Source organism: Pedobacter rhizosphaerae, assembly GCF_900111155.1.
In the GTDB taxonomy this organism is placed as follows: Bacteria; Bacteroidota; Bacteroidia; order Sphingobacteriales; family Sphingobacteriaceae; genus Pedobacter; species Pedobacter rhizosphaerae.
Window position 1 is genome coordinate 1 of the sequence record NZ_FOGG01000003.1, and the last position, 57,671, is coordinate 57,671.

The window sequence follows — 57,671 nt, forward strand, 5'->3', positions numbered from 1 at the left end:
GATAAGGCAAGTTCGGTTAACCTCTCTTCTGGCAATAATGAAAGTAGTTGACTGATTTCCATAAAGAAAAATAGGCACTAATCATCCTTGGCCTAAATGAAAATTATCAACTTATGGGGAGAAATAAAATTCTTCCGAACACTTATGGTGGTTTGACGGACAAGCCAAAGCTGCTGCAACATTTTACTGTTCCATTTTCAAGAATTCAAAAATCATGTCTGAGAACCCTATCGTGGTGATGTTTGAGCTGAATGGAAGTAAGTTTATGGCCTTAAATGGTGGACCACATTATAAACCAACACCCGCAACTTCTTATGTGATTGAATGCGAAGACCAAGCGGAAATTGATCACTATTGGGAAAAACTGGGTGAAGGTGGTCGCTACGATCAATGTGGTTGGTTAAGCGATAAATTTGGCTTCTCCTGGCAAATTGTACCCAAAGTGCTTCATCAGTTAATGGCCGATCAGGAAAAGGCTCCAAGAGTAATTGAAGCTTTTATGAAAATGCAGAAATTTGAAATACAAAAGCTGCTAGATGCCTAACGAATTGCTCCCTGGCTTATTAAAAATAATCTTATCGTCTTTGTATGAACAAGAATATCGTTATCTCGTACAATACTTTGCGTAAAATAGTTGGACTCCTCGGTTTAGCCTTCCCTATTATCCTAATACTAGGTTCGGTAATTGTAGGAGATTGCAGCACTGTACAAAGTTCAATTAGTAGTTACTATCATACGGTAATGCGTGATGTTTTTGTAGGTACGTTGTGTGTAGTTGGTTTTTTTCTTTTCGCTTATAATGGTTATGACCGCACGGATAAAATAGCAGGGAATTTAGCCTGTTTTTTTGCTTTGGGGGTAGCCTTCTTCCCCACTGGCGTTGAACTTCCTCCAAATCCCTGTGCCTTTGTTCCCGCAGATCAGAATCCGATAATCAGTAAAATTCATTATCTTTTTGCCGCCTGTTTGTTCCTTACCTTTACTTTTTTCTGTTTCTTTCTGTTTATTAAGAGTGAGGGTAATCAGACCGAGCAAAAGAAGAAGCGAAATATTGTTTTTAAAATATGTGGTTCCATTATGCTGCTGTGTATTATTCTTCTTGCACTTTACTTTACCTGGGGAGAAAGCACATCCATGAACCAGATAAAACCTGTATTCTATCTTGAAGGCATTGCGCTTTGGGCATTCGGGATCTCCTGGCTGGTAAAAGGTGAATTTGTATTAAAAGATAAAAACTAGTACGAACCAGGGGCTTTTAAAAAACGTTCAATGCTATACAAGCCTGCGAATAGTAAACAGGCAGATAGGCCTGCGGGCCATACAGAATAACAAACGGTATAGTAGAAAATTTCTCGGGAAGAAAATGTACTCCAGGCCGCTACCCTTTCCTGGAATTCTGAATAGTTGATGAGTAACCAATAACTTATCATCAAAAGTGTCATGGTGCTTGTTTTAATCAGTAATCGGGCCTGAAAGAAATTAAAAATAAGAAGGAGAATATTGATTAAAACCAAGGCAAACATCCCTATCCAAAGTACATAATCAAGTACTGAGCTGCTTAAATCGACAGCCGAAAGGCCATCAGGTGAAAACCATGACACCTCTATAATGGTAATGATGAAAACTAAAATGTTAATCCATATTATCTTCCGTCTGATGAGATCCATGCAGCAAGGTACAAAACAATCCTTAATTGGAATACTTTGGGGAGTTAGCCACCCGGAGCCGAATAGCTAACGATATCTATTCCAACTCCGTTCGGATCCTCTATGGCAAAATGCCTGTCTCCCCAGGGTTCATTACGAATGTCTATCTTAATTGGTACTCTTTTTTTCTTTAATTGTTGGAAAACTTCATCTACATGCTCTACCTCCAGGGTTAGGTATATGCCCTGTCCCTGAAATGGCTGTTGGAATAGTGGTTGCTGACTCGGATGGTTAGGTAAGAGGAAGCTAATCTCCGCCTCATGGTTTGGTGTGTGCAATAGCAGATAAAATTCATTTTCGAAGGTTACACCAAATCCCAGATTATCTATGTAAAATGCTTTGGTTTCTGCAATTTTTTTTGTGATAATTCCTGCATTTAATTTCATTTTTACTTTTTTCTTAATGTTTAAATTAGTTTGTGAATATGCGCCCACTGACGAGATGAGCATTCCGATGACTAAAATTAATCTTTTCATATCACTTAGATTTTATAATGCTAAGTTGGCCTTAATCTGCCTGTAAAGATTGTAAAAATCGGACAAAATCACCTGCCGAAAGCCTTGCTCGGGGTTACACCATAAAAGTGTTTAAACTCTTTTATAAAATGTGCCTGATCATAATAGCCGGCCTGGTAAAAAAGTTTGTTTTGTTTCAAACTTTGCGTTGATGGCTTTGCTCTTAATATATTTTGAAAACGCACAACCTGACTAAAGGTTTTGGGGGTGTCGCCAATGTAGAATTCAAAGAGTCTGCGCAATTGCCTTGAACTGACTCCCGTATCGAGATCCTGCTCAATATCTATCACGCCCATTTGTTTTAAAATAATATCGATTGCATGATATAAACGGTTGTCGTAATTGAGTGTAATACCTGAAAGATGTTTGCAAAAATAAGTATCCAAGCTAGTTTTTATGGCTTGAAGATTTTGAGCGGGACTAAAATGTTGAGCAATAAACTGGGCTACCTGGGGCAAAACCAGGTTCAGTTCAACGAAGCGGTTACTCAAATCACGGGCATTTATATTGAACAGTTGCGGGAACATGCTGGGCAGGAATCTAATGCCAATATAGTTAAAAGTACTTTCTAAGGGGAATTCGGTAAACTTCTTGCAAAATCCCATGATGAAATTTTCTTGAGGATGATGGAGTTCAAAGAAAATATCTATACAACCATCTGCAACTACCCTATATATGAAAGGTTCAGCTAAAACCTGATGTGTTTGAAGTTGCCAATAACAATAAATATAGGGTTGAAGACTAATATCTGGGGCTACTTCCTGATAACTAACCTGTTCTGCAAATTGTTTAACTGTAGGTTGAATTGGATTGTACAGCGTTCGTATATCAAATGATCTCTTCAAGGCCTTGATTATTGTTTTAAATATAGGAAATGGATATTAAATTTTGCTAAACATCAGGAAGTTTGGTGCCGATTATCTTTAAATTATAGGTCATTTAATAGCTTTTCGACAATATTCACTAACTTTCCTGCATCACAAAAAACAAGTTATGGAAGAAATTAAATGGGGAATTATTGGCTGTGGAGATGTAACGGAAGTGAAAAGCGGTCCAGCTTTTAACAAAGTGCCACATTCTAAACTGGTTGCAGTAATGCGAAGAGATGCTGTAAAAGCAGCCGATTACGCCAAACGTCATGGAGTTCCTAAATGGTACGATGACGCTACAGCGCTCATTAATGATCCAGAGGTAAATGCGATTTATATTGCCACACCTCCCCTGCAGCATGAGGCTTATACCCTTGAAGCGTTAGCGGCGGGTAAACCTGTTTATGTTGAGAAACCCATGACGCTAAACGCTGCTTCTGCACAGCGCATGATTGATGCGTCATCAAAGTATAATACAAAACTGGTGGTAGCACATTACCGAAGGGCTCAACCCATGTTTCTTGCTGTTAAAAAGTTGTTAGCTGAAAACGCCATCGGTGAGCTTCGTTTAGTGGATTTGAAAATGCTTCAGCCTATCAATCCTAAGCTGGTGGCACAAACTGGCGATAACTGGCGCATGGATCCTGCAGTCTCTGGTGGCGGTTTATTTCATGATTTAGCACCGCATCAGCTTGATTTGATGGCCTACTATTTTGGGAATATTCAAAAATCCACTGGAATTGCAACGAAACAACAAAAAAATACTGCCGTAGATGATTTGGTAGTTGGTCAGATTTTATTTGAAAGTGGCGTAGTTTTTAATGGTAACTGGTGCTTTAGTGTTTCGCCTTCCGATCAATCAGATAGCTGTGTGATTTATGGCTCAAAAGGAAAAATCAGTTTCCCGATGTTTGGCCATAAAATCGATGTTACTGTAGAGGCGATCAGTGAAGAGATTCATTTTGAGCCTTTGGAGCATGTGCAGCAACCTATGATTGAGCAGGTGGTGAAATATTTCTTAGGTCAGGCAGAAAATCCATGTAGTGGTAAAGAGGCTTTGATTACTATGGAAATAATGGATGCCTTCACAGCTGATGTTGTAGGTTAGACTCGCAATTCTTAGTACATTTAACCGCAAAGTGCGCTAAGTGAAGACACAGAGCACGCAAAGCTTAATCATTAACCATCTTAGGCATCTAAGTTTGCATCGTGCCTCATACTCCACAATACACTCAACCTAAAACTTCACCGAAAGAAGGTACAAAGCACGCATAGCATTGATTTGAAAGTTGAGGGGTTAGCGTATAGACCCGCAACACATAACTCGCAACCATAATACATTTAACCGCTAAGGTCACAAAGTGAAGGCACAAAGGACACAAAACATTGATAGGCAAGCTGAAAGGCTAAGGCTTCATGTCCCATAACCTGTAACTCGCAACACGTAACACATATAACCGCTAAGGCCACCAAGAGAAGACACAAAGGAAACAAAGCTGAAGTTGGAAATGGAGCGATTATGCGTGTAGCCCCCACAACTTGTAACTCGCAACCCGTAACACTATTAACTCAAACATTTCTCCACCTATTCAGGTTATGTATCCAGTAAATACAAAGCTAATATGCAAGAACCACTGGATTGGACCAAAATGTTGGTTGGAGAAGAAGAATGGATATATCTAATTGAGGTTGTGGTAAGAACGGCCATTATGTATATCATTATCTTGCTCGGTTTGCGGTTGCTTGGTAAGCGTGGCGTTGCCCAGCTTTCTGTGTTTGAAATGGTGGTGATCATTTCATTAGGCTCAGCCGCTGGTGATCCCATGTTTTATAAGGAAGTAGGCTTAATGGTGCCTATAGCTGTTTTTGCGGTAATTGTGGGTGCCTACCGGTTAACAACATTTTTAATGGCCAAAAGCAAAAGATTTGACGACCTGGTGGAGGGCAAACCAACCTACTTAATTGAAGATGGTGAGTTTTCAATAGACGAATTTGGAAAGGAAGCGCTGGCACAAGATGAATTTTTTGCCGAACTCAGACAGCAAGGTGTATCCCATCTCGGGCAAGTAAAAACAGCCATTTTGGAAACTTCTGGAAATTTAAGCGTTTACTTTTATCCAGATAAGGAGGTCAGATTTGGCTTGCCGATATTACCTAAACCTTATGAAAAATCATTTGAAACTATTCCATCCAAAGGAAAGTATGCCTGTACATTTTGCGGTAATGTGGAGGAGCTAAATTCAAAACAAACTTGCGAATGCCCGAAATGCGGTCACAAACACTGGATTGTGGCGATTGACGATATTCGGTTACGATAGTGAAGAGCTACGATAATCTTGTTCCCGGTACTACTTCGTAGGGTTCTATTCCTGGTTCGAATATTCTGGTTAATTCTGATCCCTCCACTGTGATGAGGTCATTCCATCTTCTAATCCAGTTACCTTCCCTCAATCCAACTACTTTAACATTATTTTGTGTCAAAAACTCCCTGATTCTTGTTTCTCGGGTTTCTCCATTGTGTTTCAAATCTGGATTAGGATCCAGGTAATGTGGATTTAAATTAAACGGGACCAAAGCCATGCAATCAAAACTCTGCGGATAAACAATGGGCATATCGTTAGTGGTCTTCATGTTAAGTCCTCCAATATTGCTTCCCGCACTGCATCCCAAATAGGGTTTTCCTTGCTCGATATTCGTCTTTAACACAGTCATCAATTCTTGTTCTTGCAGGCTTTTTACTAATAAAAAGGTATTCCCTCCCCCTGTAAAGAAAGCTTGAGCATCGATAATGGCCTTCTTTTTATCTTCAAACTCATGAAGTCCACGTACATTGATTTTGAGCTGGTTAAAAAAATCCTTAGCTTTTTCAGTATAGGCTTCATGAGAAATTCCTCCAGGCCTTGCAAAAGGGATAAAGGTAATTTCGTCAATGCCCTGATAAAGCTTTGCTAGTTCTTCTTTAAGATACTCCAGGTAATTGCCGCCGAATAAAGTGGATGTAGATGCAAGAATAATATTCATAATTAGAAATTATGGTGGACAAAGATAAGTTTTTTGTTCTTCTGTGATACAAGGATATTATGGGTTCTTTACTTCTTATTCAACTGATTAATTTGACGCTCCTTAATGTTTTTCATTCCACATCTAAAATAATTATATCTATTTGATATATAGGTTCTTAAATCAATTTATTTATCAGATTTGAATTAAAATTTTTTAATTCAAATAAATAAACGTTAATTAGACATTTATTTATTGTTATGAGCACAGCAAACTATGTAATTGGCGTGGATTACGGAACGGATTCTGTTCGATCGGTTCTAGTAGATACCGCAAACGGAAAAGAGATCTCTTCTTCTGTTTTTCTATATCCTCGATGGCAGAAAGGTTTATATTGTAAGCCTTCCATCAATCAATTCAGACAACATCCTTTAGATTATATCGAAGGGTTGGAACACACCATCAAAGATTGCTTAGCGAAGGGAGGCGGTCAGGAAATAGCACATTTAGTTAAGGGTATTTCTATCGATACAACTGGTTCTAGTCCGGTTGCAGTAGATGAAAAAGGTATTCCCCTGGCATTAACACCTGGATTTGAGGAAAATCCAAATGCTATGTTTGTGCTATGGAAGGATCATACCGCTGTAAAAGAAGCTGCTGAAATTAATGAGCATGCGACCAAATTCAGCGTAAACTATTTAAAATATGTGGGTGGGATTTACTCTTCAGAGTGGTTTTGGTCGAAGTTACTCCGTATTTTCAGAGTGGATTCATCTATCAAGAAAGCAGCAAAATCTTGGGTAGAGCATTGCGATTGGATTCCATTTTTACTGTGCGGAGGAAATGATGCCAGTGAAATTAAACGCAGTCGTTGTGCAGCAGGGCATAAAGCATTATGGGCAGAAGAGTTTGGTGGCTTACCGCCTGAAGAATTTTTCAGCAGTTTAGACCCGCTTTTAACAGGTTTCAGATCATCTTTATTTAATGATACCTATACCTCTGATGTTTCGGCAGGCACCTTGAGTACCGAGTGGGCCGGGCGATTGGGCTTAAACACAACTGTTGCAATTGGTGTTGGTGCATTTGATGCACACATGGGCGCTGTAGGTGGTCAGATTGAGCCTTATTTTTTAAGTAAAGTTATGGGCACCAGTACCTGTGATATATTAGTTGCTCCTAATCAGGATTTAGAAGGGAAATTAATCAGTGGTATCTGCGGACAAGTAAATGGATCTGTAATTCCCGGAATGGCAGGTTTGGAAGCTGGTCAGTCTGCTTTTGGCGATGTTTATGCCTGGTTTAAGAATTTGATTAGCTGGCCATTAAACAACTTACTTACAGAATCTACTCTGATAGATGAAGCTACTGCACTGGCACTTAAAGAAGAACTGGAACATAAAATAATAGCTAACTTAAGTAAGCAAGCATCAGAACTTCCTGATGAAGATTATGCTGAACTGGCGATAGACTGGTTAAATGGCAGAAGAACTCCTGATGCTAACCAGGAATTAAAAGGAGCAATTACAGGATTAAGTTTAGGCACAGATGCCCCTCGCTTCTTCCGTGCATTAGCAGAGGCTACTTGTTTCGGGGCTAAAAGCATTGTTGATCGCTTTAAGGACGAAGGTGTTCCGGTAAAAGGAATTATTGGTATTGGTGGCGTAGCTAAAAAGTCGACCTATATTATGCAAATGATGGCTGATGTGCTGGAAATGCCAATTAGGATTCACCGTTTTGAACACACTTGTGCATTGGGTGCTGCCATGTTTGCTTCTGTAGTAGCGGGCATCCATCCTACCGTAGAAGATGCAATGGCTGCCATGGGCACTGGTTTTGAAAAAGAATACCAGCCCAATTTCAAGAAAAGAAAAATGTACCGCGAACATTACCATAAGTACCAAAGTTTAGGACGCTACTTAGAAAGACACAATAACAAGGAATATCAACCTTATTTAGCATGAGCAAGTATCAAACCATAAAAGAACAAGCCTACGAAGCCAATATGCAGTTACCCCAGTTAAATCTGGTGCTGTTTACTTTTGGCAATGTTAGTGCCGCAGATAGAGACCAGGGCGTATTTGCGATTAAGCCTAGTGGCGTGCCTTACGAGCAGTTAAGTGTAGAAAAGATGGTGATTGTAGATTTTGATGGCCATACTGTAGAAGGTAGTTTAAGGCCATCATCTGATACGCAAACACATGCTGTTTTATACAAAAACTGGGCAGATATTAATGGAATTGTTCATACGCACTCTACCTATGCTACGGCCTGGGCACAAGCGCAAACCGCTATTCCAATTTTCGGTACTACACATGCGGATCACTTAACCGTAGATATCCCTTGTGCACCGCCTATGGCCGACGAAATGATTAAGGGAAATTATGAGTATGAAACTGGTTTCCAGATTATTAACCACTTCACAGAATTAGGTTTAAGCCATAAGGAAGTGGAAATGATTTTAGTAGGCAACCATGCGCCATTTACCTGGGGAAAAACGGCAGAAAAAGCAGTTTACAATAGTGCAGTTTTAGAAGCCGTTGCACAAATGGCCTTATTAACGCGACAAATTAATCCACAGGCACCGAAGTTAAAGGATTCATTGATTCAGAAGCACTTTGAGCGTAAACATGGGGCTGGTGCGTATTATGGACAGGAATAAGGTTTGATTGCTTTATTGCTTAACTGTTGAATTGCTTAACTGTTGAACTGGCCGATAGACTGATATCAGTTAAACAGTTAAAACGATTAGACGATTAAACAGAAAAAAGGGGACTAACTGTTGAATTGCTTAACTGGGCGATAGTCTGATATCAATTAAACACTTAAACGATTGGACGATTAAACAAGGAGTAATTGGTGAGTTGGTCAATGCTCTTAACTTAAGCTAAATGCTGTCCTGTCTGAGCCTCCCGATGTGAAATCGGGTCAAGTAGTCGAAGACCTTGTGAATAAGTCGAAAGCTAAAATTGATTACCCTTCGACAGGCTCAGGATGACAATCCATCTTAGTTTTCGCCTAAAGTTAATAGCATTGGTGAGTTGGTGAGAAGATAGATTGCTTTAGTGCTTAACTGGACGATAGTCTGATATCAATTAAACAGTTAAACAACTGGACGATTAAACAAGGAGTAATTGGTGAGTTGCTTAGGTGGTGAGTTGGTGAGAGGACAGATTGCTTTATTGCTTAACTGTTTAACTGGGCGATAGTCTGATATCAATTAGACACTTAAACGATTGGGCGATTAAACAACAAAAATATTAAACAACAAAAAAACATGATAGATTTAAAAAAATTACAAGTTTGGTTCATCACAGGAACTCAACATTTATATGGTGAAGAAACATTAAAACAAGTAGCCGATCACGCGCAACAGGTAGCAGATTCACTTAATGTTAACCAAAACATTTCTGTTTCTGTAGTTTACAAGCCTATTGTTAAAACTACTGAAGAGATTTTTGAAACTTTACAACAGGCTAATATTGATGATAACTGTATCGGTGTCATCACCTGGATGCATACCTTCTCTCCTGCTAAAATGTGGATCAGAGGTTTAAATGTGCTTCAAAAACCATTACTTCACTTACACACGCAATTTAACCGCGATATTCCCTGGAATTCTATCGATATGGATTTCATGAACTTAAACCAAAGTGCACATGGCGACCGTGAGTTTGGATTTATGGTATCGCGTATGCGTAAAGACCGTAAAGTAGTAGTTGGCCACTGGCAGGAAGAAGAAGTTGCGAAGCAAATCGACACCTGGGCTAGAGCAGCTGCCGGATGGCACGATTGGCAAGGCGCTAAATTTGCCCGTTTTGGCGATAACATGCGTTATGTAGCAGTAACAGATGGTGATAAAGTAGAGGCTGAATTAAAGTTCGGTTTTTCTGTAAATACTTATGGCATTGGCGATTTAGTAGCGATCATTAATGCAGTAAGCGAAGAGTCTATTCAAGCTTTATTAAAGGAATATGAGGAAACTTACGAAATGGCTGATGATTTACGTACTGGTGGTGCCAGACATTCATCGGTATATGAAGCTGCTAAAATTGAGTTAGGCTTACGTAAATTCTTAGAAGATGGTAATTTCAAAGGTTTCTCTGATACTTTTGAAGATTTGCATGGTATGATTCAACTACCAGGAATTGCAGCGCAACGCTTGATGGCTGATGGTTATGGTTTTGCTGGTGAAGGCGACTGGAAAACGGCTGCATTGGTACGTGCCTGTAAAGTAATGGGTGCCGGATTACCGGGCGGAAATGCCTTTATGGAAGACTACACTTACCATTTCGATCCTGCAAATGCAATGGTTTTAGGTTCGCATATGCTGGAGGTGGATGCTTCATTGGCTAAAGGTAAAGCAAGCTTAGAAGTGCATCCTTTAGGTATTGGTGGCAAGGCAGATCCTGCTCGTTTGGTGTTTAACGTAGGTAGCGGTGATGCCTTAAATGCTTCTTTAATTGATATGGGCAACCGTTTCCGTTTATTGGTTAATGAGGTTACAGCTGTTGAGGCTGAGCATGATCTTCCAAATTTACCAGTAGCGCGTGTACTTTGGAAACCGCTTCCTGATATGAAAACGGGCTGTGCTGCGTGGATTTACGCTGGCGGTGCACACCATACGGCTTACAGCCAAAACTTAACTACCGAGCATTTACTTGATTTTGCAAACATTGCTGGTTTAGAATACATCAATATCGGTGCTGATACGAAAATCAACCAGTTCAGAAATGAATTGCACTGGAACGAAGTGTTTTATAAATAACCAAAATTAAATCCCCGAAGCCTGCTCATCAGACTTCGGGGATCTTGGTTAATCTAGCTTAACCATTGCTTTTATCACTCCATTTTTGGGGTCTAACCAGGATTCGAAATTATCTTTAACTTCTTCAAAAGCTACCTGGTGGGTGATGTAATGGGTCGGATTTACCAATCCTGCCTTCATCGATTTAATTACGTGCTCAAAATCTTCTATAGTCGCATTTCTGCTACTCATCAGTGTTGATTCTCTTTTGTGAAATTCCGGATGATTAAAGATTAAGTCTCCTTTTTGAAGGCCAATTAATACAAATCTGGCACCATGTGCCATGTAGTTGATGGCGTTATTGATCGCTTTTTGATTTCCAGTGGCATCAATTACCACTGTGGGCATGTCTCCATTGGTAATCTCACTTAGTTGTTGCGTTACATCGGGAGAAAGTGCATTTATGGTAAATGAAACCCCTAATTTTTCTTTGCAAAAGGCTAATCTATCTTCATTGATATCTAAAGCGATTACCTTCGCTCCTGCTATTCTGGCAAATTCCATGGTACCTAAACCAATCGGACCTGCGCCAATAACGAGTACAAATTCGCCCGACTGAATATCCGCCCTGCGAACACCGTGCGCTCCAATGGCCAAGGGTTCAACCAAAGCCAATTCATCATAGCTTAAGTCATCGCCATGCAGTAAGGTTCTGGAAGGCACAGAAAGATATTCGCGCATGCCACCATCAACATGAACACCACATACTTGCATCTTAACACAACAGTTGGGTTTGTTCATCCTGCAGGCAATACACTCGCCACAGTTAAAGTAAGGAATGAAAGTGACCTTCTCGCCTACTTTAAAATCATCGTTTCCATCTACTTCAACGAGCTCGCCTGATAGTTCATGGCCTAACACCCGTGGATAATTGAAAAATGGTTGAGTGCCTTCAAAAGCATGTAAATCGGTGCCACAAATGCCAATGCGCTTTATTTTAATGATGGCCTGGTCTTTTTGTAATATAGGTTTATCTGTATCGGAATATTCGAAAGTTCCGGGAGTGGTACAGGTTAGGGTTTTCATTTTGGTGTATTGGATGTCTTGTTGTTTAACTGTTTAATCGTCTAATTGTTTAAGTGTCAACTGTGTGCTGAAAACTGATAACTGGTGAGTTGGTTAGCTGCTTAGTTGGTGAGTTGTCTGGTTGTTTAACTATCAACTGTTATTTAAAACTGAATCACTGGTTATTTGCTTAACTGTTTAATCGTCTAATTGCTTAGCTGTCAACTGCAAGCTGAAACACTGGTGAGTTGGTTAGCTGCTTAGTTGGTGAGTTGTCTGGTTGCTTAACTGTCAACTGCCAACTGAAAACTGATAATTGCTAACTGAAAACTGACTAAGCGTTTGCCAGGGCTCTATCTAAATGTACATAGCCGCCATCTACATGGATAATTTGTCCGGTGGTGTGGCTGGAAGCGCCCGACATCAGGAAGGCAGTCATGTTGGCGATTTCTGTAGCGGTGGTCATTCTGTTTTCTAAAGGAATTTTGGCTGTAATCTCTTCAAGTTTTTCCTGAGCATTGTCCAGCGTTTCAATCCAGGTTTCGTAAGCAGGGGTCCAGCATTCGGCTACCACCACGGCATTAACACGAATACCATATTTTAATAATTCTACTGCCCATTCTCTTGTTAATGCATTTCTACCTCCATTTGCTGCGGCATAAGCTGAAGTATTACCTTGCCCGGTTTCTGCTGTTTTAGAAGTAATATTGACAATAGCACCTTTGGTTTTAATTAACTCTGGTAGCGCATGGTGTGCCATTAAATAATAATGTACAACATTCTTATGTAACGAAGCCATAAAATCCTTGTAGTTACCACCTTCTAAGCTTACCCCATCATTCACCCCCGCGTTGTTCACTAAACCATCAATTCTGCCAAATTTTGCCACAATTTCTTTTACCACTACCTCACAATCTTCTGGATTTGATAATTCTGCAACAAACTGAGCCGCTTGCCCACCATTTGCGATAATTTCATCTACTACTTTCTGATTGTCGATAGCTTTTCTACCCACAATAACTGCGATTGCCTCTTCCCTGGCAAAAACTGTTGCAATACCTCTACCAATACCTTTTGCAGCTCCGGTTATTACGATAACTTTATTCTTTAATTGTAAATCCATGTTTTAATCTAATTTTTAGGCAAAGCCTATTAACTCTTCTATGTTGATTATTATTTAGTTACTGGTAAGCATATTTATTACATCTGTTTTTCTTGATTCAGGAATAACCCTTATAGCTGTTAGTTTTCCATTTTTCAAGGTGCCTTCAACGGTTGTCTGGTAAGGTGCATGTAGCTTAAAATGCACATCCCAATCCTTTGGCCAAGCCGGGAACAAGTGAATCTTTTTTCCATCACACTGCATTAGCATTTCCTGTAAGCCAATCATCCCTGAGCCTCCCCAATTGTGATCGGGTGTCCAGTCGTATCCAGGGCCCCAGAAAGCAGGGAATCTTCTGCCAGAATCTTTCAATTTTAAGGTTGTTAAGCGGGCAGCTTCATCTGTTAAGCCTAATCTGGCTGCAAAAATATTATCTTGCTTCCAACCGATGTGGCTTCTAAATTTTAAAGCATCTGTATCATAAAAATAGGTGTTTTTTGCGGTATCTAACCCTGATTTACCTAGCCCATACATTCCCCAGGGGAAAACCGGATACAATTGTGGGCTTTCTGTATTGTTTATCCTCTCCCATAGTTTGGCAGGCGAAATCGTTACTTTACCATCAAACTCACGAAAGCTAATTGGCGGAATGGTGCTCAACATCTCCTGCCAGTTTTTTTTCTGCTCCTGAGTACCAGATTTTAGCTCCAGCAAGCGTTGTAAAACCGTTTTAAGTCCGGCAATGGTGGAGGTGGAATTGTAGGCCATTTTATAGGTTTCGGCTCCGGAACCAGGATACAAAATTAAGTGCCCGTTTGCATCTAAAGCTTTCGCACCTCGTTGTTTCGCTAAATAAGTATAGTGTTCTTTAAAGAAGGTTAAGCTGCTCTCTATTAGTGGCATATAAACTTCTATGTTTCGCCCGTTGTAACGTTCTGTTTCCAGAATCATCATGCAAAACTCCAGGATCGTGTCCCATTCATATTCCAGCCAGGCATTATACTCCATGCCCTTATCATACCCTGCAGGTCGTTTCCAACCATATTCTGCAGGATTAGGTAATCCGAAATTTTCTATCTGCTCAGTGAAACTTGCACCTTTATGGCCCCAGGCAGCTTCAGTGCGTAATTCTGCATTTTTTAAGATGTTCAGGTAGAAATCAAACTGTGGCTTCATCATTTCGAAATCGCCCGTTTTCAGCATCGGCCAGTAAACCAATCGTTGGTTTTGTGCTGTATGCGTTCCTCCACCCCAATTTCTAAAGTCGGGTGTGTATTTTAAGGCTGTATCCGTAAGCTGGGGATCGAAAGTAAAAAGGCCTCCGTTAAATTTGGTTGGTGATGAGCCCCTTGCGTTGCAGCCCAGCATATAACGGAATAGCTGATAGTTTTTACTGATTTGATTCGTGGTGGAATCATTCGCCTGGATATAGATGAAACTCCTGTTCCAGAAATTATTCCACCAGGCTTTTGTTGTAGCGAAGGATTGCGGTAAATCGCTCTTGGCACGCAAAACAATCTGTTCTTTATCAGCAGAACTCCTGAGAAGGACAGCAATTTTAAAGCTTTTTGATGGTTTCCGGCTCCTTAATATCCAGCCTTTAAAAGGGGTATTTAGGTACTTTCCGGTGTAGGTACCCGCAGGAAACATACCGCTACCGCTTAGCGTGCCACCAAAGCTTAACTTTTTTAAAGGATTGTAAAAGACAGATTGATAGCTTTCCAGGCCTTGTTGTTTCAATACAACATCAAATACGGTATGAACGGGGTTTGTGTGTTTAAAGGACACCTCATTATAACTGAACTCAATACTATCTTTAGTCGTTTTAACGAGCCCTTGCGGAGCCCATTTATAAGAATTCTGATTGTTTTCTTTGCCTTTGGTGATCCGATCTTCAAATCGCCAGCTTTCGTAGCTGGCTTCAGCAGTTACATTTTTATTGCTTTTCAGTTCAATATTTACGATCGGTTTCCTGATGTCTACCCAAACCTTAACCTGAGCACTCAGCTGACCATCTGCTCCGGAAATGGCAATATATCCGTCATTCAAAATCAGTTCCTGTTTAAAGGTTTTGCCAGCAAAGGGATTGGGGAATAGTTTGATTTTAACCCTACCCAGCTTCAATAAGGTATTGTTTTCATCGAATGTGCCGCTGCGCGATAAATAAAGAAAAATCTCCCCTTTTTCTACCCAAACGTTCACACCAACATCTCCCCCGCCAACAGGCATTGATTCTGCTGAGTTATTGCTTTGGCTGGCCCAGACCACATTATTTTTTGCTATTTCTTGCTGGGCTTTGGCACGTGGTGAACCACAAAAAAAACAAAAAGCAAGGAGCAAAAAGCAACATGCGATATTTGCTTTATAAACCTCGCTTCCTGGCAGTCTATGTGTCTTAGTGGTCTGTCTCATTTTAAATTATTACCAGTTATCTGTGCGGAAAGAAGAAACTGGCAATCCATCATTTCCAAATAAATCGCCGATAACAAAGTCTTTAAAAGCATAGCGCACAGCAACAGGGACTTTAACCTCATCGGCTGATACTGTTACACTACTTCCGTTAATCTTGGCTTTTGCAGGATAGAATTTCTTATCTGCACCCGCAATTTCAAACAAACTGAGTTCTTTTCCAAATGAAGTTAAGCCGTTGGGCACATTTTGAAATTTTAGTACCGCTTTATCTTTATCAATAGTGATTGCCTCGTAGTTGGGACTCGCAGAGCCAAAACCTTTAATGCCGTAGGTTTGGGCCAATGCCAGGTAGGCTAACCGTTGTCCGCCTTGTTTTTTATTTGCCGGGTGGATAGATTTTTCTTCACCAATATCCATTAAAACGGCCATTCCGCTATTTGGGATCTTGGTTAACGATTTACGTTGTGCCTCTCTCAATAATGCAGAATTATATTGACCTTTAGCATTTTCGGGCAAGGCGGCATAGTTATAAGGAGCTATTTGGGCATAGTAAAATGGAAATTCGCCATTATCCCAGGCTTTTCTCCAGTTCGACACCATGGCTGGAAACAATTCTTCATAACGTTCAGGGCGCGTATAATTAGATTCTCCCTGATACCAGATTGCGCCACGAATGCCATAACCTATTACAGGATATAGCATGCCATTGTATAGCGTAGTTGGTGTCCTGCTTACTTCTTTTATGGTATCCGTTTTTAATGGAATCTTTACCTCGGGAAAAGATTTTAAATCATCTGGCGACATCCAGGCTTCGATTGACGAACCTCCGTAACTGTCATTTATTAAGCCGATTGGCACATTTAACAGCTCACTCAGTAATGAACCAAAATAATAAGCAGTCGCGCTGAAATTGGCCACAGATTCTGGAGCAGCTAATTTCCATTCTGAAGGCTTGCTATTGTCTTGCCGGGTGGTAACCGACGAGCGAGGAACCGTGTATATCCTAATTTTAGCGTTACCAGATTTTAAAATGGTTTCATTTGAGCCCATTATAGGTTGGCTTTTAAAACCTTTCATGGGCATTTCCATATTGGATTGACCGCCACAAAACCAAACTTCACCAATTAGTATATCCTGAAGCACCAACACTTCTCCATCATTAAAGCTAATTTCATAAGGCCCACCGGCTGTAGGGGTCGATATTTTAATTTTAAACTTACCATCCGCATCTGTTTGAGTGCTATAGCCCTTTTTATCCCAGGAAGTGACAATTTTTACCTTAGCAGATGGTTTAGCCCAACCCCAAAGGGCTACATTACTTTGCTGCTGTAAAACCATATGATCTGTAAAAATTGATGCAGGCTTAATTGTTGCAGCAGCATGGAGTGTAGTGGCTAATAATACACCAATCAATATTACTTTAAGCTTAATTCTTTTCATTTCTTTAGTCTTTGAAGGCCTGCTCCCGTATTGTTTTAATCTGAAGAGTCGCGATGGAACAAAACATCTATCTGCTTAGAGGTAACCATACCGACATTTCTGAATGGCCTCTATTGCCCCAGGTAAAGTACGGCACCAGTTTTATTGGGGTTGTTTCGTTATTTTGTGAGATGGGATGATAAAGCGTGTTGGTCCAATCTGTTTTTGCTCTTAATTTGGCATTCCCTACTAAACTCATCACTTCTGCTCCACTAATGGTAGTTGGTATCGCTTTTAAAGCTATTGAAGATGGAATGATTGCGTTGAAGATGCTCTTCCCCTGGAAATCATTGGATTCCAGACAATACACCACCGGACCTCTTTTAACGGCCACTTGATTTCTGTTTTCTTCTACTAAAGGGTTAGATTCGATTAATTGCGCTTCCATTGGTAATGTCAGTTCAACTATATCTCCAGCTTTCCAGCTTCTGTTTAGGGCTGCATAACTACCCGGTGAAGCAATGGTTTCCAATGCTTTTCCATTTACGCTGATCTTTGCACCATTAGCCCATCCCGGAATTCGAAAATAGAGGCCGTAGGGTTTATTTCCTGTTTTGGTTAGGGTAATCTTGATCTTCCCATCCCATGGATAGTTGGTTTCCTGTTTTAGGCTGACAGGTGTTCCATCACTTAATTTAGTACTTAAGTTATTACCTCCATATAAATTGAAATACAAACCTTTATCATTAACACTATAAAGATAATTGTTGAGTTCGGCCAGTGTACGCACCACGTTTGGTGGGCAGCAGTTAGACAAGGCGATGTAAGGCACCCGATCTTTAGACCAGCGTTGCTTGAATGGCAAATCATCTGACTGCGCAAGTGGATTGGTGTATAAAAAGTTTTTGCCATCCAGGCTGATGCCAGATAAAACGCTGTTGAACAAGGCAAGCTCCATTACATCTGCATACTTGGCATCACTGGTGATTTGGAGCATTCTCCAGTTCCAGAGTACATTGCCGATGTTGGCGCAGGTTTCATTATGTGCAGTAAAATTAGGTAATTGATAGTCGCGGCCAAATGCCTGATGAATCTTTTGTACATCGGCAGGATTATAAGAGGTACCATCCGGCGAGGTGCCATCATATAGCGAACCTAATCCTCCTGTGATGTACATTTTATGGTTACACACGTCATTCCACATCAGGTTGAGTGAATTCATTAGTGAGTCGTTGCCTGTTTCTGCGTAAAGATCAGCTACACCAGCATACAGGTAACTTGCCCTAACTGCATGACCCGTAGCCTTTTTTTGTTGTAAAAAAGGTATTCGATCCTGGTTATCATCTGTGCCATCATCAATTTTGCCCTTAATAGCGATAAGGTGCTTAGTGAGCTCTAAATACCTCGGATCTTTTGTAGTACGATACATTTCTACCACTCCCATGTAATGTGATGGACAGATGGCGTTACGGGCTAAAGTTGGAGAGGCCGTTTTATAAAAGTTGTATAAATAGTCTGTCGCTTTTTTAGCGATATCCAGCAAGGTAGTTTTCCCGGTTGCCCGATAGTGAATACAGCCAGCGGTCATTAAATGACCAATATTATAGGCTTCAAAGCTTAGACGATCTTGAAATTGGTTATTTGCACCTGTTGCGCGCTGTTCAATCATGGCTTTAGTATAAATATAACCATCAGCTCGTTGCGATTTTCCTATTACTACAATGGCTTTATCCATCATGGGAAGTAACTTAGGGTTTCTGGTAGAGGCGTACAAGCTTGCCATGGCCTCTAAAGTCTTATAATAATCACCATCGTGAAAAGAGGGTCCCGAATGTGATCCGGTATCTAAACCTGCGGCAATTTCAAAGTTCTTAAAAGCATGGCTGATTTTGGGATCATTGTAAATGGCCCACATATTGGGAACCATGGTTTCTGTAGCCACCTTAAAACGATCTGCCCAAAAGCCTTTTGTCCAGGTAACATCTCCCATGTTGATGCTGCGCAGTTTGGCGAACGGCGAGCCTGAGTTATTAACCAAAGCTTTGTCTTGTGCATTGGCTTGAAATGCTAAAAACCCTAAAACTAAAAATAAGCTTACGCTATATGTCTTCATATTTAATTCTCCTCTGACTGAATGGTTACCGGACCAATTAATCCGGCTGGATACAATGGTTTGCCTGCTAAACGAAAGGGTGCGGTAGTATTTGTAATTCTTTTATCTACAGGCAATTTACTATCACCAATTAAACGATTACCCCAGGTATTGGTTATTTCAATGGTGATTTGATTCTCTCCTTTTCTAAGTGCTTTACTCACCTCCAGCCGATGTGGAGCCGTCCACAATGTTCCGCAGTCTATACCATTAAGTTTTACACTGGCGATACTGGAGAAGCTACCTAAATCAATCCATATTTTACCTTCAATATTATTTTCGTAATTGAATTTCTTCGAATAAACGGCAGTACCTGAATAGTATTTTACTAAAGTATCGGTATGCTTAGTCCAATCCTGCAATTCATTAAAAACGACTGGTTTTAATGGACCACCGTATCTGGTGTCAAATTTGGCTTGCCAATCTTTGGAAAGATCCTGAGCCACTCTGAAATCCTTCCAGTTATTTCCTGAGTTGGATGGAGTAGCTTTTGTTGGCTCCTCAAACAAAATAAACAAGGACTGGTTAGGTTCCAATTTTAACTTCAGCGTAGTTCTTCCGTTCGAATTAACCCAGGAGTTTACTTTTATTGTATCATTAGATGATGCGTCATAAATAACTGGAATCCTGTTGGTTATACTGAAGCTAAAATTTAGTATCCTTGTAGTATCTAATTGGTTGGCAATGAAATAAATATCTTTATTAGAAGAACTTCTATGTGTAAAGACGATATACTTTGCGTATGTGCTTCTTTCCGTAACAACCAGATCCCTTTCTACGCCAAGTGCTGAAAAATCTTCAGGATAATAGGGAGCTTTATACACTGACCCTAAACCTAATTGCTTAACTAAAATACTTCCAGTGTTAGTTGTTTTGGCATTAAATCTTCCTCCCCAGATTTCTTCGATCACCTTATTGAACTCAACAGTATTCACCTGTTTAATGCCAGACTGTTGTGTGGGTTGTTCTCCCACAATAACCTTAGCGCCCTGTTTAATCAGGTCGGCAAGTTTCTTAGCTGTTTCATAACTAATATATTGATAATTAGGATTGAGGCTTAATTTACCTGTAAAAACCAATACCTTGTAAGTAGCGCTGCTGGCAAATACCACATTCCCGTTCTTAACGGTTGCTGTACTTAAAACATCAGGATTAAAGGAATCATAGGCATATCCCCGCAAAGGGTTTACCCAGTTCTCTGGATCAGCCATATTGGCTGAATGGGTTACGCCAGCAGGGATTTGCCTTAGAGGCTCATCCACATTGGCTAAGCGTTTTTGTTCTGCTTCCAGTACTTCTTTTCCGAATATACCGGGCAAGGTTTGCACTAACCGATCTGGTAACACCGAACGTCGGGGTAATTCTTCACCAGTAAAAACCGCGATATCAACTACGGGTTTACCTTGCTGCAAGAGGTTTTGGCTTCTGGTGGCATAGTCTACCCAGGCTTTGCCCTGCTTCCACCAGGTTTGATCGCGTTGAAAGTAAAGTCCAACGCCATCCAATGTCATTCCGGGTTTCCGATCTATCCAGGGATTATGTGTAAAAACGTGATAAACCAATTCATTTACACCCAAGGCATAGTTTCGGTCGAGTAAAGTCTTCATGTTAGCGGGGCTTTCATTCCAGTCCATACGTACGGTGGTAAAGGCCTCTGCCTGGATAATATTTTTACCATAAATATGCGCGGCTGAAATCGCATCGAGCATATCATTGGGTTTATCATGTGTAGGGCTGTTTAACCAAAACTCACCCATCGGAACATCAACGGTTTTGTAATGTAATAATCCATCGCTCATCATGGTTGGCGCAACACTCTCAGCAGTAAACATTAAGCCTTGCTCCCTGGCGAAAGCGGCCAGTGTTTTGTAGAATTTATCGACAATCAGCTCTGCAATGGTTTTTCGTACATCATAAAGGAAGTTCTCAGAAATAGCTGCATTCTCTATCGGAAGGCCAGTCATAATGGGCAAATAAGGTGTTAGATCGTATCCACGTCGCTTTTGAAATTCTGCCTTGAATACCGGCGACCAGTTTTGGCTACCACATTCCCAACTGTCCATGTAAAAAACACTCAATACTTTTTTGGCAATCTCCGGACCAGCATGCTTGAGGGCTTCCCCATACCAGTTTTTAATTTGGAGTTTGGCTGCCTCCGGATTGAATTTATCGCATTCCAGGCCTTTACCACCTCCTCCAGTAGCATTGGTGTGCCCTGTAGAAGTATGCCCAACGCGAAGAATAGTCCAGTTTCCTGCTGGTGGAGTCCAATTTAAAGTTCCATCTGCATTTAATTTCCCTGTGAGGTTGATTAACTTATTTAGTGGTACACAAAGATCTTTCGCAATCTCTCTTGAAGTACTTCTTTTACTTACTCTCCATACAGAACCATTTTTTCCTTCAAATTGATTGATTTTCGCTTCTGCAAACAGTTCTAGATTCAGCAATTTTAAGGAAGGTTTCCATTTCGCCGCATCGAGGTCTTCGGCTCCAGGTTCAGAACCTTTCTTGTCATAAATGAAACGAAAGAATTTGGCTGTAGTGGGTACAATACTATGCGTTACATCTTCGTCGGTATCTTGCCAACCATGTCTCGGTGCTTCGAGTCTTCCAATTGAACGATAGGTTTTCCCGTCATTACTCACCTTAATAGCCAGTCGTTGTGCCTGATAATTATTACCGCCAACTTTGATGCTGATACTTCGACAGGTAAAGGCTTTTTCAAATTCGTATTGAATGTAACAGGGTTGATTTGAACCAAAACTTTGCTTGTTACCAGGTTTTACCAAACCGCTGGCATCTGCCCCATTGCTGGCGGTTACTTTAGGGGTTATGGTTCTTGTAGATGAGCCTGTTCCTACCGGACTGGGATAAGCGTATACAGCGATATCCTTGTAATAATTTTCTTTAGATTCTGGTTGAGGTAAAATTACTTTACCACTTGTTTTACTGATAGTTAAAGTAGACCAGACTATTTTTTGCATAGACAGTTCAGGGGTAATCCAGGGTCCACCTGCAAGGGCAAAACCATCACTGATGTGCATACCCAGTTTTAGACTGAGTCGTTTGGCTTCGCTCATGGCAAACTCTACCATTTGCCACCATTCGGGTGTAAGCTGGACCGCTGGTGGATTATAAAGGGGCGCCGGATCTGCTCCCTGAATGGTTACCAGATAAGCACCTCCAATACCATTGGCTTTCATTGCCTCCAGGTCGGCAGTAATTCCGGCCTTAGAAACACCTGCCTTAACCCAATACCACAATACCCAGGGCTTTGCATTTTCGTTTTGCTGAGCCACTGATACTACAGAAAAGCCAAAGCTTAACCAGAGTATAAAACATGATATTATGGTATACTTTAAATTTTTCATCTTTTGCCGACGATTTTATAGCCTTTTAAACCGAAATAAAGAATAATTAAAAAGCATACCAGCGGAATGCTATAGCCGATCTGAATATTGTCTCCATAAGCATCGATTAAGCTTCCCATGCCAAAAGGCAGGATTGCTCCGCCCACAATCGACATGATTAGCCATGATGATCCAGGTTTGGTATCCTCACCAATCCCTTCAATACCTAATGCGAAAATGGTTGGAAACATAATCGACATAAAAAATCCTATCGCGCCTAAAGCGTAAACTACATACGAGCCTTGACCAAGGATGGCTACCAAACACAATAACGTAGAAATAATGGCATAAATAGCCAGAAGCTTATGTGATGAAATCCATTGTAGAAGTGCTGTTCCGGCAAAACGTCCGGCTGTAAAAAGAAAACCGTAAAGCACTAAATAAGAAGCGGCTGTTTTTTCATCAAATCCACCTCCCTGCTGCGCCATTCTGATAAAAAAGCTGGTTACACATACTTGTGCCCCAACATAAAAGAACTGTGCAATAACCGCCCAACGTAAATGTTTGTGTCGTAATGCACCGAAAAAACTTCCTTTGGCTTCGCCATCAATACTTTTCGTTTTAATCTCGGGCAAGTGAATGAAATAGAATATCACTGCAATAACAATTAACACGATCCCTAATGTGATATAAGGTGTTTTTACAGAAGCTGCCTCTTCCAGAAAATAGTTGTTACGGGTAACTTCGGTCATGGCATCCAGTTCTGCCTGCGTATGTGATTTACCCGAAAGGATAAATAAACCGCCAATTGCAGGTGCTACCATGGCCGCCAAGCCATTAAATGAGGCAGCTAGGTTCAGTCTGCTGGTAGCCTTAGCCGGATCGCCCAACACGGCCGCATATGGATTTGCTGATGTTTCCAAAAGCGTTAATCCACAGCCAATAATGAATAAGGCCACGAGAAAGGTGATGTAAGAAAGGGTGTTTGCCGCCGGAACAAATAGGAATGCTCCAAATGCAAAAGCCAGCAAGCCGCAAATCATGGTTGCTTTGTAACCCCATTTTTTTAAGATTATTCCTGCCGGGATAGCCATGAGGAAATAAGCGAAAAATACTGAAGTATCAATCAAAGTTGATTGCCTGTTATTCAGATTACATGCTTTTTTTAAATGCGGAATTAAAATGGAATCCAGGTTATGTGCCATTCCCCAAAGGAAAAATAAGCTTACAACAAGGATAAAAGGGAGAATATACCTCTTCCCTGATGCCGAATTTCCCTCGACTATGATTTCTGGCTGTGTTTCGTGGTTCATTATATATTTTTTATTTCAATGGTTCATTATTTTTCTGTCATTGCAAAGCCCGACTGTGTATTTCCTACTGGTTGGTGTCGCCACCGACCAGATTTTTATCGTCCTTCGACAGGCTCAGGATGACAGTTATCGAAGCGCTGATCAGTGCGAACTGAAGCAATCTCTGCTATCAATTCTCCTACTGGTTGTGTCCCCACCAATTCTACTAACTTAAGGAGAAAACTAAAATGGATTGTCATCCTGAGCCTGTCGAAGGGTAACCCATTTTAGTTTTCGACTTATTAAGAAGGTCTTCGACCAGTTTATCTCCTACTGGTTGATGCCCCCACCGACCAGATCGCAGCCTACAACTGTTTCTTAACCACCAAAAGGTGATCGCAAACCAGTACTACCTCACCATGCTGATTAATAATTTCTACATGTTCCGTTACCTGACCATATTCCGGGCGCTTGGTTTCTGATTTATCCGAGATGGTAATTTCAGAATGGATCGTATCGCCAATAAAAACAGGTTTTATAAAACGAAGCTTATCATATCCTTTAGACATGGCCTCTGGATTGATTTCTGAAGCCGTCAAGCCTATGCCAATGCTAAAAATCATTGTACCGTGTGCTATACGCTGCTTAAAAGGCTGTGTGGCACACCATTCTGCATCCATATGATGCGGAAAGAAATCGCCTGTATGGCCAGCGTGTACCACGAAATCTGTTTCGGTTATGGTACGGCCGAGCGTTACTCGTTTTTCTTCCAGCTGATAATCTTCAAAAAATGTTGATTTGAAATACATAGTTAGTTTTTATTCTTATTTTCTCTACTGGTTGGAGTCATCACCTACCAGATTTATTTATTTTCCTTCGACAGGCTATTATTGATGTTGTTTTATAACTATTTATTAATAAAATATTTATCTCAACACATATTCCCGTCTTTTCTAGTTGTAGCGTCTCGCTACAACCTAATATTTTTATCTTTTCCTCGCCGCCGGAAGGGCTCGTACCTTTTTCTTGGCAAAAAGGTACCCAAAACCCAAGGCTCGCATCCTTTCTTGGCTAGAAGCATCCTAATGCCATTAGCGGTAATAAGAGGCTTATGCCATTGCGCTACAGGCTAGCCCTCGCTGCTTATTCCCTTGGGCATTGGGCACCCGTTTGAAACTGCAAGCATTCGAATGTCCTATCCAGCGAAATGCTGCTAGGCCTGAGGGCGTGCTTAGCAACGGTAGTGCTTCATTTTCATTAACGCAGTCAGCAAGGTGCCCCCTCTACCGGCCGTCATTAGTTATATCCTTCGACAAGCTCAGGATGACAATTTTTTTCTACTGGTTGGAGTCATCACCTACCAGATTTATTTATTTTCCTTCGACAAGCTCAGGATGACAGGTGATGCGCCTGCCTCGTAACTCACAACCCGTAACCCGCAACATATCGATAGTCCTTCGACAGGCTCAGGATGACAGGTGATGCGCCTGCCTCGTAACTCACAACCCGTAACCTGCAACATATCAATCGTCCTTCGACAGGCTCAGGATGACAGGTGATGCGCCTGCCTCGTAACTCATAACCCGTAACCTACCTTAACCCCACCTTCATCACTCGACTGGTAAGCTGCCTCTACTACAGCCATCGTTTGAATTACATCCTCTACACTGGTATGTAAAACCTGATCAGAACCTTCGTTAAATCGCATTAGATTGGCCATGGTACCAACAAACGCTTCCGGGAACCAGGAGCCTTCAAGTTTTACGGTCTTCCATTCAGGTGATTTCCCTTCCTCTGCCAGGCAATATTCAAAAACATCAGGAACGCCATGTGGATAATCCATCAGCAATCCCATTTTGGCTTTAATAGCGCCTTTCGTTCCCTCCCATTTGATATAGCTTTCCTGGTGATCTGGGCCAAAATCATGATCGTGATTGGTATTAATCACCGCATGCATGGTATCGCCATAATCGAACAAAATGGTTGACCGGGAAGAGGATAAGCTTTTGGCCGGATGTTTTAGCGTTTTGGCTAAAATACTGTTCGGATTTCCTAAAAACGAACGGATTAAATCTACGTAATGGATACTATGATACTGGATTTCCAACCTCGGATGTACAATTACGTGCGGAAAGATTTCCCAAGGCGTTTTGATGGTTACGCGCACTTCCATATCGTACAACTCTCCAATTAAGCCCTGATCAATCAGGTATTTTGCTGCAGCAGTAAATGGTGCAAAACGCAATTGAAAGTTAATGGCAGCTTTAAAATTCTTCTCACGGCAAAGGGCTAAAATTTCATTTGCCTGTTTAAAATCATCACCCATTGGCTTTTGAATCAACACTGCGCTGCCATCAGGTAACTGCTTAAGTGTTTCGATGTACTGCTCAGGCATGATGGTTAAATCATATACTACCTGCTCCGGAGCATTTATCACCGCTTCTGCCAGGGAATCAAAAACATGTGGAATGCCAAATTTATCTGCTAGTTTCTGAGCGCGTTCTTTGGTACGATTAACAATTCCATAAACCTCAAAACCTGCAATTTTATAGGCAGGGAGGTGTGCATCGGCTACAATACCACCAGCACCAATAATGATAATGGGCTGTTTGGTTTTTGGAAGTTCTGGCTTATATTTTATATCAATACTCATCTATCTAATTCAATTATTTGTTTTTGGGCCTTTTCAATAAGCGATTTCGAAGGCTCATCGCTATTAATGGCTGATAGAACCATTTCATCGATTACAGCAGCCATAGCAGCCCAGTTTTTTTTCTGGGGCAGACTATTCGCTACCTCGTGTAACTGCTCCAACTTATGATAGAAAGGGATAATTTCGTTTATTTCCTCATCTTTCCAAGTAGAGATGCGACAACCGATTCCACCTTCGAGGGTAAGTTGTTTATCTTGTTTAGCTTGCGTTACAAAGCGAAGAAAATCATACGCAACCGCTTTGTTTTTACTGCCTTTGGCAATGGTATATAACCAATAAACGTTAAGCGATGCGGATTGCTCGCCAGCAGCTGAGGGAAGTAAATCAACGCCTACCTTACCCTTTACCTTAGCGTTGCCATCTACAGCACACATGCTGGCGAAACCAAACCAATTAATCATCATGGCGGCCTCACCTTGTGAAAACGCGATTCCGGCAGCAACGGATTCGAACTCCCTTGATTTTGGATGGACAGCTTTTGTATCGTTAACAATCTTGCGGTAAAAATCCAAACCATCTATAGCTGCCTGGGTATTGAGGTTAACCGCTCCACTTTTATCGACTAAAGTCCCTCCCCTCGTCCATAACTGGAGGCAAAAGTCGAAAACGGTGTTATGTCCGTCCGGATAACAGGCAAATATACTACCATACAAATTATCTTGCGGACGGTTAAAAAATTGTGCTATTTGATGAAAATCTTCCCATGTTTTAGGGATCTCTAAAGTTCTTCCGTACTGGGCAAGATAATTGGCCTGTTCTTCAGTATCTTCAAATAAGTCTTTTCTATAAATAAAGCATTCAGGCCCATCATGAAAAGGTAAGCCCACTATCTCCCAGCCAAAACGTTGCAAACACAAGAGTGATTTACTCCAGCCTTCCGGGAAATTATCAGGACGGTTTTTATTGATGCAAGGGTTAAGTACTTCAAAATCCTGAGCTAAATAGCCTTCGTAAACCCAATCTGTATTGATGTGAGCAATATCAAACTCCCCTTTTGCCAAACCTTTTTGGGTAATGGTACGATCATAAAGTTCGTGCAAATCCATCACCACCATTTCTAGTTGAAGCGTACAGCCAGATAAAGCACAGTATTCATCCCAAAAACGCTGCATTGCAGCTTCAAAGGGGGCAAATTTTCTAACGGCTATTTTAAAAGTTTCTGTCGACTTAGGCATCTGCGATGGTATTCTGTTTTATAAATTCTTTGATAATCCGTTCATTATCCTGACCTAACTTAGGTGATCCTTTGGTAGAGGTGAGTAATTCGCCATCAATGCGAATCGGGCATCGTGTGGTTTCATACTGGTATCCATCTGTCATAGTAACCTCCTGAATCATATTTAAAGCCTTAAATCCATCATGCGCCATCAATGCATTCCAGTTTAAAACATCTGCACACCAAATGTCGGCAGGTTCTAAAACCGACAGCCATTGCTCAGTACTCGCGGTAAGCAAGTGATCTGCTAAAATGGCTTTAATCTCGTCGCGTTTAGAAAAGGCTTCTTTTATGTCTGTATAGTCAAGTAATTTCTCGCAATCGAGCAATTTTCCCAATACGGGAATGGAGCCCATTGCCAGTGCTAAATATCCGTTTTCTGTTTGATAAATTCCGTATGGAGCACCTAAATATGCATTGGCATTGTTCTTTTGTGATCTTTCAGGGAGGCTTCCCCCATCGTTCATGAATGTTGTGATGGTTTCAAACTGAAAATCGTAGGCCGATTCCATCATGCTCACCTGAACAAAACCACCTTCATTTTTAATGGCTTTGCGGTACAGGCAAGCTAAAATCCCTTGCGCCAGATGTGCTCCAGCCAGCATATCTACTATAGATAAGCCCATGGCTACGGGACCACTACCCGCATTGCCGGTCAATGAAGTTAATCCCGTAACAGACTGCAAAAGAAGATCTTGCCCTGGCTTTCCTTTCCAGTCGCCATCCGTACCATAGCCAGAAATCTCGCCATAAATAATTGTTGGGTTTAATGCCAAAACGGATTGATAATCAAAACCCAATCGCTCCATTACCCCCGGCCGGAAGTTATGAATCATCACATCTGCCTTTCTAAGTAATTCGCGAACAATTTCTTTATCTTCATCGCTTTTCAGGTCTACTTCAAAGCTTTCTTTATTTCTGTTAATGGCATGAAAAACCGATGATTCGCCATTCATAATCAAGTTGGAAGTATAAAGGGTTCGGCAAATATCACCTACGCCTAAACGTTCAATCTTAATTACACGCGCACCGAAATCTGCCAGGCGTAAACTTGCAGATGGGCCAGACAAAAATTGGCTAAAATCGATAACTAAATAATCTTCAAGCGGTCGCATATCTTAATTTATTTCAAATTCTTTGTTAATGACTCCAGTATCTACCCCAAGTTTTGGAGCAGCTTTCGAAGCAAAAAGTTTTTCGTTATCTAAACGAATTGGGCTTACTGTAGTCTTGATGTTCTTACCCTTACCCAGATCCAACTGTTGTTCTATTTGCAGGTATTCATAATTGCTTAAAGCGGTAGCAGATTTATAGTCTAAAACTTCTGCCGACCAGATTCCATGGCTTTCCAGCAAATCAAGCCAGAGTTTAGAATTTTGCTCTTTAAAAGTCACTGCAAGGCGATTAATCAATTGATCGCGGTTATCGAATGCTGAATTGGCATCAACATACAAATCTGTAATATCACAGCCAATTACCGAACAGATATTCGGCAAACTCCCCATGGCCAAAGCAATGTGTCCGTCAAGGGTCTCATACATGCCGTAAGGGGCGCTGAGATAGGCATGCGCACTACCCTTGGCACTGCTCCTATCTGGCAATTTACCCCCATCATTCAAATAGGTGGTGATCACTTCAAACTGAACATCTAAAATAGATTCCAGTAAGCTCACTTCCACCAATACACCCTTATTGGTTTTCGCACGCTTGATTAAAGCGGCCATAATACCTTGAGCCAGGTGGTTACCACACATGATATCTGAAACTGATAAACCAAAGGGCACAGGTCCGTCAATGGCAGAACCAGATAAGAAAGTTAGTCCGGAAACCGACTGTACCAATAAATCCTGACCCGGTTTATTTGCCCAGGGGCCTTCATTGCCGTATCCCGTGACTACACCGTAAATCAGTTTTGGATTAATCGCCTGAACAGCGCTATAATCCAAACCAACTTTTTCCATAACACCCGGGCGAAAATTATGCGTCATTACATCTGCCCTGGCAATCAATTGCTTAAGCTTCGCTAAATCTTCAGGATTCTTTAAATCGGCAGCGTAAGATTCTTTATTTCTGTTGATGGTATGAAACAGCAGACTGTCGTCCTCAACAAAAAGATTTTTAATGGAAAGTTGACGACAAGCATCACCTGTTCCAGGTCGTTCAATCTTAATCACACGGGCGCCTAGATCTGCTAATTTTAAACCTGCAGACGGTCCAGCTAAAAACTGGCAAAACTCTAAAACCAAAAGCCCTTCTAACGGTCTGTTCATGATATGGTTAATGTTTTAGATTGCAGATATAATTCATTCATAGCCGATAAAACCTCCGCCTCATCTCCTCCGTTCATTAAATAATCTCTAACCACATCGCCGGCATGATCTTGAAAAAACATAGAGCCATGGTAGCGTGGGCGAAGAAATGCGCGTGCTAACGCCGGTAAAGTATTGTTAAAATATTGCTGACTTTGTCTGTTTACTTCCTCATTTTTCCAGGCGGCTAAATGCCCTGGCTGACCACCACTTTCAAAAAATAATGTCTGCTGGCATTCTGGTGAGCCCACATATCTGGCGTAAGCAACAGCAACTTCCATTTCTGCACATTTAGAAGAGATGGCAAATCCTGTGCCACCTAATGTACTTCTCAGGTTCGTTTTGCCATCTAAAGAGATCATATCGTGAAAATGAAGTGTTCTGCGTGCATAACCATTTCTGGAGTAGTTGGCATATCCATAAGCAAATGGGCAGTACGCAATTTCATCTGTTTGTGTCATGGCCTCGTATACCTGAATAGGATTTCTATTGAAATTGGCTTTATCTATCTTGCTGGCCAATTCCCGGTACATTTTTAAGGCTTTAATCCCTGTTGCTGTTGAGATCACTTCCTCATCACTTTGACAAGGATCTTCACCCAATGAGCAACAAAGCGTATAAAAATTCATCAAAACATCAATGGGAATACCCGCAAAGGCCACTAATCCCTGATCTGCCAATGCCAGCAAATCCTCAAAAGATTTAGGAAGTTGCAATCCCTTAGCTGCCAGTAAATCTGGTCGCGATGCAGCAACTGGGGTAGCCGCATCTATAGGTAGTGCCCATTGATGGCTATCGTAATGATAACTTTCATATGATGCCCCCACAGAATTAACTTCCTGATCTTTTAGATATTCTTCAGAAAGGTATTGATCCAATGGCACAATCGATTTTGTTTTAGCAGCAAAACCCGCCCAAGGATGATCTATTACCAATAAATCAAATACTTCTGCCAGTTCCTGGATAGAAAAATCGGCAAACTGTTGTAAACTTCTCTTCTCCCAGCTGATCTGAACATGAGGATTCAACTCCGAAAATCGCTGAGCTGTTGCAACCATAGGTAAAAATCCACGACTGTGGTTCCATGTTATTCCTCTTAAACTAATCTTCTTTTCCAATGCGCTAAAATTTTATTCTTTTTACTTTATTAATCAATTCTTGTGTTTTACCTTCAAATGGCAGCAGGTAAAAGCTGTATTTATAATTTTTTGATGGGATCTGATATTGTTCCAAAGGTGCTGCAACATCACTCCAGCTATCGTTACCCCCTACACCCATCTGTATTAAATCGATGTTTACTGTGAGGTAACCTGCATCTTTAAGCTTGTTGGTGTGTTTTGCTGATTGTACGTTTTCATCCGTATACGGACTTGCGCTCATGCTCAGTAAGCTATCGGCAACAAACGCCAGGCCTTGTTGTTTTTTGTGATTGGAGAAGAACATCCAACGCACATCAGTGCGATTTCCGTTCTCTTGTGGAACGGCATAGTGCTCCATAAATTCATTTATCGGCTGACTGTATATAGCAGCATCAAAGCCATAGCGCTTATCGATGTAATTTTCCATTGGCCCTCTACCGTACCACGTAATCTGCTCATCGTTACGCAGAATGCCCATTTGCATTCCAACCTTAGGGATATTAGGTAAACCTGGTTTAACTGCTAATTCATAATTTACCTTAACCGTACCTGTATTGGCAATTAAATAGCTGATCGTCACTTTTGCACTATCGTGGATCAGGCTATAGGTGCTTGAAATCATTAAACCTGAGCCAGCCTGTCCATCAAACTTACCTGCAACACTCGAAATAAATTTTAAATCATTCTGATACCATTGCTTTAACTTTTTATTGGACTTCCATCCACGTTTGTCGTTATCGGTTAGCGGACGTGTAAAATGGGGTAACAAGGGAGCGAAAATCTGCTGTTGTCCCTTCCATTTATAAGACACTAAAGCTCCATTCTGTTTACTGATCCCTATTTCAAAGTTTGCGCCCGAATACATATCCAAATCTGATGTATTCTTGTATTTAGGTGCTTCAATCCTTTCAATGTTTTTAGCTGTAGCCAATGGGGTTATCGCAAACTGATTCGAGGCCACCTCAAAGCCTTTTGGTGCCCAAAGTTCATCTTTACTTAGTGTGAAGTGAATATCGGCCAGGTATTCTGAACCAGACTCGATTTTAGGCAGGTATTTTGAAATATTAATTACCGTATCTTTCCCAGGCTGGAGGTTGATGGCTGGTAAGTTTTTTTCACTGATCAGCATCCCATCCTTACGGAAAATTAAGCTTGCGTTATAAGCATTCAAATTTTTAACCGCGTGGCGATTGGTAATCTTAATCAGTGCTTTTTGATTTGCCAATTCTGTTTCTGCACCTTGATAAACCCTTTTACACTCAAACATCGCCGATTTTGGCTTACCATCAGAATTCACTACCCCTTTAATGGTGAAGTTATCGAAATACTTTTCGCCGAAATCGCCACCGTAGGCATAAAACGGAACACCTGCACTATCGGTTTTTAAAATGCCCTGATCCTTAAACTCCCAAATGGCTCCCCCGATTACACGAGGTGTTGAACGGAAAACATCCCAGAAATCTTTCATATTTCCTACCGAATTGCCCATGGCATGTGCATACTCTACAAAAAATATGGGGCGATGGTCTCCATTGTCTTGTTCTGCCAACATTTTAGGGGTGTAAATGCTGGGATACATCCGGCTTACAATATCAATATAAGGCTCATCCTGAGGGTTTTGCAAACGATGCGAATGATCGTTTGGTTTCAAATAGGCTGGATTACCGGGATCCATATAACCATCTAAACGCGGATTACCCATGGCTGGTTCATAGTGTACCGGACGCGTGATATCGAAATCATGAATCCAGGCCGACATGGCCGCATGGTTTGGTCCCCTGCCCGATTCATTACCTAAACTCCAGATAATAATACTCGGATGGTTTTTATCCCGCATCACCATCCTGCTGCTTCTTTCTAAATAAGCGGCTGTCCAGGTAGGATCATTGCTTAACTTCCCACCCAATCCGTGCGTTTCCAGATTGGCTTCATCTATTACTAAAATCCCATACTCATCACACAAATCATATAAATAAGGATCCATTGGGTAATGGCTGGTGCGGATGCAATTGAAATTAAACTGCTTGATGGTTTTTACATCCTGTAATATATCTTCACGGCTAAGTGCCTTTCCCTTTACAGGGTGATGATCTGGGCGGTTAATACCATATAAATAGGTTTCTTTGCCATTGATTAATAATTTGCCATTCGTTTTAGAAAATTCGATGCTTCTGAAACCTACTTTGCAACTTTTTACTTCGAGCACTTTTCCTAAGCTGTCTTCCAAGGCTATGGTTAAAGTATAAAGATTTGGCACTTCATCGCTCCATTTAGCCGGATTTTTGATTTTCGTCTCCAACAAACCAAATTTCACATTATCCAAACGTGGCCAGATTTCGTTGATGATGCTTTCTGCGCTTCTTTCTAAAGGTTTTTCCAGTACTGCTTTTCCATTCCCATCGAAAAGGGAGGCTTTAACTTTGTACCCCTTAACTTCCTTACCAGTTAAATTTTCAATCCTTGGACGAATACTTAAAGTGGCATCCTTGTAATCTTTATCTAATTTGGTTTGCACAAAGAAATCTGCAATTCTAAGTTTAGGTTCGGCCAAAAGCATTACTTCACGGTGAATCCCGCTTAATCGCCAGTGATCCTGATCTTCCAGAAAACTACCATCGCTCCAACGGATAACCTGAACAGAAAGCACATTTTCTCCTTTTTGAAGATATGGCGTAACATTAAATTCTGAAGAAAGGAAACTGTCTTCGGCATAACCTAAAAACTTACCGTTTAACCAGACTTTATACCCCGAACTTACGCCCCCAAAATGGAGTGTGATATTCATGTCCTTCCAGCTTTCTGGAATAGTAAATGTACGCTGATAGCTCCCTACACCATTATAATCCTGAGGTACGTTGGGTGGGTTAACTGGTCTGAAAGGATAAACTGCACTTTTATAGATGGGCTTATCATACCCCTTCATTTCCCAATTACTGGGTACTTCAATTTTTGTCCAGCCATGTACCTTCGACTGATAGAAGTCTTTAGGTGCATCGGCAGGCTTTATGGCAAAAGAGAAATCCCAATGGCCATTTAAAGACAACATTCTTTTGGATTGGTCCCGATTCCCCTTTTTAGCATCTTCAATATTAGTAAAGGAATACGCTGTTGCACGAGATGGATCACGGTTAATTCCGCTTACCAAAGGATCTTCCCAAGGCTCCCGATTATAGATTTCAGGAACTTTCTGTACCGCAGTTGGTGTTTTATCTACCAGTTGTGCATAAGCCGGAGAAAATAAGAATGATGAACCACAAATGCACCAGGTTATAGCGTTAAAAATAGAAAAACCGCAAAGGCGCAAAGCACGCAAAGAAAAAGGCTTAAAAAACCTTAGTGTCCTGGTGATAAACATCGGCAATTCCCTCATTGCTTGCTCGTATTAATGGTTAATGATGAGGACGTTAAACCAGCTGCGCTTGCTGTTAATTTGATTGTACCTGTTTTTTCTTGTGCCTGGATGATAGCCAGACATAAGCCATGAAAAGCTTTACGATAATTGGCCTTGAAAGGTTCTAAACTTGCCTGAAAGCCATTATCAACGCCAGCAATTTCACCCACTCCTTCAACTTTGAACTGAACCAGGTTATCTGCATTCGGAACCACGTTGCCATCCTTATCTAGGATACGAACAGTAACAAAAGATAAATCTTTACCATCCGCTTTGATCTTTTTACGATCGGCAATTAACTCGATTTTAGCGGGTGCTGATGCTGTTTTAATGGTTCTTACCAAAACTTCCTTTCCGTTTTTTCTGGATACAGCTTTTAAAGTTCCAGGTTCGAAATCCACATCCCATTGGATATGCAAATCGTCTCCTTGCTTGTTGCGTTTCCCTAAAGATTTACCATTCAGGTACAGCTCTACCTCATTGGCATTATTATAATATGCCCATACTTCCACCTTTTTTCCTGTCTCCCAATTCCAATGCGGAAAAAGGTGTAATACAGGCTTGTCAGTCCACTCACTTTGGTACAAGTAGTAAGAATCTTTCGGAAAGCCGGCCAAATCCACGATTCCGAAATATGAACTTCTTGCAGGCCATGGGTAAGGCAATGGTTCGCCTAAATAGTCGAACCCAGTCCAAACGAATAAACCTGATACATGATCATATTTCTTGGCTTCCTTCCAGGTTTCTTCGTGTGTAGAACCCCAGTAAGCCGAAACATTATCGTAAGATGATGCAGACCACTCTTTGTTTCCTTCGGTAAATTTAGTTTTACCATCTTTTGGCCAGCGGCGAATGGTATCTGCAGTATCATAAAAACCACGTGTTTCCAAGGCAGAAGTGGTTTCGGTAGCTAAAAACTTAACGTTAGGATATTTGGATGGAAATTCTTTATAAAACTTGTGATTATAGTTTAATCCATAAATATCCAGTGCATTAGCCTGATAAATGAAGTTTTTCTCCGGAACCATTTCTGTTAAAGCAGAAATTACCGGACGGGTTTTGTCTAAGGATTTCACAATGCTCACCAGTTCTTTAGTGATGGCTACTCCCGTACTGTCAAACTGCTCACGGATTTCGTTTCCAATGCTCCATAAAATGATGGAAGGATGATTACGATCACGTTTCAACATATCTTCCAGGTCTCTTTTATGCCATTCAGGGAAATTCAAGTGATAATCTTTCGAGTTTTTCTTTTTCTTCCACATATCGAAGGCTTCGTCCATAACCAGAAAACCCATCTTATCGCATAAATCTAAAAATTCGGGTGCCGGAGGATTATGAGCCGTTCGGATAGCATTACAGCCCATGGCTTTTAAAATCTCCAGCTGGCGTTCCATGGCACGGGTGTTTACAGCAGCACCCAGTGCGCCTAAATCGTGGTGCAAACAAACGCCTAAAATTTTGGTTGGTGTACCATTTAGGTAAAATCCTTTTTGTGCATCAAACTTGAAAAAGCGAACACCGAAAGAAGTTTCAGTCTGGTCGATAACTTTATTGTTTTGAATGATTTGAGTAACTACTTTATATTGATAAGGATTCTCTATCGACCAGAGTGTTGGGCTCTTAAATCTGATACTGGCATTAAGTTTAGATCCACTTGTATCCACCTGAACAGCTCTCGGTTGCGATTTTTCCACGGGTTTTCCTGAGGCATCATAAATCGTGTGAACTATAGATGCATTTTGTTTGATACCACTTTTATTCTGAATGTTGGTTTTAACCTGTACCATGGCTTCGTCACTTTTCGACCAGGTATTTCCCGCCATCACTACAGATGCGTTGACAAAGGTCCCCCATTGTTCAACAGAAAGTTTAGCTGTTGTGGTTAACCAAACGTTTCTATAAATACCGGAGCCCGAATACCAACGGGAATCTGGCTGAGCAGAGTTGTCTACCTTAACAGCTATAGTGTTTTTTCCGGGATTAAGAAACTGACTTATTTCATAAGAAAATGAACTGTAGCCATAAGGTCTCTTTCCCAGGTACTGGCCATTTACCCAAACCTCGCTGTTTTTGTAAACCCCATCAAATTCGATCGTTACTAATTGCTGTTTATAATTGGCAGGTGCATTAAATTCCTTTCTATACCAGGCAATTCCTGTTGGTAAACCTCCACCTTCGGGCTTAGCCGGATTTTTCTCATCGAACTTGCCCTCTATACTCCAATCGTGTGGTAAGGTTAATTTTCTCCATTGTTGATCATTAAAGTTCTTGGATTTTGCTGCTGCATCATCTCCCAGGAAAAACTTCCAATCTTTATTAAAACTTTCCCTGATTCTGGATTGCGCAAAAGCACCCGTGCTTAACAAAAGCATCAGCAATAAGGTCTTCAGTTTTAATGGTATATATATATTATTCATGTTCTTAGTTACTACCCACAAAATTCAAGGTACTCTTTCCTAAATCTTTAGAAGTGGCTACAGCAATTCCGCGCTGATCTTTTTTATTTACGGCACAGTAAAAGTGATACACTACTCCTTTATGTTTTAGTACAAAGGATTTGTGCGCATATAATTCATCGTATTTTTCTGAGGACTGGATCAGGTTATCGCCCTGCCAATCGGTCCAGTTTACTAAATCCTTTGAGGCTGCAAAACGGTTAAATGCACCTTGTCTGTCTTGCCAGAATGCGCCAAAGTAAAACATCACCCAGGTATCCTTGATTTTTTGGATTACCCCATCGCCGGTAATTCCAACAGGATGATGCACCACAGGATTTTTACCAAAACGTTTCCACTGTTGCATATCATCAGAAACAGCCATACCAATGCGCTCGTACCATCTTGTTTTTTTATTGTTTGCTAATGAATCACCTACAGCATTGTAGTACATCACAAAGCGATGCCCGGTAAGCTTTTGTTTATCTTCGATTACAGTGCTTTTAAAGAGCTTATTTCGGTTGTCCCACCAGCTTACATCTGCATCGGCTGAGGTTAATACTGGCTGTGATAGTCTCGTCCATTCATGCACAACAGATGGTTTTTGGATGCTATAGGCCATTCCGATGGATAAGGGCTCGGTTTCGTATCCTTTTTCCTTACCACCGAAGTACGACATCCAATATTTTCCATCGAATTGCCCCAGTTTATAGGCTCCTCCCCAATCGGTACTCTGCAAAGCATTGTAACCAGCCTTCTGGTTATCATCCCAGTTCCCTTTATCTTCAAACGACATGAGTTTTCCCTGGTTCTCCCATTTCAAAAGGTCTTTGCTTCTGGCTAACCAGGTTTCATACCCCCTGCCACTGTAAATTAAATAGGTCATGTACCAGTATTTACCTTCTCTAAATATAGTCGGGCAATCCATTTTATGGTCGGTATCCTGTGGAACCATCACCAATCCATATTTATAGGGTGTTTTAACTTCCTGGTAAATATTTTCCATTGCTTCTGCCGAAACCGGATTTTTCACTTCCTGAGCAATGGCAGAAAAAGCCATTAAAGCACTGATGATAGTAACTGAAATCCCCTTCATATTAATTAACCTTAAATTTATAGTGTCCGGAACCTACTTCAATTTTTGCTCTTCCTTTTTCATCCTTTAAGCGCGTAAAAGGAGCTTTATTTTCTTCTTTTATATTTTGATTTACCTGGATTGGCAAATAGATATTCGCCCTTGTATTGGCCGGGATATCAACTGCAATTTCAAAGCTTTCATTAACCTTTTTCCAATCTGTAGCGATTAAGCCATGAGGCGAATTGTAAGTGGTTTTAGCCGATTTCAAATCACCAGCCACTTGTGGGTAAATGCGGATCTTATTAAATGCGATACCATCATCTTCCTGACTAATGCCTCCTACGCCACTGTAAAACCATTCCATTAAATGGCCTAACATAAAATGATTATTAGATACTGTAGGTAATGCTGCCCATGATTCGGTTAATGCGGTAGCCCCTTTTTCAATCTGCATCCCATAACCTGGAACATCAGACCTGCTGTTCATATCAAAAATCACGTCAGACCTTCCAGCATCTTCCAAAACCCTCAACACGTAACGGTAACCAATGTCTCCTGCCGTTAAGCTATTATTTCTGTCTCTGATGTCTTTTACCAGATTATCAACAACCAAATGCTTATCCTGATCGGCTACCAAACCCATAAATACCGCCATGGCATTAGCAGCCTGACTTCCAGTAGCATACTGTTTAGTTTGAGGATTGTAGAACTTATCGTTGAAAGCTTTGCTTACCTGAGCGGCAAGCTGCTCATACTTTAAAGCATCCGCTTTTTTTTCTAAAAGCGTTGCCATCTTGTTTAGTATGGTTAAATCATAATAGTAAATGGCTGTACCGGTAACGCCCATTGGGGTTAATTGCGAAACGCCTGGAGGTTTTGGCCCAAGGTCATACCAATCGCCCAATCCTTGTGACAGTATATGGTTATCGGCTTTGGTACCCAGATAACTGATATAACGCTGCATCATCGGATAGTAGTCAATGATCGCTTGCTTATCACCATACCATTGATAGAGGTACCAGGGCATTAAAATACCACTACTTCCCCATTCAGGTGAATCGCGAAACATATCTCCACCCCATTCAAATTTGACATATTCTGGCGCAATTTCAGGTATAAGTCCATTGTCAAGCTGCGAGTTTTTCATATCCTCCAGGGCTTTTTTGAACAAGGACGCTGCATTGTAATTGTACCTTACCGAACTACCCATGAGGTGAAGCTCTTCCAGCCAGCCTAATTTTTCACGATGCGGACAATCAGTAAAAACACTTACCATGTTGCTTTTTATTGCCCAGTCGATTAAATCATTTGTTTTATTGAATAAAGAGTTCGAACTGGTAAAAGTCCCAACCTTTTCTGCCGCATTTCTGATATGTAGGCCTTTTAATGCTTCAAGAACAGGAAGTGCCGAATTAGGCTCTTTTCCTGCCGGAACAGCTCCCTTAACCTGCACATAGCGAAAACCGGTATAGGTAAACCTAGGACGCCAGGTTTCTATGCCCTCACCTTTCAGTACATAGGTAAAGTAAGATGGACCGCCAATATTTTTCTGGGTAACACTACCATCTGCCTTTAACAGTTCCGCTGGGGTAAAGCGAACAGTATCTCCTTTTTTGCCGCGTACTTTAATCTCGATAATGGCAGATGCATTTTGTCCAAGGTCATACACCCAATCGCCACCGTTTACAGCACTGATTTTTTTTGCTGAAAAGTTTTCAAATATTTTAACCGGCTCTTCTTTTTGAGCTTTTAACGCAGGTCCATCAACTGTAAGTGCATTTTTCCATTTTAGATCACTAAATCCTGGTAAATCCCAGCCGTGCTGCTCTAAATTGGCATTATAATCTTCTCCCCCATAAATACTAGAAAAAGTAATGGCAGAAGGAGCTATTTTCCAAGTAGGATTGCTCAAAATATCTGCTGTAGTGCCGTCTGTATAAGTAATTTGTAGTCTGCAAATTAACTTAGGGTAGCCAAAGGCTGATTTCAACTTGCGATACCGTTCCTTTACCGGCGGAACATAATAAAAGCCATTGCCCAATAGTACGCCAATTACATTTTCACCTTGTTTAAGTTGCTTAGTTAAATCATAGGCTACATACAAAGCTTCTTTATCGTATTTCGTCCATCCCGGTGATAAGAAATCATCACCAACTTTTTGGCCATTCAAATGCATTTCAAAATGTCCTAAACCGGAGATAAATACCGTTGCCCGCTTAATCTCTTTAGAAACCCTGAAACTTTTACGGAACATCGGCAAGACATTATTGGCATTGAATTTATCCTTCTTACCATCTGTTGGAAGAATGTTGACATTGGTATCTGCTAATTTTTCATAAGCGATCCATTTGGCACCTTTCCAATCGGCAGCACTCCATAATCCCATCTGCCAGAAGGCTGGCTCGCTCCAGGTAGCTTGATTTTGATTATCCCATACCTTAACCTTCCAGTAATAAGCCTTGGTAGCCATTAATTTCTGTCCTGAATAAATTATTTGAAGAGACTGCGAAGTATTTACCTTTTTAGAATCCCAGATATTTCCTTTGTTTTGAGCTAAATCCCTTGCATTATCAGCAACCAAGATTTGATAAGCTGTTTGTTTAATATTGTGCTTAGCTGATTGAATTTTCCAGTTTAAAACCGGTTGTAGATGATCAATTCCGATGGGATTGCTTTTATAATCGCAGGTTAAATCTACAATCTTAATTTGTGCATGAAGCGAAAAGCTGGTCAGCAATAGTCCAAAAAAGATAATAAATTTGCTCATATACTCCTTAGCGGTTAGCTAATTTTATATCATTTACGATATAAATATTTGGTTTATAATTGGTTATCCAATGCAAAAATGAACTAGAATAATTACAATCTCTATTTCAGATCAATTCAGGTTAAACACCTGGGTTTAACATGAAGCATTAATTCAAATATAAATATTTTTTTTAAATATGAAAAGCTATATTATTGCATTAATTATTTAAATGTGTATTATGCAGATTAAGAAAGCATTTTGTATGTTTGAAATTGTAAAAAATACGCTACAACCAAATAATAAACCCATGAACGAGAAAGAATCGAAGTATCAGGCTCCTGCTTTGGATAAAGGGCTGGATATATTGGAGTATTTATCTGCTCAATCTATTCCCCTGTCGCAAACCGAAATTGCAGTAGGCATTGAGAAAACCCCTAATGAGATTTACAGGATGCTAATGAGTTTGGAAAGTCGCGGTTATATTTTACGTGATGAGGTTTCAGGAAAATACCGTTTGTCTTTAAAACTATTTTATCTTTCTCATCGCCACTCTCCTGTTGATGAATTGCGCAAAGCCGCACAATTCCCATTGGAGGACTTAGCCAATAGCGTACGTCAATCATGCCACTTGAGTATTTTATACATGAACCAGGTAATGGTGATTATTCATGCTAAAAGTCCGGGTCCTATTGCCTTATCTATTGAAGAAGGCAACTTATTCCCGCTGCCACTTACTGCATCGGGCAAGGTTTTGTTGGCTTACATGACGGATGCGGAGCGGAATAAAACACTTAAAACCAACGCCATTTTTAAAAAATACCCTAAGCCCAAACAGGAGGAATTTCTGTTATCATTGGAAGAAATCAGAAAAAATGGTGCATATCTCAGAACCAGCGATTTAGCTGCTGGTGTAACCGATATTTCTGTTCCTGTTGGGATAGCGAGTGATAATGGCATTATTGCCTGCTTAACCATCTCTATGTTAACTGCGTTAAATAACGACAAGAGCATTAACAATGAAGAGATTTTAGCGGAAGCGAATAAATGTGTTAAGAAAATTGAGCAAAGGATTGGGTTGTAACCATGGTTCGTGTGTCATGCCCCCATTAACAACCTCATTTTTTTACCAATGGTTCGTGACACACGAACCATGGTGAGTTTAACAAGTTATTTGATTATGGTCTGTGTGTCACAGACCATGGGGACCATATGTATATTTTATTTTATACTCCTTCCCTTTTTCAATCTTTATCTCGTATACACCTTTCCCTATTTCTGTCACCACAGCACCAGGAGCATTTGGCTTAGATTTACTTTTTAATTTTAAAGTGCCCATCCCGACCGCTGATTTCACTTTGATTTCTTTGTTGCTGCAATAGACTTCAATATCGCCATTAGGTGTAGGCACCTTACCTTCCATCCAGGCCAAACCGCCTAAATTAGGTTCAATGGCATAAGTTTTATAACCGGGTTTGGTTGGCTGAACGCCTAAATAATATCTTCCCAGCAAATAAATCGGACTGGCACCCCAGGCGTGGCACAAGCTTTTTCCAAAGGGCCTGCCATACATGGCTAAATGTTCTGTCCCTTTTTTATCTGGATTATATTCTTCCCAAAAAGAGGTTGCACCAAGCTTTAACATACCACCCCAATAGCTTTTCATCTCTTTAAGCACGTAAGATTGCTCACCCATGGCACATAATGCCTCCAATTCATAAAAGCGCATATAAGGTGTAGTGATTTTAGCCACGTTATCGTTTAAAAGCACATTCTTTTTTACCCCTAGCTTTTGATCCGCAGTAAAATAATCGAAGAAGATGCCAAACATGTTTGCGTAGCGCGTTACATTGTCTGTAGGTTTTCCCGCTATTCTGCTGTGCACCAAAGCCTGTTTATTGGCGTTCCAGTAAAGGTCAAAAAGCTTCTTTTTTAATGTTGTTGCTTGTTGATCATATTTCGCAGCACCATCGGCATCATTGGCCAGTTTAGCGCAAAGCGACATCGTTTCTAAGCTTCTGGCATATAAAAGCTGTTCGAAGCTCACTTCCCCTTCTTTACTCAATTTATCAGCCCAGTCTATGAATATCCAGTCGCCGGGCATCCATTCTAACAATCCATCTTTATTCTTTCTGCCATCAATGTAAGTCATTAAAGATTGCATTCGTGGGTAAATATCCTGTACAAATTTCTGATCGCCTGTGAATTTGTAGTAATCGTAAATCCCCAAAAACCAATAGAAAGAATAATCCATAATGGTGTTAATATGAGCCGTTACAGGATCCTTTCCACGCTGTGCCCATAATGTTCTTTTAACTGTTTCGGCATCAAAGAATGAATAATAATTCATCAGGTAGCTTTGGTAAGCATCTCCAGACCATACCCATCTGTCTCTTTTGATGCCATCGATGAAAAATTCGCGGGTGTTGAGGTGAAAAGTATACTTGGCTACATCATAAATTTTGTTCAACTCCTTATCAGATGACTTAAAACTCCCCTTTTCGGTTACGGGAGCATACTCATATAACATAGAGATAGAATCTGCTGCTACAGAACCCTCGTATTGTGCATTTACGTATCTGAAAGCCTTAGATAAGGGCATGATGGAGTCCTTTTTAGCGGATAGATCTATATCCAGATAGTCAAGGGTTTCACATTTATCTGTTGATAGCGCTTCTTCTCTGGATTCTCCATAATAAATACTCATTCTGCCCTTACCCCTCAATCCATGAACCTTAATAAATCCGAAAGTTTCTTTTCCAAAATCGGATAAAGTTCCCTGGTTTGCCTTTTCTATTTTCGTAGCTGCATGAGGGGTAACGGGCAATTTGAACGCAGATGGTGCAATTAAAGGGTCGGTAAAATGCCATGATCCAGCAGAAACAAAGGTTGTTCCCGATTTATCTGAGGTTTTACCACTGGCATCAATCCACTCCTTATCTTCAAAGGTACTTAGCCAGGTTTCATCAGATATCACGGTTTTTCCCTGAACAAAAATTGCAGGAACCTGGGCTTGATTATAAACCTTTAAACTTAATTTATGCTTCCCGGCTGGAATTTTAATGGTTTTCGGGAAACCGGAAATGGCTTGACCGTCTATTTTTACATTGTAGGTACCTTCTACATACAACTTAACTTCTTCTGGTTCGGTTAACGTAAATTCCTTGTGAAAATCGACCAAAACATAATGACTATCCATCTTCCAAAAGACAGGAAAAAAAGATCCTCTTTCAGTCCTTCTGTTTTGCATCACATTGCTCATGTAGATATCAAAATCGCCAGGGTACCAAATCCAGGAAGCCTTTTGAGCTTGTGCCTGGTCTACAAATAAACTTGCTGCAAGTGCCAGAAAAAGGCAAATTCTGTGTTTCATACAATTAATGTCCGTTAAAGAAAATATAAAGTAAAACCATTACAATGGCTAATGCAATCCAGGAAATCCATACTGTGCGATCAGGTTTTTCAATGTTGGCCTGATGCGATTCATTAACCTGATAAACACTAGGTGATCGATCCAGGATAGAAATCACTACAGCGAGGAACAACAAAACCATAAAGATCAGGAAGGAAAGAATCAAATAATGTGGCCAAAAGCCAAATTTATCTGGTGGTAAAATCCATAAATAGGTTATTCCAACCCCCAAACTAAAAATGGAGCCGATGGAAAGTGTAAAATTAACGGCTTTCCTGGTGGTTTTTTTCCAGAATACCGTCAGTAAAAACACCACAGAAAGCGGTGGCGCAATAAAGCCTAAAACCGATTGAAAAACATCAAAAAGATTCAATCCTTTAATGTTATCAATAGCAAGTACAACAATTACTGCAAAGATGCAGCCTGCTACAACAGCCAACCTGCCTACCTTAACAATTTGCTCATTGCTGGCAGTGGGGTTGAACTTCTTTACATAAACATCCATGGTAAAAACCGTACTCAGTGAATTTAATGAAGATCCAATTGTTCCCACTAAAACGGCAATCAGCACCACAATCACTAAACCATTCATTCCTGGCGGAAAAAGATTCGTAACCATGGTCATGTAGGCCTCATTAGGGTCTTTCAAATTGGGGAAAAGCACGTAACACAATATTCCCGTAAGGATGAATAAGGGGAGTGAAAGTATTTTTAACCAGCCAATAAAGCTCACTCCCAACTGTCCCTGTTTTAAATTTTTGGCTCCTAAAACAGATTGAACCATAGATTGATCGGTACAGAAAAAAGCGACTGCAGCTACCGGATAACCTAGTAAAATGGCGTACCAGGGATATTTAGGATCGCTGGCTGGCTGAACTAAGTTCCAGAAATGCGATGGCGTTTTTTGGTATAATTCGGCTATTCCACCTACTTTGTACAAGCCCAATATGGTTAGTGAAAGCGATACCGCAATCAGTAAAATCATCTGAAATACATTTACTTTGGCAATGGCTTTCAATCCACCAAAAAAGGTAAACAAACCTGCGAAGGCAACCAATACGGTGACCGATTGCCACATAGGGATACCCAAAATCTGACGAACTAAAAACCCTCCGGCGAATAAGCCCAAAGATAGCCAGGAGATCAGAATTTTAACCAGGGCATACCAGGCCAGGATATTTTGAGTAGAGTCGCCATAGCGATTCCCCATGAATTCGGGCATGGTACTTACTTTCGCCGCTAAGTATTTGGGTGCAAAAACGATGGCAAGCAAGAATAAAAAGATAAATGCATACCAATCAAAATTTACCGCCACAATACCAGTGGTATAGCCTATACTGGCAAAGGCAAGTAACATGGAAGGCCCCACATTGGTGCCCCACATATTAAAGCCAATACTTGCCCAGCCTAAAGATTTATTAGCCAGAAAGAGATTCTCATCCTTTTTTTCGCCTTTCGAAAAACTGGCTTTGTAACCAATGAATACCAAAATAATGACATATGCTGCCACGATGAGGTAATCTAAACTGGTTAAACGTTCTATAATGTTTCCCATTAGTTATAATTTGACCCATGGCGCGTGGCACACGCGCCATGTATTGCTTTTTACTTTGATTGTTCGTGACACACCTACCATGAAATATTCATCTTGCTGCATCCTGAGTGAAGGATCCGGGGTATGGACACGCGCCATGTATTGCCTTTTGCTTTGATTGTATATTCTCAAATGGTTTCTATGTCACAAACCATGATTTACAGGCCAATAGACTCCCTGGTAATGCTATTCGCGTTCAAAATATCATCTATTTTTACAGGCAACCCTGTTTCTAAAGATTTATCCATTGCCTGAAGCAAGGCCACAGTGCCAATGCCTTCCTTTAAATCGGGGTAGGCGGTAAAGTTGTTGTTGATGCTATCGGCAAAGTAATCCAGGTAGTTTTGATACTCTCCGGCATGGTGACTTTGGCCTTCAAAACGGAAATAATGTTTTAAGGTAGCATCTCCCCAACGAATGATACGCTCTTCGCCGGTATTGTCTGTTATGGCATAACGTAATTCATGATAATCGGCCTGACTTGCGCCCTCAGTACCCCTTAGTATGCAGGACATACCGCTATCTCGTGCCGTAGGTTGCGTAGGACCGGTGTAAGCACCACTCACCCTGGCAATCCTGCCATCTTTAGCTTTGAAAATGAAATGCATGGTATCCTGATTTTTCAAACCAGCACTTTTCCCATTACTACTAAGCATGCCATAGCCCATTACCTCTTCAATATCAGGCAAATACCAGCGAATAAAATCTGCCGGATGGCTTAAGCCGCCATATAGCCATTTGAAGGATTGCTTTAAGGACCAGCCTTTTTCTAAAAACCAGCGGTGATCTGCGTGATAATGACTTTCTATGGTGATCAGATCCCCGATTAGGCCTGCATCAAAATCTTTTCTTTGTCTCATGGCAGGTTCAAAAAAGCGTGAACTCTGACCTACAAATACCTTTTTTCTGGATTTTTTGCCTAATTCGAGCAGTTCATTGGCCTGAGATAAATCATCGATAAAAGGTTTGGTGCAAACCACATGCTTTCCATGCAATAAGGCTTGTTTGATGTGCTCAAAATGCAGGTGATCTGGTGTGTAAATCGCAATCATATCGATCTTATCACTGGTTAACATATCCTCATAATTGGTGGTCCAGTTTTGAAAATCAAATTCCAGTGCACGTTCCTCGCAAAGCTTTTTATTGGCATCGCAAATCTGAATCAATTTGAATTTTCTACTCGATAATGATGCAGAAATGGTGCTTCTGCCCTCTCCTAATCCTAGGATCCCTAATCTTAACATGGTCATATTTTTTCTAAGCGTTTTATGGTTAGTTTAATGGTTTAAAGAAAACCCAAACTTCATCGGGTTTTGTTCCTGCAATGCCTTCCTGGTATTTCTTCATGAGGGCATTCCATTCGTCTACTTTTGGGTTATTTGCTGTGGTTTTCGGATTAAGCTCATCCAGGCTTTTTCCTTTAGGTATACTGATAATCAGCATCAATTGCCGATCGTTTTTATAAATCACCAATTGCTGAAATTCTGCGTTACAGAAGCCTTTTGATAGTTCTGGCCACTTTTCGAATTGGGTTTTATGATAATCCAGGTATTCGGACTGTAGTTTTTTATCTTTAACCAGATTTGCCGATAAAATGATGTTGTCCCATTCTTTCACAGGTTCTAATCCGCAATTTACCTTTCTGTTGAAATGATAAATCTGATCTTCATAAAGTTTAATGGCGGTTGGATTTAATCGTTTCAGGGTTTGCTGCAGGCTTTCCACTTTTAAGTTGGAAGTATAGATAACCAGGCGATTACTCCAGTTAAAAATATCGGTGGTTTTAAGATTATTTTCCTGTGCAAAAGTTTTTAAGGTGCCCGAATCCGGGATGCTGTCTGCATGGAAGATCAGCTCAAAAAATACAGGCTTAGCAATAGCAATATTGGTTCCTCTTTTTGAATGACTTGCTTTATATTTTTGCAGATATCGATGAGCAGGGCTTAAACCAGCATTTTTTCTAATGGTTGATGAAACATTTGCCCCATTGTCCTTCCATATATTATCTGGCCCATTGGCATTTTGCAGGTATTTTTCATTAGGTGTCCAGTTATCCTTAATGGTGAAACCCGATGAGCCTTCATCAGTATAAAGATAGAACCAATGTTCTGGAAGATGTGCATAAGGTGCTTTGTAGATACTATCGACAACATTTTCTGTGATTTGGGAACCCGGCTGCGCGGAAAGGGTATAAATTCCGGCCACATCGTACATGTGCTTGCCGTAATGATGAATTTTATTTCCCTTTATGATGTTGTTCGCCATCACATTTTTGGTTTTGGTCCAGCCCCAACCCATGCTAATGCCCGAATAAGAAACATCACTAATTTCATTGTGAAGAATCTTCAGTCCATTCACATATCCGGCACCAATACCTACTGCACCCCAATCCTCATTAGTTACATCTGTGATGAGGTTATTTTCAATATTATTATCTTTAGACACTACCCTTAAATCTTTAGGTAGATAAGGCAAATGTACTTCCGTTGATTCATCTGAGAATGTACCCATCAAAATCCCAGAGCCACCGATGTCTTTAAATAAATTACCTTTGATGGTGTTATTATGCGTTCCTTTTCCATAATCCAGGCCGGTTGAAGCGTGATGTTCAAAGCTACAGGATTCAAAATTAACCTGATTGGCATACTGAATTTCAATTGCTGCTGCAGGCCGACCCACCCAAGCCTGGTTTTCTAAATTCTTTTTATCTGCTGTGCCGGGTACTTTAAGTTTATAGGCATCAAGCATGTACATTCCTGCCTGATGCGGAACATGCCCTTGCTGAGCCGGTCTCAACCAGCTGCTGTGCTCAAAGGAAATGCCTTTAAAAGTGATATGAGACACGGGATGATCTATGTTCCCCTCTACTTTCATTAATTGCGTTAAAACCGGTACAATAACCTGCGCATGGCTCAAATTTTCTGTTGCTTTTGGCCAATAATAAAGTTTATGATTTTTCAGGTCTTCAAACCATTCTCCGGGTTGATCTAAAAATTGGATGGAATTGTATAAGTTAAAGGCAGAATTCCCTGTTTTTTGGGAGAACCAGGGTGCTGGCCAGGGGTGTTCAGACTGGATTCTGCTTTCCGGTTGCATAAAATACAATTCTGCCTTTGTTTTATCTATTTTAACAGACTTTACCCGCAGGTTGGCTACAGCCCACCATTGGTGGATCAGCATTTCAATGCTGTTGCTTTCGTTTAGGTTTATGCCTTTGGGTAAGGGAATGGCACAAGTTTGTTTTTCCGTATTCCAAGATAAAATTCTACCCATTTCATCACCATTAAAATATTTCGCATTAGTAGCCTTTTCACCATTAATCCAAAGTTGCCTGAAAAGTAAGTCAACACCCCCATAGTTAGGTATATCTGCAACCCAAATCTTCCCTACTGCATTTTTCGGTAAGCCAGGGATTTTTCCTGTTACTTTTTTCCATCCTTTAATTTCCGTTCCACCACTAAAAACCACCTTTTCATTATCATGGGCGACGATTTCTGTGGGGCTCTCTTTACTTCCTGCATCCTCAGGACGAATAACAATCGGTTCGTCCAGTTTGTAAAAGCCTTTTTTAATGATAATCCGCACTCCGGTTTTTACAGCAGGGTCATTTAAACGACGAAGCTCCCGGGCTTTTCGCAATGCAGCATGTAATGAGGCTAAAGGCTTTTCTTTGGCACCTGTGTTTGTATCTGCGCCGTTTGTAGCAACATAAATATCTACCGCATGAGCTTGCAGGTAACATAAATTTATTAATAACAAAAGCGTAATACTTAACTTCTTCATCTTAAAGGGTTACTGGGCTTGAAAAATTGATTTTAGGTATGTGGTATTGGCTGTAAAGTTTCTTCTTACGTCTGTTGGTGTTTGGGCATCTCTTGAGCGTTCTACCACCAGCCATCCCTTCCAACCCATATCATCTAGTGTTTGTTTAACTTCTTGTAAATTAATTTTGGGATCGTTCTGCAGCCATACACCGTCTTCATTTGTGCTGTGAATCTGGATAATGTGCTTCTTACCTAAAATCCTTAATTCCTGATGTAAATCTCTTCCGTTTTTTAAGGCATTAGAAAAATTGAAATAGCTTTTAACGGCTTTACATCCAACTTCCTGTAGCAATGCCAACTCTCCTTTTGCATCTAAAGCGCTTTCAATTCCGATAATAACGCCTGCTTTGGAAGCCATTTTACCAGCAACTTTTAGTCTTTCAATAATGGCTCCCCGGAGTTCGGGATACTTAATTAAATCGCCCTGAATACCTAATGGAAGAAAAACCACCTTTACGCCCATCGACTTTGCCGTATCCAGGCAGTCCTGAATCATTTTTTGATAAGTTGGGCGGGTGGCAAAAGATTGCGCGTAAAATCCAGTCATGGCTAAAGAACAGATTTCAATATTTAACGCCTTGGCCTGATCTAAAAATTGCTGTCTGGTGATTGGGTCTGCGAGCTTATTATCAAATGTTTCCCGGTTCCCTAAGCCGCCCATATCCAGTTCTAACCCATCGGCTCCAATTTCTTTGGCCAAGGGAAAAGCGCTAATTTTCTGTCTTTTGAGGATCATGAGGTCAATCACTGCCACTTTGTAGCGATTTCTCTTTTCAGCTGCAAATAACAATTGATTTGGCAGGCATAAGCTGCCTGTTACCAAGGCCAACTGCCCTATAAAACGCCTCCTGTTTTGATTGAACTCCATCAGCCTATTTACTTGTTGTTGAATAAAATAACTTTTCCAGATTCTCAAATCCCATTACCGCATTTTTGGGTAATTTTTCTCCCTTATCTCCGAAGACATATAAGGCATTTTCTTTCTCAATGGTTACTTTGCTCTCATCGTAACGGCCTGATTTATCGTTTACCGCATTTCCGTTGAGTTTGAAATATTTAATCAGGAAATCGTACAATGCAATGCGCTTATTGATGCCGAAATCGTGTTTCTCTTCCGGAAGATGAACATTTTCTACTTTATCCTTTACGCCATAGTATCCATACATTTTTTGCAGGTATGGGAAATCGTGTTGAGGGGTGTGGGCAGTCCAGTCGCTTCCATCAGACACAATTAATTGTGGATGAGGCGCTGCCATAGCTGCCAATTCAACATTATCTGTACCACCGGCACATTGATGGATGGGCATACCGCTTTCGCAGGGACAGCCACCGTAAAAATAAGAAGACATAGCCACTACTGGCGCGCTTAACTTGATTCTATTGTCCATTGCAGCCATAAGCACCGTATGACTTCCCCCACCAGAACCACCACTGATACCAATGCGGTTTTTATCGGTTTCTTTGAGCGCGGATACATAATCGAGAATACGAATGCCACCTAAAGTTTGAATGGTTTGCGCCAGGCTCCTTCTGTGGTCTTCGTATTTGAATTGGAGTTGAGATTCGCCCCAGGCAAAAAGATCGTAACTGAAAGCCATAGCACCCATTCGGGCAATTGTGGCACAGCGGATCTGACAATCTGCACGGTAACGTTGTTTCTCCCAATGTCCATCAGGACTTAAGATTACAGGTACTTTACCTTTTACATTCAATGGTTTATAAAGAGAACCATTGATCCAAACGCCAGGTAAAATTTCGATTGCGATGTTCTCAACGGTGTAGCCATCCATTACTCTTTTGGGGGTAATAATGGGCTTTGAATTAGGCTGGGCAGGTAAGGGATCTAACAATAATGCTTTATAAAGCTCTGGTCTGATCTGCGCTTTACGCTTTTCCCAGCTGGCTTGGTCAGTGTATTTTGTGGCCAGGCTATCTAAATAATTCCAGCCATCCTGAACTTCCCAGCGGTAATATTCATATTCTTTAAGTTTATAAAGACCTGGCTTTTCTTTATTCACCTTCATGTCTAAAGGCGTTAAAATATTCGCAAGGGTTTCGTCCACATTGCCTCGGAATCTCCAGTCGGCATAGTTAACCCATTTGTCTTTAACTTGAGGATCGGCGTATTTAATTTTAACGTTAAACCTGGTTTCCACGTCTTTCAAAACCTGTAGAAGCGGTTTCCTATACTGGTTATCGGTGTTTTGGGTTTGAGCAATAAGGTTATTGCTGAGGAATAAAGACAGGATGCCTAACCAAAAACCACTGATGCGGAGACGGCTTTGAGCTAAATGAAGTAATTTATTCCAGTAATTCATATCCATTTTTTTATTTTTTTTTTACTGGTTGGTGTCCTCACCGACCAGAATTAGTTTTCCGTACAAGTATTTCTGCGTTGACTCAGCTATCTTCCTTCGACAAGCTCAGTCAATCAAATTGCTTCGTTCCCCGCAATGACGAGCTACCGAAAGTCTGTCTTTGCGAAGCGGTCATGTGCGTGCTGAAGCAATCTTATTTATTAATATTCTTTTCTCGTCAATCAGATTGCTTCGTTCCCGCAATCACGAGCAACCGAAAGTCCGTCCTTGCGAAGCTGGCCTGTGCGTGCTGAAGCAATCTTCTTTATTAACATTCTTTTGCTCTTCAATCAGATTGCTTCGTTCCTCGCAATGACGAGCTACCGAAAGTCCGTCCTTGCGAAGCTGGCTTGTGCGTGCTGAAGCAATCTTATTTATTAATTATTCTTATTCTCATCAATCAGATTGCTTCGTTCCTCGCAATGACGAGTTACCGAAAGTCTGTCTTTGCGAAGCGGTCATGTGCGTGCTGAAGCAATCTTATTTATTAATATTCTTTTCTCGTCAATCAGATTGCTTCGTTCCCGCAATCACGAGCAACCGAAAGTCCGTCCTTGCGAAGCTGGCCTTTGCGTGCTGAAGCAATCTTCTTTATTAACATTCTTTTGCTCTTCAATCAGATTGCTTCGTTGCTCGCAATGACGAGCTACCGAAAGTTTGTCATTGCGATGCTAGCCTGTGCGTGCTGAAGCAATCTTCCATCGACAAGCTCAGGATGATAATCCCGAAATCCTATTCTCAGGGCTCTTCATTTTTCGTCTCTGTAATTACGGGAGCAGTATATCCTTTCAAAGCCGGCCATACGCCATTTTTAATTTTCTTCAATTTCAGCTTGGAAGGATCAACCACCACATGTTTAATCTTTTCTCTCCTCCAGGTATAAATAAAGTGCAGCATGCCATCAGAGGTTTGAATTACAGCCGGGTAAGAATACTGACTAATGGGCGAATCTTCTAAAATCAGGGCTGCCGACCAGTTTTTTCCGTCCTTAGAAAGCGATACGTTTAATGGCGTTCTTGGTCCTTTTGCCAAATCTCCAGGGGGCAAAACGTGGTTATAAACCAGTACCTGACGACCATCTTTCATCGTTGCAGCATCTGTTCCTGAGTTGTTGTTAGGCAGGGAAGTTTTAGTTAATGGCGACCAGGTTTCTCCGTTATCAGTAGACCATGATTCGACAATTGCTCTATTGGCCGTTCTGGCTAAAATTTGAAGTTTACCATTACCATATTGTAAAATACTGGGCTGAATAGCCTTTATCCCATTTTCAGGAAGCGGTCCAACCACTCTCCAGGTTTTTCCGTTGTCATTGGTTACCTCAAAATGAATTTTCCAGCCATTACCTTCCTTACTGGAAGGAGCGAAAAGATTTCCATTACTGAGCAAAACCGGTTTATTCTTCACCGGACCAATGTTACCCTCTGGTAATTTAGTCGCTTCAGACCAGGTGAGTCCACCGTCCTTAGATGTTTTCATCATACCCCACCACTCTGATGGTTTAGGACCAATTTTATAAAACAACAATAAATCTCCACCAGGAACCTGATACAAGACCGGATTCCATGTGGGTAATCTTTTGCCATCAGGCTGAATGCCATTCGCTACGGAAACCGGAGCTAACCATTTGCCATCTACATATCTGCTGATATAAATTTCTACATCAGGATGGCGCTCTTTAGTCCCTCCAAAAAACGACGCAACCAAACCCGTTGGTGTTTCTACTAAAGTTGCGGAGTGACAAGAAGGAAATGGCGCTTTATCGTACAAATATTCTTGTTTAACTACCCCTGTTTGCCACTTTTCTACCTGTGCATGAGCACCAATTACGCTTGCCACAAGCAAGCCGACAGTAATGTATATTCTTCTTCTAATCATTGTTTATGAGATGTGAGATTTGAGACATGAGATTTGAGATACCTTCATGAGTCCAATTTTCTAATTTTGGTTGCTTTCTTTGGCTTTTTTCGCTTTCTCTTCTTTAATCTTCTTTGTATAGGCGCTGTAAAGTGCTCTCCAGCTGCGACCGTTGTTGTTTAGCAATTGCTCAGATTTCGTTTTGTAGATTTCGAAAATCGCCGAAATTTCTTTCATATTCTTGTAATCTACGGCTTGTTCTCTCGCTTGTTTTAAAAACACCAGGATCTTTGCTTCTTCATCAGCTGTTAAATCAGGAACAATGGCTTTGTAACCTTGCATGGTGAAAGCCACCTTCCCAATCGTGTATTTATCTAAAATGATTTCTACCTGTTCTGGACTTAGGTTATTATTTAAGCCATTCATTAAATGCTGATGAACAATTGCGGGCATTGCCGAGTCTGCAATGATTTGTCTGTCTAGTTCGGTAAGTTTATTTCCAGTTACAGGATTTATGCCCTCAGGTACTGTTGAGGCTGGATGTTGGTTGTGCCGGTCGCGCACTTTAACCATATGTACAGCAACCGTCATTTCAACAGCTGACTTTTTCTTTGCATCAGTTAGGTTCAATGCACTTACAAATTCTTTTGCCTTGTCTAAAATTTCGCCGGGAATGATAACATCCTCGGTCTGGGCAAATGTGCTCATTGAGGTTAAGAGCATGAAGCTCATCACAATAGGTTTTAAAAAATTTTTCATAGTCTCGTTTTATATTGGTTAGTTATAATATTATCAAAGCTGGTTTATCGTTACATGTCCTTATTTTTTATTCACCTCAAAAGCATAATCGCCAGAACCTAATTCATAAACCGCACGTTTATCTTCCATTTTAATAAATTTTAGTTCCTTCTGTCCTACAAATTTTTCTGAAACCTCATCTCTTTTACCTGCTGGCACATAAACGAGTGCTGTTGTATTGGCCGGGATTGAGATGTTCCATTTAAATTGGTTAGCAGTTTTGGTATAACTGCTCCTGATCTCTCCGTAAGCTGAATGATAGCTTGCATTAACCTGGTTTAAGCCTTGAATCAGTTCAGGCTTCATTTTGATCTGCTCGAAGGCAGGACTTGCTGCCTTAATTCCAGCCAGATTTTCATAATACCAGATTAATAAATCGCCTAACATCATCACATGGTTTTGAGAATTCATTTTCGGATCGGCCGTATTACCATTCCATAATTCCCAAATGGTTGTTGCGCCATTATCTATCATATAGCCCCAACTTGGATACGTTTTTTGAGTTGCAATGGTATAAGCCAGATCTGGTCTGCCATAATCATTTAGGCAGCGCATTAACCATTGTACCCCTACCAAACCGTTGCTTAAATGCCCTTTATTGGTTACTTCGATGGTGTAAACAATGTTTTTAAAAACCGTTTCTACGTTTTCTTTGGGCACCATTCCGAAGTAAAGTGGAATGATATTATCCGTTAAGGCATTCGAGGCATAGTAACCTTTGTCATTATAAAATTTCTTATGGAATGCAGATTTAATTTGGTCTGCAAGTGCTTCAAAAGACTTGTAATCCGACTCATTACCAGTCACTTTGCTAAACTGCATCATCAGTTCCATAAAATGATAATAGTAAGCTGTTGAAATCAATTCTGAAGGATATTTTTTATCTGCACTTTTACCTCTTCCAGCTTCAATTGTGATGGGAGGCATACACCAGTCTCCATAACTGTCTTTGGTTAAAATGTAATCTTTCATGTATCGGTCCTGCATGTAAGCGAGCCATTTCTTCATTGCAGGATAATTGTCGCGAATGGCACTGGCATCACCCGTTTGGTTATATAACATTTCGGCCACTAAAAGCATAGTACCTGGCCAGCTCATGTTGTCACTGTAATACCGCCAAAATGCCGGAGCCACATCCGGGATAGCACCATCTTCCTTTTGCGAATACCTGATATCCTGTAGCCATTTGGCATAAAACCGGCCATTATCAAAGAGAAAGTTCTCTCCATGGGCCACGGCACCTCTATCTCCCAGCCAAGGCTGACGCTCGTTTCGTTGAGGGCAATCCAGTGGGATACCCTTGTAATTACCTGCGATTCCCCACCAGGCATTTTTGAAAATCTGGTTCAGCAAAGCGTTAGAACTTTCGAAAGTACCTACTGTTTTCATGTTGTCGTAGATCATTTTTCCTACAAAATCGCTTATTTTAGGTGCGTATTGATAACCGCTCAATTCTACATACCTAAAACCACGGTAAACAAAAGTAGGTTCCCAGGTTTCAGTAGCTGCGCCTTTTAGGGTATATAAATCCGTGCATTTGGCATCACGAAGGTTAGCGGTAAAGAGCTCTCCGTTATCTTGTAATGATTCGGCAAACCTCAATTTTATTTGTTGTCCTTTCTGTCCTTTCACTTTAATTTGCAGCCAACCCACCATGTTCTGTCCCATGTCTACAATATACTTCCCCCCTGGCATCTTTTTAATTGAAACTGGCGTTAAGGTATTCATCACCTTAATGTTCTCGTTCATTTGGGCTTCATAAGTTCCGGTTGGTTCCTGCACAAATTCGGCTTTCAGCCATTTGCCATCATCAAAACCCACTTTATTCCAGCCAGTCATTTCTTTGGTTGCATCGTACTCCTCACCATCATACTCATTGTTGGTACGGATAGGTCCATCGGCTGTACCCTTCCAGCTGTTATCAGTATCAATGTTGGCAGTCGATCCATCAGTGTATACAATGTTGATATTCAGGAGCATTTTAGGGAAGCCAAATGTCTTGATTTTATAAGGCTTGTTGTGTTGGCGCATAGCAAAGAAACGACCATTTCCTAAAATAGCACCCACTGCATTTTTACCTTCTTGAATATACTTGGTTACATCTAAGGTATTGTATTTGACATTTTGAGTATAGTCTGTAGCTGCGGGCGTTAAAACATCTTCTCCAACTTTTTTTCCGTTGACATACAACTCATATAAGCCTAATCCTATGATAGATGCAGTGGCATACTTAATCTTTTTATTGCTCTGAAACTCTTTTCTAAAATATCTGGCTGATAGCCTTGAATCTGTTTTAATATTATCCCATGGAAAGGCGCGATCAAAACCAATCCAACCTTTTGGCCAATCTTTGTAGTACAATAAGCCCATGGTAAATGTATTGGGTTCAGACCAGCTGCTTTCGCCAGCGCTTGTCCATACTTTAACCTTCCAAAAGGCACGCATGCGGCTTTGTAATTTGGCACCATTATATTTCAAATGAATAGATTGTTGCGCATTCACTTTCTGCGAGTTCCACAAGTCGCCCTCATTTGAATTCAGTTTATCGAGGCTTGAGGCTACCAATATTTGATAGGACTTTTGCTTCACTTCATGTTGATTGCTCCTGATTTCCCAGCTTAGTCTTGGCTGAACCACATCAATCCCCATTGGATTAACCAACATTTCACAAGTGGTATTTTGCAAAGTAACCTGAGCCACCGATTTTTGGAAGGGTAGCAAGCAGATGCTGATTATCGCTATGTAGATTTTTATATTCATTTTTTTATTTTTCAACCACCTGAGGCACATTAGGAGACCTAGGTTGATCATTTCTATTTCTTGGTTGGTGTTCCCACCCACGCTATTAACTTAAGCTAAATACCGTCAGTCAGAGCTTCCCGATGTGAAATCGGCATAAGTAGTCAAAGCCCTTATTAATAAGTCGAAAACTGAAATGGATTAACCTTCGACAGGCTCAGGATGACAATCCATTTTAATTTTCTCCTTAAGTTAACAGCATTTTTGCCCCCATCCACCAGTTTTAAATATTTGGCAACCCCATTTTCTATTCTTATCTGCGCAAATCTTTTAAATCTGCGGGCAAAGCCTATTTACCACTAAAACCAAAATACAAAGTCATATCCAAAGCCCTTGATGGTTCTTTATCAAAATCATAGAACACATGTTTCATACCC

General features: G+C 40.8%; 38 protein-coding genes and 1 pseudogene (1 of these 39 running past the window's edge). 8 read left to right on the forward strand and 31 right to left on the reverse strand.

Annotated features, from left to right (window positions below; all coding sequences use genetic code 11):
* Nucleotides 1-157 precede the first annotated feature (157 nt).
* Both BMX11_RS03000 and BMX11_RS03005 read left to right on the forward strand, forming a co-directional pair.
* Nucleotides 158-544, forward strand: a pseudogene (locus tag BMX11_RS03000) (VOC family protein); the annotation flags it as partial.
* Nucleotides 545-588: 44 nt separating this feature from the next.
* On the forward strand, nucleotides 589-1,239 hold the full coding sequence (locus BMX11_RS03005) for a hypothetical protein (protein ID WP_090881235.1): 651 nt from the start codon (nucleotides 589-591) through the stop codon (nucleotides 1,237-1,239).
* Here the strand turns inward: BMX11_RS03005 and BMX11_RS03010 are convergent.
* The 3 genes from BMX11_RS03010 to BMX11_RS03020 form a co-directional block, all read right to left on the reverse strand.
* Nucleotides 1,236-1,667, reverse strand: a complete 432-nt coding sequence (locus BMX11_RS03010) for a hypothetical protein (protein WP_090881238.1) — start codon at nucleotides 1,665-1,667, stop codon at nucleotides 1,236-1,238. The genes BMX11_RS03005 and BMX11_RS03010 overlap by 4 nt on opposite strands.
* Nucleotides 1,668-1,711: 44 nt before the next feature.
* The gene (locus tag BMX11_RS03015; protein ID WP_217643797.1) at nucleotides 1,712-2,182 is read right to left on the reverse strand and encodes a VOC family protein; all 471 of its coding nucleotides are present in this window, start codon (nucleotides 2,180-2,182) and stop codon (nucleotides 1,712-1,714) included.
* Nucleotides 2,183-2,250: 68 nt separating this feature from the next.
* Nucleotides 2,251-3,066: an AraC family transcriptional regulator gene (locus BMX11_RS03020; RefSeq protein WP_090881241.1), complete on the reverse strand. Its 816-nt coding sequence runs from the start codon at nucleotides 3,064-3,066 to the stop codon at nucleotides 2,251-2,253.
* 148 nt (nucleotides 3,067-3,214) lie between these two features.
* Here BMX11_RS03020 and BMX11_RS03025 point away from each other — a divergent pair, with 148 nt between their 5' ends.
* Together BMX11_RS03025 and BMX11_RS03030 are read left to right on the forward strand one after the other, a co-directional pair.
* Nucleotides 3,215-4,198 carry a Gfo/Idh/MocA family protein gene (locus BMX11_RS03025; RefSeq protein ID WP_090881244.1) on the forward strand — a complete coding sequence of 328 codons (984 nt, stop codon included), beginning with the start codon at nucleotides 3,215-3,217 and terminating at the stop codon, nucleotides 4,196-4,198.
* Nucleotides 4,199-4,712: 514 nt separating this feature from the next.
* On the forward strand, nucleotides 4,713-5,408 hold the full coding sequence (locus BMX11_RS03030; RefSeq protein ID WP_090881247.1) for a YetF domain-containing protein: 696 nt from the start codon (nucleotides 4,713-4,715) through the stop codon (nucleotides 5,406-5,408).
* A 7-nt stretch (nucleotides 5,409-5,415) separates the two neighbouring features.
* Here BMX11_RS03030 and pepE read toward each other — a convergent pair whose 3' ends face one another.
* The gene (pepE, locus tag BMX11_RS03035; protein WP_090881250.1) at nucleotides 5,416-6,111 is read right to left on the reverse strand and encodes a dipeptidase PepE; all 696 of its coding nucleotides are present in this window, start codon (nucleotides 6,109-6,111) and stop codon (nucleotides 5,416-5,418) included.
* 239 nt (nucleotides 6,112-6,350) lie between these two features.
* On the opposite strand from pepE, the gene BMX11_RS03040 reads away from it, so the two are divergent.
* The 3 genes from BMX11_RS03040 (at nucleotide 6,351) to araA (ending at nucleotide 10,855) form a co-directional block, all read left to right on the forward strand.
* Nucleotides 6,351-8,051 carry a ribulokinase gene (locus BMX11_RS03040; protein ID WP_090881253.1) on the forward strand — a complete coding sequence of 567 codons (1,701 nt, stop codon included), beginning with the start codon at nucleotides 6,351-6,353 and terminating at the stop codon, nucleotides 8,049-8,051.
* Nucleotides 8,048-8,749, forward strand: a complete 702-nt coding sequence (gene araD, locus BMX11_RS03045; protein WP_090881256.1) for an L-ribulose-5-phosphate 4-epimerase AraD — start codon at nucleotides 8,048-8,050, stop codon at nucleotides 8,747-8,749. Before BMX11_RS03040 ends, araD begins: the two co-directional genes overlap by 4 nt.
* Before the next feature lie 615 nt (nucleotides 8,750-9,364).
* Complete coding sequence (araA, locus tag BMX11_RS03050) at nucleotides 9,365-10,855, forward strand: L-arabinose isomerase (protein WP_090881259.1); 1,491 nt, start codon at nucleotides 9,365-9,367, stop codon at nucleotides 10,853-10,855.
* Nucleotides 10,856-10,903: 48 nt separating this feature from the next.
* Here araA and BMX11_RS03055 read toward each other — a convergent pair whose 3' ends face one another.
* The 17 genes from BMX11_RS03055 to BMX11_RS03135 form a co-directional block, all read right to left on the reverse strand.
* Nucleotides 10,904-11,920 carry a zinc-binding alcohol dehydrogenase family protein gene (locus tag BMX11_RS03055; protein ID WP_090881262.1) on the reverse strand — a complete coding sequence of 339 codons (1,017 nt, stop codon included), beginning with the start codon at nucleotides 11,918-11,920 and terminating at the stop codon, nucleotides 10,904-10,906.
* Nucleotides 11,921-12,233: 313 nt separating this feature from the next.
* A complete protein-coding gene (locus tag BMX11_RS03060) occupies nucleotides 12,234-13,022 on the reverse strand; it encodes an SDR family oxidoreductase (RefSeq protein ID WP_090881265.1) in 789 nt (262 codons plus the stop codon).
* A 54-nt stretch (nucleotides 13,023-13,076) separates the two neighbouring features.
* On the reverse strand, nucleotides 13,077-15,413 hold the full coding sequence (locus BMX11_RS03065) for a DUF5703 domain-containing protein (RefSeq protein WP_245738562.1): 2,337 nt from the start codon (nucleotides 15,411-15,413) through the stop codon (nucleotides 13,077-13,079).
* A gap of 9 nt (nucleotides 15,414-15,422) precedes the next feature.
* Nucleotides 15,423-16,853 (reverse strand): sialate O-acetylesterase, encoded by a 1,431-nt coding sequence (locus BMX11_RS03070; RefSeq protein WP_090881268.1) that lies wholly within the window; start codon nucleotides 16,851-16,853, stop codon nucleotides 15,423-15,425.
* A 67-nt stretch (nucleotides 16,854-16,920) separates the two neighbouring features.
* Nucleotides 16,921-18,945: an aceric acid hydrolase gene (locus BMX11_RS03075; RefSeq protein WP_090881271.1), complete on the reverse strand. Its 2,025-nt coding sequence runs from the start codon at nucleotides 18,943-18,945 to the stop codon at nucleotides 16,921-16,923.
* A 2-nt stretch (nucleotides 18,946-18,947) separates the two neighbouring features.
* Complete coding sequence (locus BMX11_RS03080) at nucleotides 18,948-22,355, reverse strand: glycosyl hydrolase (protein ID WP_090881274.1); 3,408 nt, start codon at nucleotides 22,353-22,355, stop codon at nucleotides 18,948-18,950.
* Entirely contained in the window at nucleotides 22,352-23,647 is a 1,296-nt protein-coding gene (gene fucP, locus BMX11_RS03085) for an L-fucose:H+ symporter permease (protein WP_090881277.1), read from the reverse strand. Before fucP ends, BMX11_RS03080 begins: the two co-directional genes overlap by 4 nt.
* Before the next feature lie 344 nt (nucleotides 23,648-23,991).
* Nucleotides 23,992-24,435: a MaoC/PaaZ C-terminal domain-containing protein gene (locus BMX11_RS03090; protein ID WP_090881279.1), complete on the reverse strand. Its 444-nt coding sequence runs from the start codon at nucleotides 24,433-24,435 to the stop codon at nucleotides 23,992-23,994.
* A gap of 767 nt (nucleotides 24,436-25,202) precedes the next feature.
* Nucleotides 25,203-26,279: a Gfo/Idh/MocA family protein gene (locus BMX11_RS03095; RefSeq protein WP_090881281.1), complete on the reverse strand. Its 1,077-nt coding sequence runs from the start codon at nucleotides 26,277-26,279 to the stop codon at nucleotides 25,203-25,205.
* Nucleotides 26,276-27,514, reverse strand: a complete 1,239-nt coding sequence (locus BMX11_RS03100; RefSeq protein WP_090881283.1) for an extracellular solute-binding protein — start codon at nucleotides 27,512-27,514, stop codon at nucleotides 26,276-26,278. The genes BMX11_RS03095 and BMX11_RS03100 overlap by 4 nt, the downstream gene beginning before the upstream one ends.
* Nucleotides 27,507-28,670 carry a CaiB/BaiF CoA transferase family protein gene (locus BMX11_RS03105; RefSeq protein WP_090881286.1) on the reverse strand — a complete coding sequence of 388 codons (1,164 nt, stop codon included), beginning with the start codon at nucleotides 28,668-28,670 and terminating at the stop codon, nucleotides 27,507-27,509. Before BMX11_RS03105 ends, BMX11_RS03100 begins: the two co-directional genes overlap by 8 nt.
* Nucleotides 28,671-28,673: 3 nt before the next feature.
* Nucleotides 28,674-29,825, reverse strand: coding sequence for a CaiB/BaiF CoA transferase family protein (locus BMX11_RS03110; RefSeq protein WP_090881289.1), 1,152 nt, complete (start codon nucleotides 29,823-29,825; stop codon nucleotides 28,674-28,676).
* The gene (locus tag BMX11_RS03115; protein WP_090881292.1) at nucleotides 29,822-30,982 is read right to left on the reverse strand and encodes an ABC transporter substrate-binding protein; all 1,161 of its coding nucleotides are present in this window, start codon (nucleotides 30,980-30,982) and stop codon (nucleotides 29,822-29,824) included. The genes BMX11_RS03110 and BMX11_RS03115 overlap by 4 nt, the downstream gene beginning before the upstream one ends.
* A 4-nt stretch (nucleotides 30,983-30,986) precedes the next feature.
* Nucleotides 30,987-34,373, reverse strand: coding sequence for a glycoside hydrolase family 2 TIM barrel-domain containing protein (locus BMX11_RS03120; protein WP_245738563.1), 3,387 nt, complete (start codon nucleotides 34,371-34,373; stop codon nucleotides 30,987-30,989).
* Nucleotides 34,370-36,814, reverse strand: coding sequence for a beta-galactosidase GalB (gene galB / locus BMX11_RS03125; protein WP_090881295.1), 2,445 nt, complete (start codon nucleotides 36,812-36,814; stop codon nucleotides 34,370-34,372). Before galB ends, BMX11_RS03120 begins: the two co-directional genes overlap by 4 nt.
* Nucleotides 36,815-36,818: 4 nt before the next feature.
* Complete coding sequence (locus tag BMX11_RS03130; RefSeq protein ID WP_090881298.1) at nucleotides 36,819-37,928, reverse strand: glycoside hydrolase family protein; 1,110 nt, start codon at nucleotides 37,926-37,928, stop codon at nucleotides 36,819-36,821.
* 1 nt (nucleotide 37,929) lies between these two features.
* A complete protein-coding gene (locus BMX11_RS03135; protein ID WP_090881301.1) occupies nucleotides 37,930-40,677 on the reverse strand; it encodes a family 78 glycoside hydrolase catalytic domain in 2,748 nt (915 codons plus the stop codon).
* A 220-nt stretch (nucleotides 40,678-40,897) separates the two neighbouring features.
* On the opposite strand from BMX11_RS03135, the gene BMX11_RS03140 reads away from it, so the two are divergent.
* Complete coding sequence (locus tag BMX11_RS03140) at nucleotides 40,898-41,740, forward strand: IclR family transcriptional regulator (protein WP_245738564.1); 843 nt, start codon at nucleotides 40,898-40,900, stop codon at nucleotides 41,738-41,740.
* 108 nt (nucleotides 41,741-41,848) lie between these two features.
* Here the strand turns inward: BMX11_RS03140 and BMX11_RS03145 are convergent, their stop codons facing one another.
* The 10 genes from BMX11_RS03145 to BMX11_RS03190 all read right to left on the reverse strand — a co-directional run.
* Complete coding sequence (locus tag BMX11_RS03145; protein ID WP_090881304.1) at nucleotides 41,849-44,029, reverse strand: alpha-L-rhamnosidase-related protein; 2,181 nt, start codon at nucleotides 44,027-44,029, stop codon at nucleotides 41,849-41,851.
* Between the two features lie 4 nt (nucleotides 44,030-44,033).
* A complete protein-coding gene (locus BMX11_RS03150) occupies nucleotides 44,034-45,623 on the reverse strand; it encodes a sodium:solute symporter family transporter (RefSeq protein ID WP_090881307.1) in 1,590 nt (529 codons plus the stop codon).
* Between the two features lie 197 nt (nucleotides 45,624-45,820).
* Complete coding sequence (locus BMX11_RS03155; RefSeq protein WP_090881660.1) at nucleotides 45,821-46,906, reverse strand: Gfo/Idh/MocA family protein; 1,086 nt, start codon at nucleotides 46,904-46,906, stop codon at nucleotides 45,821-45,823.
* 28 nt (nucleotides 46,907-46,934) lie between these two features.
* Nucleotides 46,935-49,445 (reverse strand): L-rhamnose mutarotase, encoded by a 2,511-nt coding sequence (locus BMX11_RS03160; RefSeq protein WP_090881310.1) that lies wholly within the window; start codon nucleotides 49,443-49,445, stop codon nucleotides 46,935-46,937.
* Nucleotides 49,446-49,454: 9 nt separating this feature from the next.
* On the reverse strand, nucleotides 49,455-50,354 hold the full coding sequence (locus tag BMX11_RS03165; RefSeq protein WP_090881314.1) for a sugar phosphate isomerase/epimerase family protein: 900 nt from the start codon (nucleotides 50,352-50,354) through the stop codon (nucleotides 49,455-49,457).
* Nucleotides 50,355-50,358: 4 nt separating this feature from the next.
* Nucleotides 50,359-51,804: a DUF4974 domain-containing protein gene (locus tag BMX11_RS03170; RefSeq protein ID WP_139180117.1), complete on the reverse strand. Its 1,446-nt coding sequence runs from the start codon at nucleotides 51,802-51,804 to the stop codon at nucleotides 50,359-50,361.
* 777 nt (nucleotides 51,805-52,581) lie between these two features.
* On the reverse strand, nucleotides 52,582-53,718 hold the full coding sequence (locus BMX11_RS03175) for a sialidase family protein (protein WP_090881317.1): 1,137 nt from the start codon (nucleotides 53,716-53,718) through the stop codon (nucleotides 52,582-52,584).
* Between the two features lie 60 nt (nucleotides 53,719-53,778).
* On the reverse strand, nucleotides 53,779-54,456 hold the full coding sequence (locus BMX11_RS03180) for a DUF3826 domain-containing protein (RefSeq protein ID WP_090881320.1): 678 nt from the start codon (nucleotides 54,454-54,456) through the stop codon (nucleotides 53,779-53,781).
* Between the two features lie 60 nt (nucleotides 54,457-54,516).
* A complete protein-coding gene (locus BMX11_RS03185; RefSeq protein WP_175474459.1) occupies nucleotides 54,517-57,255 on the reverse strand; it encodes an alpha-L-rhamnosidase in 2,739 nt (912 codons plus the stop codon).
* 328 nt (nucleotides 57,256-57,583) lie between these two features.
* Nucleotides 57,584-57,671, reverse strand: the 3' end of a protein-coding gene (locus BMX11_RS03190; RefSeq protein WP_090881323.1) for a glycoside hydrolase family 2 protein. 2,690 nt of this gene lie beyond the right edge of the window; only the last 88 of its 2,778 coding nucleotides appear in the window; the start codon falls outside the window, past its right edge — the gene reads right to left on this strand; the stop codon is at nucleotides 57,584-57,586.

Coding starts and splice junctions, on each gene's coding strand:
- BMX11_RS03140 (WP_245738564.1), top strand. CDS start 40,898: ATGCAGATTAAGAAAGCATTTTGTATGTTTGAAATTGTAAAAAATACG.
- galB (WP_090881295.1), bottom strand. CDS start 36,814: ATGAATAATATATATATACCATTAAAACTGAAGACCTTATTGCTGATG.
- BMX11_RS03165 (WP_090881314.1), bottom strand. CDS start 50,354: ATGGAGTTCAATCAAAACAGGAGGCGTTTTATAGGGCAGTTGGCCTTG.
- BMX11_RS03090 (WP_090881279.1), bottom strand. CDS start 24,435: ATGTATTTCAAATCAACATTTTTTGAAGATTATCAGCTGGAAGAAAAA.
- BMX11_RS03120 (WP_245738563.1), bottom strand. CDS start 34,373: ATGAGGGAATTGCCGATGTTTATCACCAGGACACTAAGGTTTTTTAAG.
- araD (WP_090881256.1), top strand. CDS start 8,048: ATGAGCAAGTATCAAACCATAAAAGAACAAGCCTACGAAGCCAATATG.
- BMX11_RS03135 (WP_090881301.1), bottom strand. CDS start 40,677: ATGAGCAAATTTATTATCTTTTTTGGACTATTGCTGACCAGCTTTTCG.
- BMX11_RS03105 (WP_090881286.1), bottom strand. CDS start 28,670: ATGCGACCGCTTGAAGATTATTTAGTTATCGATTTTAGCCAATTTTTG.
- BMX11_RS03100 (WP_090881283.1), bottom strand. CDS start 27,514: ATGCCTAAGTCGACAGAAACTTTTAAAATAGCCGTTAGAAAATTTGCC.
- BMX11_RS03030 (WP_090881247.1), top strand. CDS start 4,713: ATGCAAGAACCACTGGATTGGACCAAAATGTTGGTTGGAGAAGAAGAA.
- araA (WP_090881259.1), top strand. CDS start 9,365: ATGATAGATTTAAAAAAATTACAAGTTTGGTTCATCACAGGAACTCAA.
- pepE (WP_090881250.1), bottom strand. CDS start 6,111: ATGAATATTATTCTTGCATCTACATCCACTTTATTCGGCGGCAATTAC.
- BMX11_RS03010 (WP_090881238.1), bottom strand. CDS start 1,667: ATGGATCTCATCAGACGGAAGATAATATGGATTAACATTTTAGTTTTC.
- BMX11_RS03075 (WP_090881271.1), bottom strand. CDS start 18,945: ATGAAGACATATAGCGTAAGCTTATTTTTAGTTTTAGGGTTTTTAGCA.
- BMX11_RS03185 (WP_175474459.1), bottom strand. CDS start 57,255: ATGAATATAAAAATCTACATAGCGATAATCAGCATCTGCTTGCTACCC.
- BMX11_RS03065 (WP_245738562.1), bottom strand. CDS start 15,413: ATGAGACAGACCACTAAGACACATAGACTGCCAGGAAGCGAGGTTTAT.
- BMX11_RS03175 (WP_090881317.1), bottom strand. CDS start 53,718: ATGATTAGAAGAAGAATATACATTACTGTCGGCTTGCTTGTGGCAAGC.
- BMX11_RS03160 (WP_090881310.1), bottom strand. CDS start 49,445: ATGAAGAAGTTAAGTATTACGCTTTTGTTATTAATAAATTTATGTTAC.
- BMX11_RS03095 (WP_090881281.1), bottom strand. CDS start 26,279: ATGAGTATTGATATAAAATATAAGCCAGAACTTCCAAAAACCAAACAG.
- BMX11_RS03180 (WP_090881320.1), bottom strand. CDS start 54,456: ATGAAAAATTTTTTAAAACCTATTGTGATGAGCTTCATGCTCTTAACC.
- BMX11_RS03145 (WP_090881304.1), bottom strand. CDS start 44,029: ATGAAACACAGAATTTGCCTTTTTCTGGCACTTGCAGCAAGTTTATTT.
- BMX11_RS03155 (WP_090881660.1), bottom strand. CDS start 46,906: ATGTTAAGATTAGGGATCCTAGGATTAGGAGAGGGCAGAAGCACCATT.
- BMX11_RS03040 (WP_090881253.1), top strand. CDS start 6,351: ATGAGCACAGCAAACTATGTAATTGGCGTGGATTACGGAACGGATTCT.
- BMX11_RS03080 (WP_090881274.1), bottom strand. CDS start 22,355: ATGAAAAATTTAAAGTATACCATAATATCATGTTTTATACTCTGGTTA.
- BMX11_RS03025 (WP_090881244.1), top strand. CDS start 3,215: ATGGAAGAAATTAAATGGGGAATTATTGGCTGTGGAGATGTAACGGAA.
- BMX11_RS03060 (WP_090881265.1), bottom strand. CDS start 13,022: ATGGATTTACAATTAAAGAATAAAGTTATCGTAATAACCGGAGCTGCA.
- BMX11_RS03055 (WP_090881262.1), bottom strand. CDS start 11,920: ATGAAAACCCTAACCTGTACCACTCCCGGAACTTTCGAATATTCCGAT.
- BMX11_RS03005 (WP_090881235.1), top strand. CDS start 589: ATGAACAAGAATATCGTTATCTCGTACAATACTTTGCGTAAAATAGTT.
- BMX11_RS03110 (WP_090881289.1), bottom strand. CDS start 29,825: ATGAACAGACCGTTAGAAGGGCTTTTGGTTTTAGAGTTTTGCCAGTTT.
- BMX11_RS03130 (WP_090881298.1), bottom strand. CDS start 37,928: ATGAAGGGGATTTCAGTTACTATCATCAGTGCTTTAATGGCTTTTTCT.
- BMX11_RS03015 (WP_217643797.1), bottom strand. CDS start 2,182: ATGAAAAGATTAATTTTAGTCATCGGAATGCTCATCTCGTCAGTGGGC.
- fucP (WP_090881277.1), bottom strand. CDS start 23,647: ATGAACCACGAAACACAGCCAGAAATCATAGTCGAGGGAAATTCGGCA.
- BMX11_RS03170 (WP_139180117.1), bottom strand. CDS start 51,804: ATGAATTACTGGAATAAATTACTTCATTTAGCTCAAAGCCGTCTCCGC.
- BMX11_RS03070 (WP_090881268.1), bottom strand. CDS start 16,853: ATGAAAAGAATTAAGCTTAAAGTAATATTGATTGGTGTATTATTAGCC.
- BMX11_RS03150 (WP_090881307.1), bottom strand. CDS start 45,623: ATGGGAAACATTATAGAACGTTTAACCAGTTTAGATTACCTCATCGTG.